This is a genomic window from Oceanobacillus damuensis, from assembly GCF_001618145.1.
Taxonomy (GTDB): domain Bacteria; phylum Bacillota; class Bacilli; order Bacillales; family Amphibacillaceae; genus Oceanobacillus; species Oceanobacillus damuensis.
This window is the reverse complement of the sequence record NZ_LQNF01000028.1, coordinates 1-56,875: the sequence shown is the minus strand read 5'-3', so window position 1 is coordinate 56,875 and position 56,875 is coordinate 1. Positions and strand designations below refer to the sequence as shown.

Sequence of the window (56,875 nt, the reverse complement as noted above, 5' to 3'; positions counted from 1 at the left end):
GAACGCCTTGGTCCTGGATGCCTTTGACTTGTTCAGTCGCAAGTATACCAGTCAAATACGGGTCCTCACTGAAATATTCATAGTTACGGCCACCGTACGGGTGACGTATTAAGTTCATGCCAGGCCCGAGCATCACGTGATGCGCGAAGGCACGTGTTTCTTCGCCGAGAATTCGGCCAGCCTCATAGTTCAGCTCACGGTTGAAGGTTGCAGCCATCGCCGGGGTAGACGGTAATCCCGTCGCCTCCGGATCATTGCCACACGATCCGCCCTTCACGCCAGTACCACCGTTGGTCATGCGGATTGTGGGGATGCCCAGTTCCTCGATCCCACGGATTTGTCGGCCAGTGTCCTGCCACTCACACCCTGGCAAGGTACCCTGAGGTGCGAATTCGCCGTTTTGGTACTCGCTTGTACCACCCTTGTCAATGACGACTGTCTCACCTTTGTCGTTCTCATTGAAGCGTGAAACAGCAATTTGCTGGATCTTCTGTTCCATCGTCATCTCATCGAGAAGCAGCTCGGTGCGCTCCTCAGCAGACAGCTCGGTGTTCATCCAAGGGTTGGTCCCTTCCGTTCCACCGGTCATCGCATTAGCAGGATTTACTAACGAAGACATGAGGATCATTGCTGTCATAAAAATTGAACTAACTCGTTTTTTCATCTCAATCTCTCCCTTACAAACTATGTATCTTTTCTATGTACTGAAATATTTCGTTTTAACCTCTCCCTTCTCACTTGTATTAGTTTATCCACCAAACTATTTATTGTCTATTAGTCTAATGTACGATTAATTACAGAAATGGATCAAAAAAACACGCTATTAGTAACACTCCTATAGTCCTGAAAGAGGTACTCAAATAGTGTAGCAAGCAATGATTTATCAAATAAACATCAAAATATATAAATTTTAATGAGCATTATACTTCATTTTTCTAATATACTGAACGCCTGGAACTACTTCTATGTATTAAATAAGCGTCGTCACTATCATATTTGAAAAGCTAATCGCGGTGAAAATGGATACTGCAATCTCACTCGCTAATGGCACGTAGAAGGTAAAATGAGATTTTTTGACTTGCTTATCTAAATGACAAGCATGCAAGTTTCTTTAAACGTCATACGGAGTTCAGTTACCATTCATGAATTACTTCATACGCAAGCATCATTACTTTTTGAAGCCTGTGCGACTATCAATGATATACAAGTTCGCTTGAGACATTCAAACAACTCTGAATAGCTATACCCATATCACAAATGCAGCAAAAGAAAAGGTAGCTCATCTATTTGAAAACTTCATGGATTTTTGAAAGAGCATTCAATTCAATTCTCAAGGTAAAAAAATTTTTGGAGAGGGTTTGAAAACATTGATATCTAAACGATATTAACGTTTTGATAATGAGGTGCACGACGAGGCCTTTAAGACCATATTTCTTATGTTTTTTTATGCTTCATATAACAAGAAGAAAAACGCTTGGAACAGGCGTTTCTTCGATTCTTATTCTAGAAACGTGCCCTTTAATGGAATCATCATCATAAGGAACATATAAGACGGATTTAAAAATTTAATACTCATCAATTAGATTACTGTTTTTATCGAAAAACTTATAATTTGTATACATGCCCATTATCCGAGTGTGATAAATCAATTGAAGTAACTTCTCATTAACATTAGATTCTTGTTTATTTATTTGTTCATTTACACTAACTTGCATTTTGTAATTTTTCAATTGAAATGCACGTGCCTACTTTCACAGGTCTTTCCCCATTTTATCTTTGTTCAGCTATACTATCCAATTACTAAATAAAGTTGAAATCAATGATACTAATCTTTACGTACAATTTTGGAGGTTAAAAATATATTTATTGTAAATGGAGGATAATCTTCAATCTATTTTTTTTATATACGTAAGGATTTGTTTATAAATAATAAACCTAAAATCACTTAACAAAAATACTTAATATGACTTATAATAATGTTAAAAAGGAGGCAATTGATATTTACCAAGAGGAAAGATTATTGACGATTTTAGAAAATCTAAGAGATCACAATAAGATCTCCAGTCAGGAAGTCTGTAATATGTTGATCATTTCTCGTGATACTGCACATAGAGATGTTATCAAGTTAATTGAGGAAGGGAACTGCATTTAGAACCCATGGCGGAATTGCATTATCACATCTTAAAGATGAAATAAAAGCTTATGAAGATTCTGCTATAATTTTTTTACTTTGCAAATCGAGAAGATGCATATATTAAAAAGATAGTGGCAAAGCGTTCAAAACAAGTCATTTTTTTAGCAAACTAAGAAAAGTTTAATCACACTAGCCTCTATAAAGGATTCTCATTTTCTAATATAATTAAAAAAGTTGATTACGATAAAGACCTACCCCTTAAATTTTTGGAAAAATCATAAAGATCAGACGTGTAAATTGGAATCGTTTTAGACTAAGTATTAAAATAAGCAAAAGAGGTTAGAGAAGGGTACGTGTTGGGGTGGTTGGTACAAATGGTAACAGGCCAATTTCTGCATGTCCAAACCCAGTTAAAAACTTTCAGCTAACAGCCGTCTATTCAAAAAGAACAGGTAGAGATTCGATCTATTGAACAATTGACAGTTAAACACAACCGTGTCCCTTAATGCATTAATAATTGAATGAATTTTTTGTTTTAACTGATAACAAGGATGCAGATTATTCATTAAACCCTAATAAAATTTCATATAAAACAATGAAAGCGATGGATAGAATAAGAGAACATGTCAGCCTTAATTATCCGAGTGATAATCAGTGTAAATCTGATCTTATTTAAAAATGAAAGGATGATGAAATGATGTTATTAGTGATTGATTCAGCTAACATAGAGGATATCAAAGAACTTGTTGACTATTTTCCAATTGACGGTGTAACTACAAACCCTAGTATTATAGTTAAAGAAAAAAAGAACTTTTTACATTTACTTAAAGAAATTAGAGATGTAATCGGAAATGATAGAGAGTTATACGTACAAACATTAACATTTAAAGCAACAGAAATCGTTGAAGAAGCAAAGTATATTATCGAAAAAGTTCCAGGTAAAGTGGTGATTAAAATCCCTGCTACAATCGAAGGGATAAAGGCAATTAAAATATTAAAAACATTAGGTATCAGAACAATGGCGACAACAATATACACGCCGCTACAAGGATATGTTGCAGCAAAAGCAGGTGCCTCTTATGTAACTCCCTATGTTAATCGCATTGATAATCTTGCAGGGGATGGTATACAAGTTGTTAAAGAATTAACACAAATATTAGATAAACATAAGTTTAACTGTCAAATACTCGCTGCAAGCTTTAAAAACGTTCAACAAGTTCATAATGTTTGTGTCAATGGGGCACATGGTGTAACACTTGCACCAGATATTATTAAAAACTTGCTTTCACATCCTTCAACTGAAGCTAATGTCAGCATGTTTAATGATGACTGGTATAAAGAATATGGTGTAAAGTCCTTATTAAATCAAAATGATGTGAAGATATAGTATATTATCATTATGAGTACATTTTAATTAGTCGGAAAATAGGCTGAAAACGATTTGCGAAGTTAGGGAAGATGAAATTTTTGTTATTCATCTTCTTTGTTTTCAATAAAGAAAATATTTTATGACGGAATATTCAAGAAAGCTTTTCTATGGGGATACACTAAACTATTGGTATTTTTATTTAACCCTAAGTAACAAAGTTGACCGTTTTCTACCTGTTCTCCTATTCTGCATCATATTAATGAGCAAACCCTATTTACTGGGTTTGCTCTTCTTTTAGTGATTGATATAATGTTGCAGCTGATTAACCCTGAGACAGGAAAAAGGCAATTAACAACACGCAGGGGATATAAAACAAAAAAAGAATTACAAACAGCCGTTGCTAAACTAAATTAGCCAGTGGTATATCAATAAAAAGAATGAAAACCTTACTTTTCATAATGTATTTAATCAGTGGTGATTTCAAATAATTTTAAAACAGTCAAATTAAGCACAAAGAGATCTATTGAATCAAAATTCGATAAGTATATATTGCCCCTCTTCGGTAAATGGGTCAAAAGCACTTTTGGGCATAAAAAAGACCCTTTCCACATAAGTGAAAAGAGCCTTGAAACTTAAGTTTATTAACGTTTTGAGAACTGAGGTGCACGACGAGCGCCTTTAAGACCGTATTTTTTACGTTCTTTCATACGAGCGTCACGAGTCAGGAATCCTGCACTCTTCAAGCTTCCACGATATTCTGGATCTGCTTCAAGAAGAGCACGAGCGATACCATGACGGATTGCACCAGCTTGACCAGTGAATCCACCACCATGAACGTTAACTAAAACATCGTAAGTTCCTTGAGTTTCAGTTGTAACTAATGGTTGGTTCAAAATTAATAGTTGAGTTTCATATGGGAAATAGTCTTTTGCATCGCGACCATTGATTGTAACATTACCTGTACCTGGTACTAGACGTACACGGGCAGTTGAGCTTTTTCTACGGCCTGTGCCGTAATATTGTACTTGTGCCAATTGATTTACCTCCTTTTAATTATCCGCGAAGTTCGTAAGCTTCTGGTTTTTGTGCTTGATGTGTATGTTCAGCGCCTCTGAATACATGCAGTTTTTTACCCATTTTACGTCCCAAAGAACCTTTTGGAAGCATGCCTTTGATTGCAATCTCAAGCATTTGTTCAGGGTATTTTGTACGCATTTCGTCAGCATTGCGTTCTTTTAATCCACCTGGATGGCCAGAGTGACGGTAGTACATTTTGTCGTTGATTTTGTTACCTGTTAATTCGATTTTTTCCGCATTGATAATGATCACATTGTCACCAGTATCAGCATGTGGTGTGTAAGTTGCTTTGTGCTTTCCGCGAAGGATTGCAGCAACTTCACTTGCTAGACGACCAAGACGTTGGCCTTCAGCATCCACAACAAGCCATTTGCGTTCAATATTTGATTCATTCGCCATGAAAGTTGTGCGCATGATAGATTTCCCTCCATATATCGATAATTCATTTTTATTTTCATTCGATTTTTATATTCTTAACATAATTAGATTCCGGGGCTAATCATGGTTTAGAAATAAAATGCCATATATCATAATATAACATTATACCGCTTATTGTCAAGGGTCTGAACGATTTAATTAGAAAAAATAAAGTTATTTTTCTACTTTTCATTATATCTTACATTCCACAAGTATAAACCTTGCGGAGATATCGTTTTTCCAACCTGCTGGCGATCCTTTTTTTCAAGAAGCCCGATAATATCTTCTGGGTTTCTGCGGCCTTGACCAATATCCAGCAGCACACTGACCATAATGCGGACCATATTGTACAAAAAACCGCTCCCCCGAAAAATAAATTCTACTTCATCCCCCTGTTTCTTACACGAGGCATGATAGAGTGTTCGTACTTTCTCTCCCTTAATGGTCGACTTTGCCGAGGAAAATGTCGTAAAATCATGTGTCCCTTCCAAATAGCGGCATGCTTCCTGGATTTTTTCCACATTCAGCTCATAGGGGAAATAATAGGCGTAATTTCGCTTGAAGACATCAGGCTCCTCTGCATTCCAAACATAATAGTGATATTCCTTTTCAACCACACTATATCTTGCATGGAAATCTTTGGTTACCTCGGTAACCTCCTGAATGTAAATATCATCCGGAAGAAGGGTATTCAGTGCTCGTTTCCAATTATTTTCAGGTATTTTGTACGGGGAATCAAAATGAATTACCTGCCCGACGGCGTGTACGCCCGTATCCGTGCGTCCTGAGGCTTGCAGGCGTATTTCAGACCCTTTATGCACCTCTTTGAGTGCGCTCTCGAGAACACCCTGTACGGTCCGATATTGGGGCTGGACCTGAAAACCGGAAAACCCGGAGCCATCATATTTCACTACACATTTCAATCTTGCCATTCTTATCCAGCCTTTCTCTTAACCATACGTCCTTGTCATGAATAGACCTGCAATAACAAAAGCAAAGAGAATGAAAATAAAAATATCGTTTCTTTCAATTTTCAATTCGCGAAGCTTTGTACGACCTTCTCCACCTTGATACCCCCGCGCTTCCATGGCCATTGCAAGTTCCTCAGCACGCTTAAAGGCACTGACGAAAAGCGGTACCAACAGAGGGACGATAGCCTGAATTCTATCTTTGACCGGTCCTGTTTTGAAGTCTACTCCACGGGAAGCCTGGGCCCTTGAAATTTTATCTGTCTCCTGCAGCAATGTTGGAATGAACCGTAATGAGATCGACATCATCAATGCAAGTTCGTGAACTGGAAACTTAAACCGATTCAAAGGATGAAGCATATCCTCGATTGCATCTGTTATCTCTATCGGGGTCGTCGTTAACGTCAGCAGGGATGTTACGAGAATCAACAAGAAAAAACGTACAGAAATTGCAATCCCTTGAATAAGACCACCGGAATAAAATTCAAAAATCCAAAACTCTGCTATAACTGTACCTTCTTTCGTAACAAATAAGTGCAATATAAAAGTAAACACAATTAAAAACCAGACAGGCGTTAGACCCTTAATGATAAACCGAATCGGTACTCTGGAAGTCAACATGCTTGCGAGTGCAAATACAGTTAATAGAGTATAGCTTGCTATGTTATTTGCTAAAAATACGATAAACACAAAGAAAAAGATAATCGTGATTTTCGTTCGTGGATCCAGTCGATGCACCAACGAATCTCCAGGCACATATTGTCCAATGATTAATGCGTTATTCATCTTGATTCAGCTCCTTAATAATCTGCTGAATCATCTGTGCAATCTCCTCGACCGATTGATTTCTGAAAGGAATCTGTTGTCCAAACTTTTCCTCAAACCTGTTTAAAAACTGGACCATTTCAGGCACATCCAGCTGCACACTCTGAAGGGCTTCCTTCTGGCTGAATACTTCTTCCGGTGTACCTTCCATAAACTTAGTACCTTTATTAAGAATTAAAATCCGATCTGCATACTTCAAGGCGTCTTCCATACTATGTGTCACAAGAACAGTTGTTAAGTCCTGCTCGTTATGCAGTCTATAGAACATATCCATGATTTCCTTTTGACCTCGGGGATCAAGGCCTGCAGTTGGTTCATCGAGTACAAGGACATCAGGTTTTACCGCCAGCACACCAGCAATGGCAACTCTGCGCATTTGCCCCCCACTCAAATCGAAAGGAGATCGTTCCAGGACAGATTCCGAAAGACCCACTGCCGGTATGACATCCTTTATCCGTTCTTTAATCACCGCTTCCGGGACCCCAAAGTTTTGCGGTCCAAATGCGATATCCTTTGCAACCGTCTCTTCAAATAACTGGTGTTCAGGATATTGAAATACCACCCCTACACGGCTTCGCAATTCTTTCATATCTTTAGGTTTATGTTCCTGCGATAAACGATACTCCCCAATCCGAACTTCGCCTTCTGTTGGAACAGAAAGACCATTTAGATGCTGGATCAGCGTTGATTTACCTGAACCAGTGTGACCAATGATAGCAACGATTGATCCTGACTCGATATGAAAGGAAAGATCTTGAATAGCCTTATGCGCAAAAGGTGTATTCTGTTGATAGATGTAGGTTACGTTCTCGAATGTAATGTCCATAGGTCCTCCAACAATTCTTCATGATTTAATGGTGCGGCTCCAAGATGAACACCTGCATGTTTCAGTTCCTCTGTCAGAATAGCAACAAAGGGCACGTCCAAGCCAATTTTCCGTAATGCTTCTTTTTGTGTAAAGATTTCACGTGGCGTAGATTCCTTCCACAACTCCCCATTATTCATAACAATTACTCGGTCGGCCTGTACAACTTCCTGCAGATCATGTGTAATTGTAATGAGTGATAACCCCCTCTGGTCCTGGATAGATCCGACAGTCTCCATAATTTCTTTTCTGCCGCTAGGATCCAACATTGCCGTTGCTTCATCCAAAATAAGTACTTTAGGGGAGATGGCAAGTACGCTCGCTATCGCTACCCGTTGTTTTTGACCACCGGAAAGACGATGCGGCTCCGTTAACCGATAGTCCTGCATACGTACTGCTTTGAGCGTTTCAGAAATCCTCTTGTTCATTTCTTCTCGTGGAACGCCGCGGTTTTCCATGCCAAATGCAACATCATCCTGGACCGTCGCACCGACAAATTGATTATCGGGATTTTGAAATACCATTCCGACTTCTTTTCGGATATTCCATATAGACTCTTCATTTACTTGTTTTCCATCTATTATAATCTCGCCTTCTTGCGGGAAAAGCAATCCATTCAACAGCTTGGCGATTGTCGATTTACCTGAACCATTATGTCCAATAATGGCAACCCATTCATTTTCATAGATTTCAAAGGAACAATTTTTTAATACCCAGGGCCCTTCATCTCCGTACCTGAATGATACATTCCTAAACTCTACTAACTTTTTTCTCATCTTAAAACCTCCTCTACCTCTAAGCGCAAGCCCCGGGGATTGATATGTATGTCATATGTATGTGATAACTTCTCGTTTAGTTTAGATTTAATAAGTTCGCATGTCCAGTATCGCTTCGGCGAACGATTTCTGGAGCATAGGCAGTAGACACTCCGAGCGCTAAAACCGGCGCTCTGCGGTCCCTTGTCTATGCCCTCCGTCTCTGGGCGAGCCCGCTGCACTTTTCTCTGTCTAGTATCGCGTGGGCTAGAGACTACGGGGCATAGGCAAGGGACACTCCGAGCGCTAAAACCCAGCGCTCTGCGGTCCCTTGTCTATGCCCTCCGTCTCTGGGCGAGCCCGCTGCACTTTTCTCTACTAGATCTAGCTTCGGCTCCTAGAAACTCCCGTCATAAGCAATTCACACTCCAAGCGCGAAAACCATGCGCTTTACGGTGCCTTGCTTATGAGTGCGTTTCTGAACAGTCGCCTCAGCCTTTCAATCTACAAAAAAAGGGCTTGGATTAACCTCGTGAGAGAGATTGAGTCCTGCCCTTGCCGCATGTAGTTGATTATACCAATTCGATGATTGCCATTTTTGCTCCATCACCTTGGCGTTCACCTAGTTTAAGAACACGTGTGTATCCACCTTGTCTGTCTTCATAACGTGCAGCAACATCATCAAAGAGTTTTTGAAGAACACTGTTTTCTTCATCTGCTTCTTTGTTGTACAAGAATGCTGCAGCTTGACGACGTGCATGTAGATCGCCACGTTTTCCAAGTGTAATCATTTTTTCCACTATCGATTTAAGCTCTTTCGCTTTTGCTTCTGTTGTTTCAATCCGTTCATGAATAATTAAATCAGATGCAAGGTTGCGAAGCAGTGCCATACGATTGTCTGTTGTACGTCCTAACTTTCTAGCCACGGACTATCCCTCCCTTTTTTGAAACTCTAAAGGTGACTGTATAAATCAGTCATCATCGCGCAAACCTAAGCCTAGGTCCACTAATTTTACTTTTACTTCTTCTAACGATTTACGGCCTAAATTACGTACTTTCATCATATCCTCTTCAGACTTGTTGGCAAGTTCCTGAACAGTATTGATTCCTGCACGTTTTAAGCAGTTATATGACCTGACAGAGAGATCAAGTTCTTCGATTGTCATTTCCATGACTTTCTCTTTTTGATCTTCTTCTTTTTCAACCATGATTTCAGCATTTTGTGCTTCGTCTGTCAAACCAACAAATATGTTAAGATGTTCTGTAATGATTTTAGCGCCTAAAGAAACTGCTTCTTCAGGGCGAATGCTGCCATCAGTTGAAACATCTAAAGTTAATTTATCATAGTTTGCCACTTGGCCTACACGTGTGTTTTCCACTTGGTAAGTGACACGTGAAACAGGCGTGAAGATAGAGTCAATAGGAATTACTCCAATTGGTTGCTCATCACTTTTGTTTTCTTCGGCCTGGCGATAGCCACGACCACGCTCAGCTGTCAATTTCATGTGCAAATTGCCTTTGCTATTAAGCGTTGCGATATGCAGATCCGGATTCATTACTTCTACGTCACTGTCATATGTCAGATCGCCAGCAGTAACTTTTCCTTCACCTTGTACATCTATTTCTAATGTTTTGGGTTCATCAGAATAGATTTTTAGAGCGAGTTTTTTCAGATTCAAAATTATTGTTGTCACATCTTCCACAACACCATCAATCGTTGAAAACTCATGGAGTGCTCCGTCAATCCGAACTGTAGTAACTGCAGCACCTGGTAGTGAGGATAATAAGATACGACGCAAGGAGTTTCCAAGAGTGGCACCATATCCACGTTCAAGCGGTTCAACCACGAATTTTCCAAATGTAGCATCATCGCTGATTTCAAGCGTTTCAATCTTTGGCTTTTCTATTTCGATCATTCAATAAAACCCTCCTTTAAAACGTCGAAACCCCGGCTAGACATCCGTCTAACCGAAATTCCTCAAATAAGGCAGTTGGCGTTTCTGCGCTACCTGTATTTCTTTCGTACGAGTCTGTCTTGGATGCTAGTGATTTTTGCTTTTTATTTAAGCTATCATAACCCATTATAGACAGGGTGACAAATTCTATACGGTATAATTATACACGACGACGTTTTGGTGGGCGACAACCATTGTGAGGAACTGGTGTTACATCAACAATTGCTGTAACTTCCAAACCTGCTGCTTGTAGTGAACGAATAGCGGCTTCACGACCGGCACCAGGGCCTTTAACAGTAACTTCTAATGTTTTCATGCCGTTTTCGACCGCTGTTTTAGCTGCAGTTTCGGCTGCCATTTGTGCAGCAAAAGGAGTAGATTTACGTGAACCTTTGAAGCCTAATGCACCAGCAGAGCTCCATCCGACAGCATTACCACGTGTATCTGTAATTGTTACGATTGTATTGTTAAATGTAGAACGGATATGTGCTACACCTGACTCAATATTCTTTTTCACACGACGTTTACGTGTATTTTGTTTACGTGCCATTGATTGCTTACCTCCTTACTTTACTTTTTCTTGTTAGCCATTGTCTTACGAGGGCCTTTACGAGTACGTGAGTTGTTTTTGGTTTTCTGACCACGAACTGGTAATCCGCGACGGTGACGAAGACCTCTATAAGCTCCGATTTCGATTAGACGTTTGATGTTAAGTGATACTTCACGACGAAGGTCACCTTCTGTGTCATATACATCCATCGCTTGACGGATTTTTCCTAATTCTTCTTCCGTTAAATCACGTACACGAGTGTCTTCAGAAACGCCAGCTTCTTTAAGGACTTTCTGTGCGGTAACTTTTCCAATTCCATAAATGTAAGTCAATGAAATTACTACACGTTTGTCACGTGGAATGTCAATGCCTGCAATACGTGCCATCTACAATAGCACCTCCTTGTTTTTAGCCTTGTTTTTGTTTATGTTTCGGATTTTCGCAAATCACCATTACTTTGCCTTTGCGTTTGATGACTTTGCATTTTTCGCAAATTGGTTTAACAGATGCTCTTACTTTCATCATCTTTACCTCCTTTTATATCGGAGCTCGTTTATTTATAACGGTACGTAATTCGCCCTCTGGTTAAATCATACGGAGAAAGTTCAACCGTCACTTTATCACCCGGTAGTATGCGGATAAAATGCATACGGATCTTACCAGATACATGCGCTAGGACCGTATGGCCATTTTCAAGCTCAACTTTAAACATCGCATTTGGCAATGTATCCGTTACGGTACCTTCAACTTCAATTACATCATCTTTCGCCATCGTGTTGATCTCCCTTCTTCAAATCAGTCACAACCTCACCTATAAATTTAGTTATGGCAAATCGCAATTTCCCATTTGTGACACGACCAGTTTCTAGAAGGCTGTTTTGGACTTCAGGGGAAACATAATCCATCGTCTCAATATGATGCAGATTCTTCTTCTTTGGTCTATTCGTTTTGCGCTTCTCCCCATCGGCAAGCAGTACAAAGCGATCATCAATGATTTGAATAACAACTGCGTATTGACCCGCCTCGCGTCCTTGCTTAATACGAACTATCTGACCCATCACCGGAATCGAATCATTTTCGCACAACAGCGCTCACCATCACTTAGGCTATCGTTAAATTTATAATAGAAAATAGAGTAACTATTATCATCCTGTGTCACTTTATATAAAGCAATACATGTGTTTTCATGTTAACTCACGCCATTAATTATAACTTTTCAGAGCTTGATTTGCACCTATTCTGTTCAAAGAACAATTAATGACTTATTTTCCTAATATAGATTGTATTTCCTGAAAGACTTCTTCGATATCGCGATCTCCGTTCACTTTCACAAGATATCCTTTATCCTGATAAAAATCAAGTAACGGTTGTGCTTGCTCTATATTAACGGATAAACGCTTCTTAACCGTTTCCGGTTGGTCGTCATCCCGTTGAATTAACTTGGAACCATCTTTGTCACATATTCCTTCCTCTTTTGGAGGATTATAGGCAACGTGATAAGTTGTTCCGCAAGTTGGACAAATTCTCCGTCCTGTTAAACGCTCTACCAATTTTTCTTGTGGTACATCTACATGAAGTACGTGATCAATTGATCGGTTTAAATCAGTTAGAAGTTGTTGTAATGCTTCAGCCTGAGCAATGGTTCTTGGGAATCCATCCAAAAGAAATCCATTTGCACAGTCAGCTTTGCTTAAACGCTCTTTTACAATTCCAATGGTTACTTCATCCGGAACAAGCTCACCTTGATCCATATATTCCTTAGCTTTCATGCCCAGGTCTGTACCCTCTTTGATAGCTAATCGGAACATATCCCCAGTTGAAATATGAGGGATGTTATATTTTTCATTTATTTTCTCTGCCTGAGTACCTTTACCAGCACCAGGCAAGCCCATTAAGATTAAATTCAACGTTTTCCCCTCGCTCTCATTGGCAGCAGGAAATTACTTAATAAATCCTTTGTAGTGACGCTTCACTAACTGACTCTCTAATTGCTTCATTGTTTGTAATGCAACCCCTACAACGATTAGTAAACTTGTGCCACCGATTTGTACAGCTGTTGGCAAATTAGCTAGACCACCTAAGATCATAGGAAATACAGAAACTGCTGCTAAAAATAGTGCACCTACAAATGTTAAGCGATACATAACACGAGTAAGATATTCTTCTGTATTGTTCCCAGGACGGATACCTGGAATATATCCACCTTGTTTTTGCAAGTTTTCAGCCATCTGCTCAGGATTAACCTGAACGAACGTATAGAAATATGTGAAAGCTATAATTAAAGCAACATATATTACCATACCGACTGGTTGAGTATAGTCAAATATATACGAGATCGTAGATGCTACTTGACTGCCTTCAAAAAAACCAGCAATCGTGGTTGGTGCAATCATAAATGCAATCGCGAAGATTACCGGAATAACTCCCGCAGCATTCACTTTAATCGGCAAATGTGTGGATTGGCCACCTACCGGAGATCGATTAACAAGTTTTTTTGCATATTGGATTGGTATCTTTCTTAATGCTTGGTTTACAAATATAACTCCAACTGTTACAGCTACAGCCACCAATGCAATCAGTAGAACAATGATGATGTTAATGAACAGCTCATCACCAGGATTAACAAAATACTGGCTGTATAGTTGACCTACACCATTTGGCACTGCTGCGACGATACCGGCAAAAATCAGGATTGAAATCCCGTTCCCGACACCTTGTGCAGTGATCTGCTCACCGACCCACATTAAAAATGCTGTTCCGGCTGTTAATACAATAGCAATGATAAGAAACTTCATAAAGCTTGGATCGGCTATCAATAAGCCGCCAGCCATCGCGTTGAAACCAATTGACATTGCAATTGCCTGAACAAAAGCAAGAACAATCGTTCCATAGCGAGTAACCTGGGCAATCTTTTTACGGCCCATTTCGCCTTGTTTTTTCCATTCGGTAAATTTAGGCACAACATCCATTTGCAGTAATTGCATAATGATGGATGCTGTAATGTAAGGCATTATTCCCATCGCAAAGATTGAGAAATTTTGGAGGGCTCCACCACCAAAGGTGTTCAGAAACCCAAATACATTTTGCTGGTTCATAAAATCAATTGCTGCTTTATCTGTAAACGGCACAGGAATGAACGTGCCTATACGGAAGACAATCAACATTAATAACGTAAAAATTATTTTCCGTCTAATATCAGCTACACGCATAAAATTGGAGATTGTACGAAACATTAAATCACCTCGGTTTGACCGCCCGCTGCCTCAATTGCTTCTTTAGCTGAAGCGGAGAACTTGTGAGCTTTTACTGTTAATTTTTTCTCGATAGCGCCTTTGCCAAGTACTTTAATACCAGCATTAAGTTTGCTTACGACACCATTTTCAAGTAATAGCTCAGGTGTTATTTCAGTGCCTTCTTCAAAGCGATTTAACGTGTCTAAGTTTACGATTGAATATTCTTTGCGGTGAATGTTTGTAAATCCGCGTTTAGGCAAACGTTGGAATAAAGGCATTTGTCCACCTTCAAAGCCCGGACGTACACCACCACCTGAACGTGCTTTTTGACCTTTATGTCCACGGCCGGAAGTTTTTCCGTTACCAGAAGACGTACCACGTCCAACACGATTTCTCTCTTTACGAGTTCCTTCTGCTGCCTTCAATTCATGAAGTTTCATGCGAGCACCTCCTCTTTACGCTAATGTGTAATTAAACTTCTTTAACTGTCAATAAGTGGGACACTCTATTTACCATACCACGGACGGCTGGAGTATCTTCACGTACAACGGATTGACGAATTTTCTTTAACCCTAATGCTTCAACAGTTTTCTTCTGAACTGCTGTGCCACCGATGACACTGCGTGTGAGGGTTATTTCTAATTTGTTAGACATAGTGTTTCCCTCCTTATCCTAACAGTTCTTCTACAGACTTTCCACGTAATTTTGCTACGTCCTCAGCTGTTTTCAGGTTTGTTAAGCCATTTAATGTTGCACGAATCATATTGATTGGCGTGTTAGAACCAAGTGATTTCGTTAGAATGTCACCAACACCGGCAAGTTCAAGTATAGCACGAACCGGACCACCGGAGATAACTCCAGTACCTTCTGAAGCTGGTTTCATCAATACATTACCAGAACCGAATCGACCATTGATTTGATGAGGAATTGTAGTTCCTACGATTGGTACTGTAATTAAGTTTTTCTTCGCGTCATCAACTGCTTTTTTGATTGCTTCAGGTACTTCTTGTGCTTTACCAGTACCGAAACCTACATGACCATTTTTGTCACCGACAACCACTAATGCGGCAAAGCGGAAACGACGTCCACCTTTAACAACTTTAGCAACACGGTTGACCGTCACAACGCGTTCTTCAAGATCTAATTTGTTAGGATCAATGTTAGTTTTCATACAAGCGTAACCTCCTTTATCGATTAAAATTCGAGACCTGCCTCGCGGGCAGCATCTGCCAATGCTTGAATACGTCCATGATACAGATATCCTCCACGGTCAAATACAACCGATTTGTAACCTTTATCCTGAGCACGTTTAGCGATAGCTTCTCCGACTTTCTTCGCATTTTCAACATTAGAGCCAGCGCCAATGTTGAGCTCTTTGTCAGCAGTTGAAGCACTTGCTACAGTTACTCCATTAACATCATCTATTAATTGAGCGTAAATGTTTTTATTGGAACGAAATACGTTTAGACGTGGACGCTCAGCTGTACCAAAAAGGTTTTTGCGAACGCGACCGTGTCTTTTTTTACGGATAATATTTTTGTCAGGTTTTGTGATCATCTAGGTCACTCCTTTCTCGCCTAACTAATCTTACTTAGCAGTTTTACCTTCTTTACGACGTACATATTCATTAGCATAGCGAATACCTTTACCTTTGTAAGGCTCTGGCAATCTGATTGCCCGGATGTTAGCAGCAACTGCGCCAACTAATTCTTTATCGATACCTTTTACTGTTAATTGTGTGTTTTTAGGAACGTCGATTTCGATTCCATCAATAGGATCGATTTCAATTGGATGTGAATACCCAGCGTTAATCACAAGTTTGTTTCCTTGCTTTTGCGCACGGTAACCAACACCAATAATTTCAAGTGATTTTTCGAAACCTTTACTTACGCCTTCCGCCATGTTTGCGATCAAGCTGCGAGTAGTTCCGTGCAGGGCACGATGGTCTTTATGGTCACTTGGACGTTCAACTGTAAGAACGTTATCTTCAATATTAATTTTCATATCTGGGTGTAGTTCTCTTGTTAATTCACCTTTAGGCCCTTTAACAGTAACCGTAGTGCCATTAAGTTTAATTTCCACACCTTCTGGAATTTCAATCGGTTTAAGTCCTATACGAGACATTCCATGCACCTCCTCTTTAAAAAATGTTAATTACCAAACATACGCAAGAACTTCGCCACCAACAGCTTGTGAACGTGCTTCTTTGTCAGATAACACACCTTTAGATGTTGAAACGATAGCTATACCTAAACCATTTAGTACACGTGGTACTTCGTCAGCTTTAGCGTATACGCGTAATCCTGGCTTACTGATACGTTTAATACCTGTGATTACTTTTTCTTCGCTTGCACTGTATTTAAGGAAGATACGCAAAACACCTTGTTTGTTGTCTTCGACTAGTTCATAGTCCTTGACGAAACCTTCACGTTTCAGGATATCAGCGATCTCTTTTTTCATTTTAGAAGCAGGCAGCTCTAATTTTTCATGTTTTACCATGTTTGCATTACGAATGCGAGTAAGCATATCTGCGATTGGATCTGTCATAACCATTACTAATTACCTCCTTCCCGAATGGGGGTTTACCAGCTTGCTTTTTTGACACCAGGAATTTGACCTTTATAGGCAAGTTCACGGAAACAAATACGGCAAAGTTTAAATTTACGGATTACAGAATGCGGACGACCACAGCGCTCACAGCGTGTGTATTCTTGTACTTTATATTTTTGCGGACGTTTTTGTTTCGCAATCATAGATTTTTTAGCCACAATTTTCCCTCCTTGTATTAGCTCTTGGCTTATTTTTGGAAAGGCATGCCTAGCTGAGCTAAAAGTTCACGAGCTTCTTCGTCAGTATTGGAAGTTGTTACAATAACGATATCCATACCACGAACTTTGCTTACCTTATCATAGTTAATTTCTGGGAAAATCAGTTGTTCTTTAACACCTAATGTGTAATTACCACGACCATCAAAAGCTTTTTTGGAAATACCACGGAAATCACGTACACGTGGAAGTGATACTGCAATCAGCTTTTGCAGGAATTCGTACATACGCTCACCGCGAAGTGTTACTTTTGCCCCGATAGGCATTCCTTCACGAAGGCGGAAACCAGCGATGGATTTCTTTGCACGAGTGATTAATGGTTTTTGACCAGAAATTAAAGAAAGTTCTTCAACAGCACTATCTAATGCTTTTGAGTTTTGAACTGCATCACCAACACCCATGTTAATAACGATTTTTTCTACTTTTGGTACTTGCATTACAGAGTTGTAATCGAATTTATTCATTAAAGATGGTGCGATTTCATCTTGATATTTTTGTTTTAATTCGTTCATAGTGGCGCCCTCCTTTCGTCGCTAAATTATTTATCTAAAGCTTCACCGGATTTTTTAGCGATGCGGACTTTCTTTCCGTCTCGTACTTCATATCCAACACGAGTTGGTTCACCGGATTTTGGATCGATTGGCATAACATTAGAAACATGAATTGGAGCTTCTATGTTAAGAATTCCGCCTTGCGGATTTTCTTGAGAAGGTTTCGCGTGCTTTTGGATCATGTTGATTCCTTCGACAAGCACTCGCTCTTTTTTCGGAAATGCTTCTAATATTGTACCTGTTTTACCGCGGTCTTTACCGGATAACACTTTAACTTTATCACCTTTTTTTACATGCATGCTTAACGCACCTCCTTGACAAGGTAATTCATTCTTATAAAACTTCTGGAGCTAGAGATACGATTTTCATGAACTTAGCATCACGTAATTCACGTGCAACTGGTCCGAAGATACGAGTTCCTCTTGGACTTTTATCATCACGGATAATTACGGCAGCATTTTCATCAAAACGGATGTAGGAACCATCTTTACGGCGTGCACCAGATTTAGTACGTACGATTACTGCTTTAACAACTTCGCCTTTTTTGACAACGCCGCCTGGTGTTGCTTGTTTTACTGTACAAACAATTACATCACCAATATTTGCAGTCTTACGTCCGGATCCACCTAATACTTTGATGGTCAATACTTCACGAGCACCAGAGTTATCTGCAACTTTTAAACGAGTTTCTTGTTGAATCATAACGCTGTGACCTCCCTTCGGATACCTTCCGAGCGAACTTTAATTAGATAATTACCGCTTCTTCTGTTACTTCTAATAAACGGAAACGCTTAGTAGCTGATAGCGGACGAGTTTCCATAATACGGACGATATCGCCGGTTTTAGCAATATTGTTCTCATCATGGGCCTTGAATTTCTTGGAATACTTAACACGTTTACCATATAGTTTATGGAATTTATAAGTTTCAACTAGAACTGTGATTGTTTTATCCATTTTGTCGGAAACAACACGGCCTGTATATACTTTACGATTATTACGTTCAGTCATTGAGGCTAGCCTCCTCTCTTAGAATCAGTTATTCACGCTTAGTTCACGTTGACGTACAACAGTTTTCAAACGTGCAATTGCTTTACGCACTTCACGGATACGTGCGGTGTTTTCCAACTGACCAGTAGCAAGTTGGAAGCGCAAATTAAATAGTTCTTCTTTTAAAGATTTTACTTTTTGTTCAATTTCGGCAGTGGTTAGATCTCTGATTTCATTAGCCTTCATTGCTTTCACCACCAATTTCTTCACGTTTTACGAATTTAGTTTTAATCGGCAGTTTATGAGATGCAAGTCTTAATGCTTCACGAGCGACTTCTTCTGGAACACCTGCGATTTCAAACATAATTTTTCCTGGTTTAACTACTGCTACCCATCCTTCAGGAGCACCTTTACCGGAACCCATTCGAACTTCCAGAGGTTTTGCAGTATATGGCTTATCTGGAAAGATTTTGATCCAGACTTTACCACCACGTTTCATGTAACGAGTCATTGCAATACGAGCAGCCTCAATTTGGCGGCTAGTAATCCAAGAAGCTTCTGTAGCTTGTAATCCATACTCACCAAAAGCAACTGTTGTGCCACCTTTTGCTTGGCCTCTCATTTTACCACGATGTTGTCTACGATATTTAACACGTTTAGGCATTAACATAGTAATGAGCCCCCTCCCTTATTTGTTGGTTTTCGTTGGAAGGACTTCTCCACGATAGATCCACACTTTAACACCTAATTTACCATAAGTAGTATCAGCTTCTGCTGTACCATAGTCAATATCGGCGCGTAATGTGTGCAGTGGCACTGTTCCTTCACTATAATGTTCCGCACGAGCGATATCTGCTCCACCTAGACGTCCGGAAACTTGAGTTTTAATTCCTTTAGCTCCTCCACGCATTGCACGTTGAATTGCTTGCTTTTGAGCACGACGGAATGAAATACGATTTTCTAATTGACGAGCAATGTTGTCAGCAACCAACTTTGCGTTAAGATCAACTTTTTTGATTTCAACGATATTGATATGGACTCTTTTACCAGTCAAGCTGTTTAATGATTTACGTAAAGCTTCTACTTCGGAACCGCCTTTACCAATGACCATACCTGGTTTACCAGTATGAATTGTAATGTTTACACGGTTAGCTGCACGTTCGATTTCGATAGAAGAAACAGCAGCTGTACGTAAGCGGTTTTCAAGATATTCTCTGATTTTAATATCTTCATGCAGTAAGTCTGCATAGTCTTTTCCAGCATACCATTTAGACTCCCAGTCTTTAATGATACCTACGCGAAGACCTGTTGGATTCACTTTTTGACCCACTGACTATCCCTCCTTCTTTTCTGTTACCACAACTGTGATGTGGCTTGTGCGTTTGTTGATTTTACTTGCGCGTCCTTGTGCACGTGGACGGAAACGTTTCAATGTTGCACCTTCGTTTACGAATGCTTCGGAAATAATTAGATTATCTGTGTCCAATTCGTAGTTGTGTTCTGCATTAGCGATAGCAGACTTCAAAACTTTCTCTACGACTGGAGAAGCACCGCGTTGTGTGTGGCGTAAAATAGCAATTGCTTCGCCAACATTTTTTCCTCGAATTAGATCTACAACTAAACGAACCTTACGAGGAGCAATACGAACTGATTTCGCAACGGCTTTAGCTTGCATGCCTAGTACCTCCTCTCATTATCGTTTTGTTTTCTTATCGTCACCAGCGTGTCCTCTGTACGTACGAGTTGGCGCGAATTCACCTAATTTATGTCCGACCATATCTTCTGTTATATAAACTGGCACGTGTTTGCGTCCATCATAAACAGCTATTGTATGACCAATAAATGTCGGGAAAATTGTTGAGCGACGTGACCAGGTCTTAACAACCTGTTTCTTGTCATCCTCATTCAAAGTGTCAATTTTCTTTAATAGATGGTCATCTGCAAAAGGTCCTTTTTTTAAGCTACGACCCATGGATAAACCTCCTTCCAGAGTTGCAGACGGGTTCTTGGTTCCCGTCCTTTATTCCGTTTATTTTTTACGTTTACGAACGATATACTTATCAGACGGCTTGTTGCGTTTGCGTGTTTTGTAACCAAGTGTTGGTTTACCCCAAGGTGACATTGGTGATTTACGTCCGATTGGAGCACGACCTTCACCACCACCGTGCGGGTGATCGTTAGGGTTCATTACAGAACCACGGACTGTCGGGCGTTTACCTAACCAGCGAGAACGACCAGCTTTACCGATGCGTACTAGTTCATGTTCGATATTACCAACCTGACCGATAGAAGCACGGCAAGTAGTAAGAATTAAACGAACTTCACCTGAAGCAAGACGTACTAGGGTGTATTTTTCCTCACGACCTAGAATTTGAGCTTCTGCACCAGCTGAACGAGCGATTTGTCCACCGCGTCCTGGTTTTAATTCGATGTTGTGAATGATTGTACCTACAGGAATGTTTGCAAGTGGAAGTGCATTACCAACTTTGATATCTGCATTTTCACCTGATTCAATTACCTGGCCTACTTTTAGTCCTTTAGGAGCTAAAATGTAACGTTTTTCTCCGTCAGCATAATTGATCAATGCAATGTTTGCTGTACGGTTTGGATCATATTCGATTGTAGCAACGCGTCCTGGTATACCATCTTTATCACGTTTAAAGTCAATAATACGGTATTGTCGTTTATGACCGCCACCTTGATGACGAACCGTTAATCTCCCTTGGTTATTACGACCACCATGTTTGTGTAATGGTGCTAAAAGGGATTTCTCAGGAGTATCCGTAGTTATCTCTGCGAAATCTGATACAGACATATTACGTCTACCATTTGAGGTTGGTTTGAATTTTTTAATCGCCATCTTTTTCCCTCCTTCACAATATTATTGGATTAAGCTTCAAAGAAATCCAGTTCTTTACTGTCTTCCGTAAGCTGTACGATAGCTTTTTTGCGATCTGAGCGATATCCACCGTAACGGCCCATTCGCTTAAATTTACCTTTGACATTCATTGTGTTGACTTTCTCAACTTTCACGCCAAAGATTGATTCTACTGCATCTTTGATCTCTGTTTTGTTTGCTTTTGGAGATACTTCGAACGTATATTTTTTGTCTGCCATTAAATCAGCGGAATTCTCTGTAATGACAGGACGTTTAATTACATCACGTACGTCTTTCATTATGCGAGCACCTCCCCTGCTTTTTCAGCTGCATCTTTAGAAATGATCAGCTTGTCATGCGTAAGCAAGTCTAGTACATTCATTTCCTCTACTGTTAATACTTTAACAGATTGGAGGTTGTTTGCTGAACGGATAACCGTTTCATCTTTTTCAGCAAGTACGATCAATACTTTTGTATCGACGTTAAGTGCATCCAGCATTTTTACTACTTCCTTTGTTTTTGGAGCATCAATTGCAATGCTGTCCAAAACAAGCAAGCTGTCTTCGTTTACTTTTGAAGACAATGCAGATTTAAGTGCCAAACGACGTACTTTCTTCGGTAATTTATAGCTGTAGCTGCGTGGTGTCGGTCCGAAGACAGTTCCACCGCCAACCCATTGTGGTGAGCGAATAGATCCTTGACGTGCACGGCCAGTTCCCTTTTGACGCCATGGTTTACGTCCGCCACCGCGTACATCAGAGCGATTTTTCACTGCATGAGTACCTTGTCTTAGTGATGCACGTTGCATTACTACTGCTTCATGCAATACATGTGTGTTTGGTTCAATACCGAAAACGGAATCGTTTAACTCGATATCTCCTGCATTACTTCCATCTTGTTTTAAAAGTGCTACTTTAGGCATGACATATCCTCCCTTCGTATGTGTGATTAGTTACCTTTAACTGCACTATTTACTTGAACGTAAGATTTTTTAGCTCCAGGAACATTCCCTTTAACTAATAATAGATTCTTCTCAGCATCCACGCTTACGATTTCAAGGTTTTGGATTGTTACTTGCACAGAACCCATGTGTCCAGGTAATTTTTTACCTTTAAATACACGCATTGGGTCAACGTCACCCATTGAACCTGGTGCTCTATGGAAATGAGAACCATGGGACATTGGTCCGCGTTGTTGTCCGTGGCGCTTAATTACACCCTGGAAACCTTTACCCTTAGAAGTTCCTGTTACATCTACTTTGTCTCCGGCCTGAAAAACTTCAACGCTGATTTCTTGACCTACTTCATAGCTGTCAAGCTCTGCGTCACGGATTTCACGAACGTAGCGCTTAGGGGCTGTGTTTGCTTTTTCAGCATGACCTTTTTCCGCTTTATTAGTACGTGATTCCTTTTTATCAGCAAAACCGATTTGCAACGCTTCGTAACCATCATTTTCTAATGTTCTTTTTTGCAAAACTACATTTGGCTCAGCCTGTATAACTGTTACAGGGACCAACTCTCCATTTTCAGAAAAAAGCTGAGTCATGCCGATTTTACGACCTAAGATTCCTTTCGTCATCCGTTACACCTCCTATATTAAAAACAAATTTTATAGTTTAATTTCAATGTCCACACCAGATGGTAAGTCAAGACGCATTAACGAATCAACCGTTTTTGGTGTTGGATCTACAATATCGATAAGGCGTTTATGTGTACGCATTTCGAATTGCTCACGAGAATCCTTATACTTATGCACCGCACGCAGTACTGTATAGATAGATTTCTCAGTTGGTAATGGAATCGGACCAGACACTTTTGCACCGGAACGCTTCGCAGTATCCACAATCTTTTCAGCAGATTGATCTAAAATACGGTGATCATATGCTTTTAAACGAATTCTGATTTTTTCTTTTGCCATTATTTTCCCTCCTTTTCGCCCATATTCATATAGACATTCTCCGCGAAAATTTCTTAGCATCCCGCCATGGCAAAGGGGCCGGGTGTGCCAACAACCTTTCACATCATCGCCTTTAGTGACCAACATTAATATTATACTAAAAATGCAGGCTCAGCGCAACCCCTATATAAATAACAGAAGTTCACGCATTTATGTATTATACATTTTTTCTTAGGTCATTGCAAGGCTTTATGGAATTTTTTTGGAGAAAATCTGTATGGAAGTATTATAGTACTGTGAGGAATCATATAAAATGGAATGGTGGTCATTATATAGGACTAAAACCAAATAAGCTGCACTAAACTATTGCACCGACGATACAAGCTTAAACGTTTAACTGGATCAGGCTTAACTAAAACTAAAAAACTTCCTTGTCAACCTTAATGAAAATAAGATTTTCAGTGTATTGTTCGTACTTAATATGTCTTGAATCAAACGAGCCAAGTTAAGGATTCAGCCTGTAATAACTTAATTCCAGACTCTAATAAACTAAGAACAAAAGCGGAGGTGACTGTTCAGAAACTCTATGCTAGCAAGGGACTGGAAAGCGCATGGTTTTCGCGCTTGGAATGTCCATTGCTTATGACAGGAGTTTCTAAGAACCGGAGCTGGACGTGGCTGTTTATGTGTAAGAGTTAAATGCTGCCAAAATTTATACTTTCTTATTATCAAATAAAGCAGACAGCGTCGTCACGCTGTCTGCTTTGGGTAAAAGAAATTATTTTTGGATAGATGATACAACACCTGAACCTACTGTACGTCCACCTTCACGGATTGAAAAACGAGTACCGTCTTCAATAGCGATTGGTGAGATAAGTTCAACTGTCATTTCAATGTTGTCACCAGGCATTACCATTTCAACGCCTTCTGGAAGTTGGATAACTCCAGTTACATCCGTTGTACGGAAGTAGAATTGCGGGCGATAGTTTGAGAAGAATGGAGTATGTCGTCCACCCTCTTCTTTTGATAAAACGTAAACTTCAGATTTGAAGTTTGTATGTGGAGTAATGCTGCCTGGTTTTGCAAGCACTTGCCCACGGTTAATATCTTCACGAGCAACACCACGAAGGAGTGCCCCAATGTTGTCACCAGCTTCAGCATAATCAAGAAGCTTACGGAACATTTCAACACCAGTTACAGTTGTTTTGCCAGATTCTTCAGCAAGACCGATGATTTCAACTTCATCCCCAACTTTAACTTGACCACGTTCTACACGTCCTGTTGCAACTGTACCACGACCAGTGATTGAGAATACATCCTCAACAGGCATCATGAATGGTTTGTCAGTATCACGTTCTGGAGTTGGAACATATTCGTCAACTGCCGCCATCAATTCAACGATTTTTTCTTCGTATTCTGCATCGCCTTCAAGAGCTTTAAGAGCAGAACCTTTAACAACTGGTACATCATCACCAGGGAAATCGTATTCTGTTAACAGATCACGAACTTCCATTTCTACTAATTCCAATAACTCTTCGTCATCAACCATATCCGTTTTGTTAAGGAATACTACGATTGTAGGAACCCCAACGTTACGTGAAAGCAAGATGTGCTCACGAGTTTGTGGCATTGGGCCATCAGCAGCAGATACTACTAAGATAGCTCCGTCCATTTGGGCTGCACCAGTGATCATGTTTTTAACGTAGTCAGCGTGACCTGGGCAGTCAACGTGTGCATAGTGACGAGTTTCAGTTTCGTACTCTACGTGAGAAGTAGCGATAGTGATTCCACGTTCTTTTTCTTCAGGTGCACCGTCGATTTGGTCATATGCCATTGCATTACCGCTACCGTTTCTTTTAGCCATAACAGTTGTTATAGCAGCAGTTAATGTAGTTTTACCATGGTCAACGTGTCCGATTGTACCAATATTTACGTGACTTTTTGAGCGATCAAACTTTTCTTTACCCATTTATAGTTCCTCCTTTAAATAAATAACATTTTATTGTATTTAGTTGGCGCTAGTGAAATAATGCATGCGGTTTATCCCATTAGCCTTTACTAATTGTTATACGTTAATTACAAGAAAAAATCAATTATTGACCAGCGTTTTTCTTAATAATTTCTTCTGTAATGCTCTTAGGTGTTTCTTCATAATGATCGAATGACATCGTGTAAGTACCGCGACCTTGTGTGTTTGAACGCAATGCTGTTGCATAACCGAACATTTCTGCAAGTGGCACAAACCCTTTAACAAGCTGTGCATTACCGCGTGCTTCCATTCCTTCAATACGTCCACGACGAGAAGTGATATCACCCATGATGTCTCCCATATACTCTTCAGGTATAACGATTTCAACTCGCATCATTGGCTCAAGAAGTACTGGGTTACATTTGTTTTTCGCTGCTTTCAATGCCATTGATGCAGCTACTTTAAATGCCATTTCATTCGAGTCAACATCATGATAGCTTCCATCATATAATGAAGCTTTGATGTCGATCAGTGGATAACCAGCTAAAACACCGTTTTCCATTGATTCACGAATGCCTTGCTCAACGGCAGGGATGTATTCACGTGGAACTACCCCACCAACGATTTTGTTTTCGAATTCAAATCCTGCACCCTCTTCATTAGGTTCGAATTTGACCCAAACGTGACCGAACTGTCCACGTCCACCAGACTGACGTACGAATTTACCTTCCACTTCAGCTGTAGCACGGAAAGTTTCACGATAAGAAACTTGTGGTGCGCCAACGTTTGCTTCTACTTTAAATTCACGTTTCATACGGTCAACAATGATATCAAGGTGAAGTTCACCCATACCTGAAATAATTGTTTGACCAGTCTCCTGGTTTGTTTCTGTTCTGAAAGTAGGATCTTCTTCAGCAAGCTTCGCTAAAGCAGCACCCATTTTATCTTGGTCAGCTTTCGTTTTTGGTTCGATAGCAACCGAGATAACCGGCTCTGGAAATTCCATAGATTCCAGGATAACAAGATCTTTTTCATCACATAGCGTATCACCAGTTGAAGTATCTTTCATACCAACAGCTGCAGCGATTTCTCCGGAGTATGCAACAGAAATCTCTTCACGGGAGTTTGCATGCATTTGCAGGATACGACCTACACGTTCACGCTTATCCTTTACAGAGTTTTTTACATAGGATCCAGATTGTAAAGTTCCAGAGTATACGCGGAAGAAGGTTAACTTACCAACGTATGGATCTGTCATTACTTTAAACGCAAGTGCTGAGAAAGGTGCGTCATCTGAAGCAGGACGAGTAATTTTTTCCTCTGTTCCCGGGATAATACCTTCAATTGGAGGTACATCCGTTGGAGCAGGAAGATAAGCAATAACTGCATCCAGCATTAATTGAACACCTTTGTTTTTAAATGCTGAACCACATAGTACCGGGTAGAAATCAACATTCAATGTTGCTTGACGAATCGCTTCTTTAAGTTCCTGTTCAGAGATTTCTTCTCCTTCAAGATACTTCATCATGAGCTCTTCATCAGTTTCTGCAACAGCTTCAATTAAGCTTGCACGTAATTCTTCAGCTTGGTCTTTGTATTCTTCAGGAATTTCACGAGCATCAGCACGTGTTCCAAGATCATCCAAATAGAAATGAGCTTCCATTCTGATCAAGTCAATAATTCCGTTAAATTCGTCTTCAGCACCAATTGGCATCTGGATAGGATGCGCGTTAGCACCTAAACGGTCTTTCAAAGTACCTGTGGAATAAAGGAAATCTGCACCGGTTTTATCCATTTTGTTAATGAATACAATACGCGGCACACCATACGTTGTCGCTTGACGCCAAACTGTTTCCGTTTGCGGTTCAACACCTGATTGTGCATCCAATACGGTTACAGCCCCATCAAGTACACGCAATGAACGTTCAACTTCAACAGTGAAGTCTACGTGTCCAGGTGTATCGATAATGTTAATACGGTGATCCTTCCAGGATGCAGTAGTTGCGGCGGAAGTAATTGTAATTCCGCGCTCTTGCTCCTGTTCCATCCAGTCCATTTGTGAAGCACCTTCGTGTGTTTCGCCAATCTTGTGAATACGTCCTGTATAGAAAAGAATACGCTCAGTAGTAGTGGTTTTTCCAGCATCGATATGTGCCATAATCCCAATATTACGCGTCTTTTCCAAGGAGAACTCTCTAGCCATGTATTCTTCTCCTTCCTCTTAAAAGCTTTTGTTAGATTTATATTACCAACGGTAGTGAGCGAATGCTTTGTTTGCTTCTGCCATTTTATGCATTTCTTCACGCTTTTTAACAGCAGCTCCTGTATTGTTAGAAGCATCCAGAATTTCATTAGCAAGACGTTCTTCCATCGTTTTCTCCCCACGAAGACGTGAATAGTTAACGATATAACGCAATCCCAATGCCTGACGACGTTCAGGGCGAACTTCAACAGGTACTTGGTAGTTTGAACCACCTACACGGCGGGCACGAACTTCAAGTACAGGCATTACATTTTTCATAGCTTGCTCGAATACTTCCATAGCGTTTTGGCCGCTTCTTTCAGCAACTAATTGGAACGCATTATAAAGGATTTTCTGAGCAATCCCACGTTTACCATCAATCATGATTTGGTTGATTAAACGAGTTACTAATTTTGAGTTATAAAGCGGATCTGGCAATACATCACGTTTTGGTACTGGTCCTTTACGAGGCATATTAGTATCCTCCTTTCCTATCTATGTTATTTTTTTAGGCTTATTTTTTTTCTTTAGGTTTTTTAGTTCCGTATTTAGAACGTCCTTGCATACGGCCATCTACTCCGGCAGTATCAAGTGCACCACGAACAATGTGATAACGTACCCCTGGCAAGTCTTTTACACGACCACCACGGATTAGTACAACACTGTGCTCTTGCAGGTTGTGTCCGATACCTGGAATATATGCAGTTACTTCCATGTTGTTAGACAAACGAACACGCGCATATTTACGAAGTGCTGAGTTCGGTTTTTTCGGAGTCAATGTACCAACACGAGTACAAACACCACGTTTTTGTGGAGAACTTTGGTCAGTCAGTCTCTTTTTGAAACTGTTGTAACCTTTGTTAAGTGCTGGAGAATCAGACTTTCTTGTTTTGCTTACGCGTCCTTTTCGTACTAATTGATTAATTGTAGGCATTTTTTATGTCCTCCCTTCTTGTATTATATCTTTCATTTAAAACAGCAATCAGATTTTCTGAACACCGATTCTAATTCCACACATCCAGGTGGTTCATCTTTCGGTAAAAAATAATGCTTCAGCGATCCAAATTGCCGCCAAAACGTTTATTTCCTGAGCGCAACAGTAGATGCGCCAACCTCTATACCGCAAGCGGCACCAAGTTTTTTCATGGAATCCACATGCTGGTAAGGTATACCTAGTTCAATTGCCAAACTGACTGCTTTGTGTGTTATTTGCCTGTCAGCATCTTCAGCAATAACCACTTCACTTATTTCACCATTATTCATAGCTTTAAGTGTTTGCTTTGTCCCAATGATTATACGCGACCTTGCTTTTGTCACTTTTTCATAAGACATCCGAGTATCCTCCAAAGTAACAAGTATAATCGGAAGCACCTTGAATATAGTACCATTCTATAATTTTTATGTCAATATATATATGGCTATTTTTTTGGCACTTCCGATGTTTTTCTTGTTAACCTTCTAAAAAAAGTCTTAAATCGGTAAAAAGCGAGGCGTTTCGCTTTCGCTTTTTACCTGGAATCAACCATTATTTATTGTACAGTTTCTGTTTCTTCCTCTTCCACGGTTTCCGGTTGGTCCATGCCAGCTTGAATGTTACGGTATTGCGGCATGCCGGTACCTGCTGGAACAAGTTTTCCAATGATAACATTTTCTTTGAGACCGAGTAACTCGTCTCGTTTTCCTTTGATCGCTGCATCGGTAAGAACACGTGTTGTTTCCTGGAACGATGCTGCTGATAGGAAGGAATCCGTTTCAAGGGAAGCTTTTGTAATACCCAAGAGTACAGGACGACCTGTCGCAGGCTCTCCACCACTGTTAAGCACAGCATGGTTTGCATCTTTAAACTGGTGCAATTCAAGTAATGAACCTGGTAAGACTTCGGTATTTCCTGCTGAAGTAACACGGATTTTGCGAAGCATCTGCCGAACCATTACTTCTACGTGTTTATCACCGATTTCCACCCCTTGCATACGGTAAACGCGCTGAACTTCGCGAAGCAGGTAATCCTGCACGCCTTCAACACCTTTAATACGCAGAAGTTCTTTCGGGTCAACAGAACCTTCTGTAAGCTCTTGTCCCGATACTACTTCATCGCCAACTGAAACTTTCATGCGGGCATTGTATGGAACTGCGTAATTGCGTTGTTCCACATCACCCTGTATTACAATTTCCTGTTTATCCTTAACTTCTTTTACTTCAAGGACAGAACCGGCAATTTCGGTAATAACAGCCTGACCTTTAGGGTTACGCGCTTCAAATAACTCTTGGATACGCGGTAAACCTTGTGTAATATCATCTCCGGCTACCCCGCCAGTATGGAATGTACGCATTGTCAACTGTGTACCAGGTTCACCGATGGATTGGGCTGCAATGATGCCGACAGCTTCTCCCACTTCCACATCGGCTCCTGTTGCCAGGTTGCGGCCATAACATTTTTGGCAGACACCATGTTTCGTATTACAAGTAAAGGCAGTTCGAATTGTTACCTCTTCTATTCCGGCTTCGATAATTTCTTTAGCCTGATCCTCGGAGATCAATTCATTTTTACCAATAATGACTTTGCCGTTTTCAGGATGTTTTACCGTTACGAATGCTGTTCTTCCGATCAATCGGTCGATTAATGGCTCAATTACTTCAGATCCATCCTCCAGCGCTCTGACAGGTAAACCACGATCAGTCCCACAATCTTCTTCGCGAATGATTACGTCTTGCGCTACATCAACAAGACGTCTTGTCAAGTAACCGGAATCCGCTGTTTTCAGAGCCGTATCGGCAAGCCCTTTACGCGCCCCGTGAGTGGAAATAAAGTATTCCAATACAGTTAGGCCTTCACGGAAACTGGATTTGATTGGAATTTCAATGATTTTACCGGAAGGGTCGGCCATCAGACCACGCATACCAGCCAGCTGTGTAAAGTTGGATGCATTACCCCTTGCACCTGAATCACTCATCATGAAGATAGGGTTACGGTTGCTCAATGAATCCATCAGTTTGTTTTGAATAACATCTTTTGCCTGTGTCCAGATGGAAATAACTCGTTCATAACGTTCCTCTTCTGTAATCAAACCACGACGGAATTGTTTGAGTACGTTATCCACTTTAGCTTGCGCGTCATCCAGGATACCTTGCTTTTCAGCCAATACGACGATATCCGAAATGCCGACAGTCATACCTGCTTTTGTTGAATAGCTGAATCCAAGGTCTTTCATACGGTCAAGCATTTTGGATGTTTCGGTAATTTTAAATCGCTTAAATACTTCTGCGATGATATCACCTAGGAATCCTTTTTTAAATGGTTTAACCAATTCACGTTTTTTGATTTCTTCTCCAATATCCGTACCGCGTTCCACAAAATAGGTTTCTGGCGTTTTTTCTTCCAGATTTACTTTGGACGGTTCGTTAATATAAGGGAACGAATCAGGTAATATTTCGTTAAATATTAACTTACCTACAGTTGTAAGCAGCAATTGTGAATTTTGTTCCTCAGAAAACGTCTTGTTATTCAGGCTGGACGCTTGCACAGCAACTCTCGTATGCAGGTGCACATAGCCGTTTTGATAGGCAGTCATAGCTTCGCTGGTATCTTTGAAAATACTTCCCTCACCAACTGCATTCTCTCTTTCCAGTGTCAGGTAATAGTTACCTAATACCATATCCTGTGAAGGAGTAACAACCGGTTTACCGTCCTTTGGATTCAAGATGTTTTGTGCCGCAAGCATCAGTATTCTAGCTTCCGCCTGCGCTTCCGCTCCAAGTGGAACGTGAACAGCCATTTGGTCACCATCAAAGTCGGCGTTATACGCTGTACACACCAATGGATGCAAGCGAATCGCACGGCCATCGACCAAGGTTGGTTCAAAAGCCTGGATACCAAGTCTATGCAATGTTGGTGCACGGTTTAACAGTACCGGGTGCTCTTTGATTACATCTTCAAGCACATCCCAAACGTCCGGGTGCACACGTTCAATTTTACGTTTTGCGGATTTAATATTATGGGCAAGCCCTCTGGATACAAGCTCTTTCATAATAAATGGTTTGAAAAGCTCCAAAGCCATCTCTCTCGGGAGTCCACATTGATACATTTTCAAATTCGGACCTACTACGATAACGGAACGTCCAGAATAATCCACTCGTTTTCCAAGCAGGTTTTGACGGAAACGACCTTGTTTCCCTTTCAGCATATGGGATAAGGATTTCAGCGGTCTGTTCCCTGGTCCCGTTACTGGACGGCCACGACGACCGTTGTCGATTAATGCATCAACAGCTTCTTGAAGCATACGTTTTTCATTTTGAACGATGATGCTTGGTGCACCTAGGTCCAGTAATCGTTTCAGACGGTTATTACGGTTGATGACACGACGATACAGATCATTCAAATCGGAAGTGGCAAAACGTCCGCCATCAAGCTGTACCATTGGACGGATTTCCGGTGGTATAACAGGAAGAACATCCAATACCATCCAACTGGTGTCATTTCCTGAGTGACGGAATGCTTCCATTACTTCCAAACGTTTGATTGCTCTTGTTCTGCGTTGTCCTTGGGCGCTTTTCAGTTCTTCTCTTAATGCATCAACCTCTTTATCAAGGTCAATATCCTGAAGAAGCTTGCGGATCGCCTCTGCACCCATTTGTGCTTTAAACGTATTGCCGTACTTGTCATAGTAGCTGCGGAATTCTTTTTCGGATAAAAGCTGCTTTTTCTCCAAAGGCGTGTTGCCTGGGTCTGTTACGATATAAGCTGCAAAGTAAATAACTTCTTCCAGTGCACGTGGAGACATATCCAATACAAGTCCCATACGGCTTGGGATTCCTTTGAAGTACCAGATATGTGATACAGGAGCAGCAAGTTCGATGTGTCCCATTCTTTCCCGGCGGACTTTCGCTTTTGTCACTTCCACTCCACAACGATCACAAACGACACCTTTGTAACGTACACGTTTGTATTTTCCACAATGACATTCCCAGTCTTTTTGCGGGCCAAAAATTCTTTCACAGAACAAACCGTCTTTTTCCGGCTTCAATGTACGGTAGTTAATTGTTTCCGGCTTCTTGACCTCACCATATGACCAAGAACGAATCTTTTCCGGTGAAGCAAGCCCGATTTTCATATACTCAAAATTATTTACATCCAACAAGGGGCAATCCTCCCTTTTTAATGTGCTCATTTTACCACTGGATCCATGTAAAGACTTATATGCAAGCTGCAGAACGGCCCACCTGAGTGGTACCGGTTCTGCATTGTTTTAATTTTCTTCTACATCTATATTAAGCTTCGTTGCTGCCTGGACCTCTTCTTCTTCCAGCTCACGCATGTCGATTTCCTGCTCGTCACTGGAAAGCATTTTAACATCCATCCCAAGACTTTGCAGCTCTTTGATAAGAACCTTGAACGATTCTGGAACACCAGGTTCTGGAACATTATCCCCTTTTACGATAGCTTCGTATGTTTTTACCCTACCTACCGTATCATCGGATTTCACTGTCAGGATTTCCTGAAGTGTGTATGCTGCCCCATAGGCTTCCAGTGCCCAAACTTCCATTTCACCAAAACGCTGTCCACCGAATTGTGCTTTACCACCAAGCGGTTGCTGTGTAACAAGTGAATACGGTCCTGTTGAACGGGCATGAAGTTTATCATCCACCATATGCGCAAGCTTGATCATATACATAACACCGACGGATATACGGTTATCAAATGCTTCTCCGCTTCTTCCATCATAAAGGATTGTTTTTGCATCCCTAGGCATACCTGCTTCATCAAGTGTTTCCCAAACATCGTCTTCTGTAGCTCCATCAAATACAGGACTCGCTACGTGAATGCCTAGTTGTCTTGCGGCCATACCCAGATGCAGTTCAAACACTTGTCCGATGTTCATTCGTGACGGAACCCCTAGTGGGTTAAGCATGATATCGATCGGCGTGCCATCAGGCAGGAACGGCATATCTTCTTCCGGTAAAATTTTGGAGATAACCCCTTTGTTACCGTGACGCCCAGCCATCTTATCCCCTTCATGGATTTTCCGTTTTTGGACGATGTAAGCACGCACCAATTGGTTTACACCTGGTGGCAGTTCATCTCCATCTTCGCGGTTGAAGATTTTAACATCGAGAACGATGCCGCCTCCACCGTGTGGAACACGTAATGAAGTATCACGTACTTCACGTGCTTTTTCACCGAAGATAGCATGTAATAACCTTTCCTCAGCAGATAGTTCCGTAACCCCTTTAGGAGTTACTTTCCCTACAAGAATATCACCATCGGTCACTTCTGCACCTATACGGATAATCCCGTGCTCATCAAGATTCTTCAGTGCATCTTCACCAACATTGGGGATGTCACGGGTGATTTCTTCCGGCCCGAGTTTTGTATCACGAGCTTCTGATTCAAATTCTTCAATATGAATCGAAGTATATACATCATCTTTAACAAGTCTTTCACTCATAATGATGGCATCCTCATAGTTGTAACCTTCCCAGGTCATGAATCCAACGAGAACGTTACGACCCAATGCCAACTCTCCATCTTCCATGGAAGGCCCATCAGCAAGCACTTCGCCTTTTGTTACACGATCTCCTTCACTTACGATTGGACGCTGGTTATAACTCGTTCCTTGGTTTGAACGTTTGTATTTTTGCAGTTTGTAGTTTTCTACATCCCCTTGAACTTCTTTACCGTCCACTACGGAAACACGGCGTACAAGGATCTCTTTCGCTTCTACACGTTCCACAATACCATCAGCCCTGCAGATAACTGCTGCTCCGGAATCTTTCCCGTTAACGTATTCCATACCCGTACCAACGATAGGAGCTTCAGGGTTCAATAACGGAACAGCCTGACGTTGCATGTTCGCACCCATCAATGCACGGTTGGAGTCATCATTTTCAAGGAACGGAATACATGCTGTCGCTGCAGAAACGACCTGTTTAGGTGATACATCCATATAATCAATTTTATCGCGGGAGACGATAATATTGTCTTCACGGAAACGTGCGATAACTTCTTCATTAACGAATTTCTTATCCTCGTCCAATGGCGCATTTGCCTGTGCAACAATGTAATTATCCTGCTCATCCGCCGTCAGATAGTCAATTTGGTTAGTCACAATGCCTGTTTCCGGGTCAACCCGACGATATGGTGACTCAATGAATCCAAACTTATTCACTTTAGCGTAACTTGATAGCGAGTTGATCAATCCGATGTTCGGTCCCTCAGGAGTTTCAATCGGACACATACGACCATAGTGGGAATAGTGAACATCACGAACTTCAAATCCAGCTCGTTCACGTGTCAATCCACCAGGTCCCAATGCAGACAGACGACGTTTATGCGTCAATTCTCCCAATGGATTGGTTTGATCCATAAACTGAGATAACTGGGAGCTGCCAAAGAATTCTTTAATCGAAGCAATAACCGGACGAATATTGATTAACTGCTGCGGTGTGACACTTGAAGTATCCTGAATGGACATTCTTTCACGCACGACACGTTCCATACGGGATAAACCGATACGGAATTGGTTTTGCAGCAGTTCACCAACAGATCGCAGACGACGGTTCCCCAGATGATCGATATCATCTGTACCTCCGACCTTGTAAAGCAAGTTAAAGAAGTAGCTGATGGATGAAAGAATATCGGCCGGAGTTATATTTTTCACTTCTTTAGTTACTCCGCCATTTCCAATTACGGTCAATTCACGCTCACCGTTTGGATCAGTTGGATCAAGTATCTTAACGGACTGGATATAAATTTCATCCTCAAGGACACCTTCGTGCGGTTCCAATAATTTTTCACCAAAGCGATTTTCTTCTCTTTCAAGATACGGAAGAATTTTATCAAGCAATTTGCGCTCAAGTCGTTCGCCTTTTTCAGCAAGAATTTCCCCGGTTTCCGGATCCACTACCGATTCAGCGAGAACCTGATTAAACAAACGATTCTTTATATGAAGTTTTTTATTCATTTTATAACGACCAACATGTGCGAGGTCATAACGTTTAGGGTCAAAGAAACGGGAAACGAGCAAACTTTTCGCGTTTTCTACTGTAGGTGGTTCACCTGGACGAAGTCGCTCATAAATTTCCAATAAAGCTTTTTCTGTCGTTTCTGTATTATCTTTTTCAAGCGTATTTCTTAAGTATTCGTTTTCCCCAAGGAGATCAACGATTTCCTGATCTGTACCAAAGCCAAGGGCACGTAATAGCACCGTAATCGGCAATTTACGCGTACGGTCAATACGGACATAAGCAACATCTTTAGCATCTGTTTCAAACTCCAACCATGCACCACGGTTCGGAATCACAGTTGCAGCAATACCACGCTTTCCGTTTTTATCGATCTTTTCATTAAAATAGACACTAGGTGAACGCACAAGCTGTGAAACGATTACTCGCTCTGCTCCGTTGATGATAAACGTCCCTGTATCTGTCATAAGCGGGAAGTCTCCCATGAATACTTCCTGTTCTTTCACTTCACCGGTTTCATTGTTGATTAAACGAACCTTTACGCGAAGCGGAGCATTGTACGTGACATCTCTTTCTTTCGATTCATCTACAGGATATTTCGGTTCACCTAAACTGTAATCTACAAATTCAAGTGATAAGTTTCCTGTAAAATCTTCAATCGGAGAAATATCCGCAAACATTTCTCTCAAACCTTCTTCCAGGAACCATTCATAAGAAGCGGTTTGAATCTCGATTAGGTTTGGTAATTCCAACACCTCACTGATACGTGCATAGCTCCTGCGCTTACGGTGCCGTCCATACTGAACTAGTTGACCTGTCAACTGCTTCACCCCTTAAATCATACATTTTGGTATTTTTCACACAAAAATGTTTATCATATTTAGAAAAAACAGCATCAGAAAACGTATTTCCGGATGTGTTTTTCGAAACTAACATTACGTAATTTTCGGCTGTCCAGTAATCGGACAAACCTCTGAAAACCAAATTGTTTCCAGCTCTAACCAAGAACAATACGCATTCCACTAAATAATTAATAGTGTGCCATTCCATTTCCGGTGACCATACATCTAATTTACAGATGTACAGATGGCAAATAATTTGGTAAACTAGAAAAAAGGCTTAATTAAAAACCTTCATTTTCTTGGATTATACCAGTGTTGCCGTTAGCCTATGAAATATACGTTCCTGTTTCACGAAAAAATCCCTTGACATAAGAATCCCCATGATAACATCTTCCAATCTTATCATATAAATTTCCCATGGTCAATTATTTACCGCCCGCAGAATATAGTATCCTTTATTTTTTGAAACAACTTCAACATTCCCGAACAGGCCCTGTATCTTATCCATTGCAGAAGGAGCGCCTTGCTTTTTTTGAATGACCACCCACAGCTCACCGCCCGGCAATAAAGCAGCAAGGGATTCCTCAAACATTTGATGGACGACTCGCTTTCCCGCTCTGATGGGAGGATTCGTAATAATTGCTGCAAACTGTTTATCTGTCAGGTTGGAGAAGCTGTCACTCTGAATAACGACTGTATTCGTCAATTTATTGTCAGAAGCATTCTTTTCGGCAAGCGCCAGTGCGCGCTCATTCACATCAGCCATAACAATTGTGCGGTTTTTAAAGTTTTCTGCCAAGGTGATTCCGATTGGGCCATAACCGCATCCAAGATCCAGCAGATCCCCGGAAATGCCCGGTTCTTGAAATTGCTCAATTAATAGCCTGGAACCGAAATCCACTTCGTTTTTGGAAAAAACACCTACATCACTTGTAAATGTATAGTCTTTCCCTCTTAAATGATATGTCCATGTTCTTGGTGAAGTTTTAGATTGAGGTTTATCGGAAAAGTAATGCTCAGACATATGGGCACCTACTTTGACATTGTATTTGGATTTCAGAAGAGATAGGAAAGCTCATCGCTCTCACCAAAATATATATAGTAAAACTTAATCATCTGATTAAGTTGTGTCATTATCGGAAATAGAATAATGCCGCATCCGCCCCGAAAAAACTTATTCCACATCATTGTGAGGTATAGCAAATTTTCGTTCCGGCATGCGGCGTTTTTTTTGCAAATCCCCATAAAGTAATCTTATCACCATATATTCCAGAGGATTTCGAGATAAAAAGCCCGCCGAAAATACGACGAGCTCCTATTATTTAAAAACTTAATTATTTAACTTCTACACCAGCGCCCGCTTCTTCAAGTTTAGCTTTAACTTCTTCAGCTTCTTCTTTAGCAACGCCTTCTTTAATTGCTTTTGGTGCATTGTCAACCATGTCTTTTGCGTCTTTAAGACCAAGACCAGTGATTTCACGAACCGCTTTAACAACTTTGATTTTAGATGCTCCAGCACTTGTAAGTACAACATCAAATTCAGTTTGTTCTGCTTCAGCAGCTCCGCCTGCAGCAGCACCAGCAGCAACTGGTGCAGCAGCAGTTACTCCAAATTCTTCTTCGATTGCTTTAACTAAGTCATTTAATTCTAATACAGACATTTCTTTGATCGCGCTAATCATTTCTTCGTTAGTCATGATATAATTCCTCCTAATAATTTTTGGGTTTTAATTGTATTTCGTGGCCACAAATTATGCGCCTTGTTCTTCTTTTTGTTCTGCAACAGCTTTTGTAACATAAGCAAAGTTACGGATAGGTGCTTGAAGTACGCTAAGCAGCATAGATACCATACCTTCGTAGTTCGGAAGATCGGCAAGCTCTTTAATTTGTTCAAGCGATGCAACCTTACCTTCAATCACTCCACCTTTGATTTCCAAAGCTTCATGTTCTTTCATGAAGTTATTCAGAATTCTTGCAGGAGCTACTACATCATCATTACTGAATGCAATAGCTGTTGGTCCTACCAACACCTCGTTAAGGTCATTTAATTCAACGGCCTCAACTGCACGGCGGGTCATTGTGTTTTTGTAAACTTTAAACTCAATCCCTGCGTCGCGAAGCTCTTTACGTAGTGCAGTTACTTCTGCTACATCAAGTCCACGGTAATCAACAACTACTGCAGTTTGACTCGCACGGAATTTTTCAGTGATTTCATCAACCACTTGTTTTTTCTTTTCAATTATTCCAGACATTGTTCCACCTCCTATAGATATTCACTATCATTACACCGTTCAAAAATCGAAAATTCGAGTAGACGAAGCAAAAGCTCCCATGCAGACATGGGAGCTTAATATAACAAACGGAAATCTTTCGGACATCTCATTTGTTTATAAACACCTCGGCAGGTTGATTAAGCGAATCCTCGCCCCTACTGTCTACGGTATAACGTATTCGTTTATATAACGGAGTTTAGCATAACAAAAGCTCAGAAAAAAGTCAATACCTAATTAACGGAAACTAGATACGTCAACTTTAATTCCAGGTCCCATTGTAGATGCGATCGAAACATTTTTCATGTAAACACCTTTAGAAGCTTGTGGTTTAACCTTCACAAGTTGTTCAGTAAGTGCAACAAAGTTTTCAACTAATTTTTCATCTTCAAATGAAATTTTGCCGATAGGAACATGGATATTTGCAGACTTGTCTACACGGTATTCCACTTTTCCTGCTTTAATATCTTTAACAGCTTTTTCAACTTCGAAAGTTACTGTTCCAGTTTTAGGGTTTGGCATAAGGCCTTTTGGTCCTAGTACACGACCAAGTTTACCAACTTCAGCCATCATGTCAGGAGTTGCAACGATTACGTCGAAATCAAACCAGCCTTTGTTGATTTTTTCGATGAATTCCGCTTCTCCTACGAAGTCTGCTCCAGCAGCTTCGGCTTCTTTTGCTTTCTCGCCTTTAGCGAATACCAACACACGTTGTGTTTTACCAGTTCCGTGCGGTAATACGAAAGCTCCGCGAATTTGCTGATCTGCTTTCTTAGGATCTACTCCAAGACGGAAAGCAGCTTCAACTGTTTCGTCAAAGTTAGCTTTAGCAGTTTGCTTAGCAAGTGCAACAGCTTCTTTTACTTCATAACTTTTTGTGCGATCAACAAGCTTTGCAGCTTCTTGAAACTTTTTACCTCTTTTTGCCATTTTATTTCCTCCTCTATTGTGGTTATAACGGTAATACCTCCCACTTATAAAAGCACCTGGCTTTTATAATGCATGCAATGAACCAGTAGCTGTCCAGGGCATTCACGAAAAAGGTTGCGAATGGTTACCCAGCCGCAACCTGTACCGTATTTGTTTTTTCGAAGCAACACATTCAAGCTGCAGCGGTCAGAAAGAATACTCTGTCCGGCCGCTTTCAGTTTTTTGTCATTAGTCTTCGATTGTAATTCCCATGCTGCGTGCAGTTCCTTCAACCATGCGCATCGCTGCTTCTACATCAGCGGCGTTTAAATCAGGCATTTTAGTTTCTGCTATTTCTTTTACTTTATCGCGTTTTACTGTTGCGACTTTATTCTTGTTCGGTTCACCAGAACCTGACTCGATACCTGCTGCTTTCTTCAAAAGAACAGCTGCCGGCGGAGTTTTAGTGATGAATGTAAATGAACGGTCTTCAAATACCGTAATTTCAACAGGGATAATTAAACCCGCTTGTTCTTGTGTACGAGCATTGAATTCTTTACAGAATCCCATGATGTTAACGCCTGCTTGACCTAGTGCCGGTCCTACTGGCGGTGCTGGATTTGCTTTACCAGCCGGGATTTGCAATTTAACTAATTTGATTACTTTTTTAGCCACGAGACACACCTCCTTAAAGTCCGTGATGTGGTAATAGGGTCCTGTTATTGTTTTGGATACCCTCCCACTCATATTTACAAATGCTCCTGTATTCAGGGCATGATTAACAAAAGAATTTTACCACGTATTAAATAATAATGCAAGTGTCCAAAAAAAAACAAAAGTACATGCGCCTTGATCAGCCCAGACAAGCTGGGCGTAAAAGTTAATTTGTTACCAATTTTTACATTCTATCTTATTCTATTAAGAAAGCTTTTCTACTTGTGAGAAATCCAATTCAACAGGTGTTTCTCTTCCGAACATATTTACATGAACTTTGACTTTCTGTTTATCGATGTCGATATGCTCTATCGTTCCTGTGAAATCAGTAAACGGACCATCGGCAACACGAACATTTTCCTTCATTTCAAAATCAACTTGAACTGTTGGAGCTGCTTCACCCATGCGTTTTAATACGACATCAATTTCTCCGGGCATTAACGGTGTCGGTTTGGCGCCATGGCCGCTAGAACCGACAAAACCAGTGACACCTGGGGTATTCCTTACTACATACCAGGAATCGTCTGTCATGATCATTTCTGTTAATACATATCCTGGAAATGATTTCTTTTTCGTAACTTTCTTTTTGCCCTCTTTTATTTCTGTTTCTTCATCTTCTGGAACAATCACTCGGAAGATTTTATCTTCCATACCCATTGTTTCCACTCTTTTTTCCAGATTCATTTTTACTTTGTTCTCATATCCGGAATACGTATGAACCACATACCAATTCTTCTCCATTTACTTCAGGACAATACCTTGTCCTTCCCTCCCTTGCAGAGATAATTATTTATAAGTCAACTCTATCTGGACAGCCATACCCAGCCTTTGCATAACCAAACCGGCATGCATCCTTTTAGATTAACGGTTTTTCTGCCAATATTAAAAAACCCGTTTTTTCTCCGGGTTTTATAAAAGGAATATCATTTTTTCAGTATAGCTATATTATAGCTTAATTATTCAAAAAATGCATTTAAAATCTGCGTTATCCCAAGATCTACAACGAAAAAGAACAGCGCTACAAAAACAACAGTCGAAATAACAATGATTGTATAATTTGTTAGTTCCTTACCTTTTGGCCAACTGACTTTTTTCATCTCTCTAGAGACGTTTTTCAGAAATTTAAACATGCTTGTACCCCCCGAACCTACCTAACTCTCATTTTCACCGAACATTCCAGGAGTTCCCCTAAAATGGTACTGCTTTATTTAGTCTCGCGATGCAATGTATGCTTTCCACATGTCTTGCAATATTTCTTTACTTCTAATCTTGTAGATTTTGTGGATACATTTTTGTTAGTTGAATAATTTCTGCTCGAACAAATTGCACACGATAAAGTTATTTTATTACTCATTACCTCACCCCACATGCAGGGTATTTTTACTCTTATAAATGTAGCATGGTTGCCATATTGTGTCAACGACCTGTCGAATTGTGGCATTTGCTAGAAATTCACACCATTGGCTTCCAGCAGTTGCTCCAGCTTCCTTTTCACACGCTGCAAAGCATTGTCAATCGATTTGACATGTCTGTTTAAACTGACGGAAATTTCCTGATAGGTTCTTCCATCCAGATATAAATGCAGCACTTTTTTCTCCAGATCGCTTAACAATTCAGATAATTTATATTCCATATTTCCGTAATCTTCCTGATTAATAAGCATTTCCTGTGGGTCAATTTCCTTTGAACCTCCGATTATATCAAGTAAGGTACGATCAGATTCCTCGTCATAGATTGGCTTGTCCAAAGAAACATAGGAATTAAGGGGAATATGTTTCTGTCTTGTGGCCGTTTTGATCGCGGTAATGATTTGACGTGTAACACATAGCTCGGCAAATGCTTTAAACGAAGAAAGCTTGTCCCCGTCATAGTCCCGAATAGCTTTATAGAGACCTATCATTCCTTCCTGAATAATATCCTCTTTATCTGCACCTACCAAAAAATAAGTTCGGGCTTTTGCCCTCACAAAGTTTATGTATTTATTTATCAAAGTATCCAAAGCGCGGCTATTCCCTTGACGAACCAGTTGCAGCAAATCGTTATCATCAAGTTCATCGATACGTATGTCGTCTGTTTCTATCTGCTCAACCTTCACCAAGATCGCCTCCCAACTACCCAGCAGTCGCTTTAGGGAATATTATACAGTAATAATTTCTTTGACGTCAACACGACATGATAAGCGATTACATGACGAAAAATGTAGAAAAAGCATAAAAGTCTGACTCTTATGCTATGTTTCTCCTCTTCTCATCTTCTCGAATTTCTCCAAAATTTCCTGGTCCAATTCAATTTTGGTCAGAGGCTGGTCTTTCTTGTGGATCTCAATGCTGGCCTTGATTTCGCGATCTATATCAGTCATTTCAATAAGCAGTTCCCGAGCGGATTTCCGCAGTGCTCCTTGTCCGAAAATCGTTCGTTGTTCGGCATAATCGGAAGTGGCCACATAAACTTGGGTTTTAATATTTTTTATTTTTTTTACAAGCTTCTCAATACACTCATCTGCCGTTTCTTTCTCTTTTGTAAAAATAACATCAACTTTATACTGATGCAGCTTGCTTGCAATACCTTTAACATAATAAGCATCAAAAACAACAATGACACGATGGCCAGAATATGCCTGGTATTCCGCCATTCGTTCAATTAGGCGGTCACGAGCCTGTCCAATGTCTTTTTCCTTCAGTCGCTGCAATTCTTCCCACGCACCAATGATATTGTATCCATCTACAACAAGAACAACCATTATGCCTCACCCAGCGGATACCTTTTTCGGTACACCTCGTACAATAGCAGACTGCAGGCCACCGAGGCGTTTAAGGAGGTTACCTTTCCTTTCATCGGGAGATTTACCGTCCAGTCGCACTTTTTGCGGACCAATCTGCTTATGCCCTTTCCTTCATTCCCGATAACCAGCGCTATCGGGAGGCTCCCATCAAGCTTACGGTAATCTTCCGTCGCTTCTGCCTCTGTGCCGACTACCCACACATTCCGTTCTTTCAGTTCATCAATGGTGTTTGCGATATTCGTCACTCTCGTTACCGGTATGTGCTCTATTGCACCCGCTGCCGTTTTGGCTACTGTAGCTGTCAGACCTACAGAGCGTCTTTTCGGTATAATAACTCCATGTGCACCCGTCGCATCGGCTGTACGTAAAATGGATCCCAAATTATGCGGGTCCTCCAGTTCATCCAAAATAATGAAAAATGGATCTTCTTCTCTTTCCTCGGCACGCTGGAACAAATCCTCAATGGATGCATATTGGTAGGAGGCAACATAGGCTATTATTCCCTGGTGATTCCCGGACTCCATCTGGTCCAGCTTGGATTTAGGCACTTTTTGCACAATTGTCCCCGCTTCTCTTGCCAGTTGATTTAATTTCCTTAACACATTTGGATTCAACTGTTCTGAGACCAATACCTTGTTAACCGAATGACCAGATTTTAAAGCCTCTATCACTGGGTTTTTGCCAATAATCATTTCCTGATCCATACTATTCACTCCTTTCTTCAACAAATTGAATGGCTGTTTCGATAAGTTCCTTCAGCCTCTCTTCATTTTTCAATAAATGATGATAACCGAGCAAAGCTTCGAATGCAGTACTGTAACGATACGTCTGTACACTGATATTCTTTGGGATTGTACCGGATTTGGCATTTCTTCCCCGGGCCACAATGCTCGCTTCTTCCTCACTCAGAAACCCTTCCTGATTCAGCCAATGGAGAATGACAGCCGCTTGAGATTTCCCGGATACAAAGCCTACTGCCTCACGATGCAGCTGATTAGGCTTAACCTTCCCTTTCCGAAGCAAGTACTCTCGCACATGGACCTCGTAAGTAGCATCACCCATATAGGCCAAGGCTAAGCTTTTCATCTGTTTTACATCCATTTTCATGGTTACCCTCTTTTCCAACGAACCCCTTGAGGTGTATCTTCCAAAATGATATTCTTTTCTTTCAATAAGTCCCTTATCTCATCCGCACGTGCAAAATCACGGGTTTTCCTTGCTTTATTTCTTTCTTCAATAAGTTCTTCAATCGTCTCATCCAAGAGCACGTCTGTTTCAGCCAAATCAATTCCGAGTACTTGAAGCAGCGACAGCATCGTTTTCTGGAAGTATTCAATAACTTTTGCAGATGTCTGTTTAGACTGGAGGTACACGTTTGCTTCTTTGGACAAGTCAAATAGTACAGAAATAGCATTTGCAGTATTAAAGTCGTCATCCATCTCAGTCTCAAAACGTTTTTTCATCTCATCGACTTTTGTTATCCAACTATCCGTATCATCGACCAGATTCATGCTTGACTGTTTACGGTGCTCCAGATTTTGGTAAGCTGTCTTGATTCGATCATAGCTGTTTTTTGCACTTTCAAGCAATTCCTCCGTGAAATTAATTGGATTCCGATAATGCACACTGAGCATAAAGAACCTCAGAACCTTAGGATCGTGGTTTGCGATCAGATCTCTTGTGAGCACAAAATTACCGAGAGATTTGGACATTTTTTCATTATTGATATTAATATACCCATTATGCATCCAATAGTTTGCAAACGTATGACCATTCATGGCTTCGGATTGGGCAATCTCATTTTCATGATGAGGAAATGCCAGATCCTGCCCTCCTGCATGAATATCGATTGTGTCACCAAGATATTTCTTTACCATTGCCGAGCACTCAATATGCCATCCAGGGCGTCCTTTCCCCCAAGGTGAATCCCATGAGATTTGTCCGTCTATCGCTTTTTTCCAAAGGGCAAAATCAAGCGGATCATCCTTTTTCTCGCCAATCTGAATTCTTGCACCGGAGCGAAGTTCATCAATGGACTGATGGGACAGCTTTCCATATCCTTCAAATGCTCGCGGCTTAAAGTAGACATCACCCTCGGCTTCATAGGCATATTCTTTCTGAATAAGCACATCAATAAAACGAATTATATCATCCATCGCTTCCATGACCCGTGGATTATGTGTAGCCTTCTTGACCCCCAGTGCCCCCACATCTTCCAAATAGGCCTGGATAAATTTGTCTGCGAGTTCAGGGACTTCTACTCCCAATTCGTTTGCCGTCTTGATAATCTTGTCGTCAACGTCGGTAAAATTCAATACATAATCAACATCAAAACCTTTATATTCAAAATATCTCCTTACCGTATCAAACACAATAGCAGGTCTTGCATTTCCTATATGAATATAGTTATAAACCGTCGGCCCACAGACATACATACTCACTTTACCTTCTTCAAGTGGTTTAAAATCTTCCTTATTTCTTGTCAGCGTATTATAAATTTTTATTGACATGGTATTCCTTGCTCCCTTCTCTCAACAAAGCGATTTCTGCTTTTAAAGAATCAATTTGCTCCTGTAAATGCTCACAACGGTCTAACACAGGGTCCGGGATTTTATGGTGATCAAGGTCTCTTCTTACCTTCTCCCCATCCTGTACAACGACTCTGCCAGGCACTCCAACAACTGTCGAATTGTCCGGTACATCCTTGAGCACGACAGATCCGCCACCGACCTTTGAATTCTCACCGATTGTAATCGCACCTAGAACTTTTGCCCCCGTAGAAATAAGTGCATTATCTTTAACCGTAGGATGCCGTTTCCCTTTTTCTTTTCCTGTGCCTCCAAGCGTAACCCCTTGGAATATCGTGACATTATTGCCGATTTCGCATGTTTCTCCCACGACAACTCCCATTCCATGATCAATAAACAGACGTCTTCCAATTTTTGCTCCTGGATGTATTTCTATGCCTGTAAAAAATCGGCTGATCTGAGATATTGCACGAGCAATAAAAAATAGCTTCCTTTTGAAAAACCAGTGTGCCATACGATGTGCCCACACCGCATGCAGTCCTGCGTAAGTTAACAATACTTCCAAATAGGTCCGGGCTGCAGGATCCTGTTCGAACACCACATCCATATCCTCTTTCATCGTTTTAAACATCCCCATTGAGTCGACCCCCATCACCTTATTTGTTAGAAAACTTGGCATATGAAAAAAATAAAAACGCCCCTGTGTACGATATACACAGAGACGCTAACATGCGCGGTTCCACTCTGTTTGAAGATCAAAAATCTCCCAACTTGAGCTCTCATAACGGAAGAGTACCGCTGTCATGTACTGTAATTTCCATAACAGACTCCAAGGGGCACTTCAAAACAGTTGCTTAAAATCACTCACAGCGTATGTGATTCTCTCTGAATAAGCAGCCCGTTTTTACTTTCCCTTTTCAACGTTCATATATTTAGTCCACCACTAAGCTTTATTTATACTATATTATACGTATGCCCAAATGTGAATCATTAAGCACCCAATTGTTTAAGAACTTTATCAAGTCTTGCAAGAATGACTTCTTTCCCTAACAGCTCAATGGCGAATGGAAGTTCAGGTCCATGCATTTGGCCGGTCGTAGCCACTCGAATCGGCATAAATAGCTTTTTGCCACGATGGCCTGTTTCTTTTTGGGTCGCTTTAAATTGGGCCTTGATGGAATCCTTCGAAAAGTCATCCAAATGAATCAGCTTATCCGTAAATACCTGAAGCACTTCCGGTACTTGCTCCCCATTCAGCACTTCCTTTGCATCATCATCATAGGAGATATGCTCATTGAAGAAAAGCTCTGTCAATTCAACGATTTCAGCACCATAACGCAATTGCTCGCGATAAAGACTGATTACATTTTCTGCCCAGGTTCTTTTTTCATCATCCATATCTTCCGGCAATTTCCCAGCTTCAACGAGATGCGGCATGGCAAGTTCAATCACTTTATCCAATTCAGCCGCTTTAATGTATTCATTGTTCATCCATTTCAACTTTTGCTGATCAAAGATAGCGGCAGATGTAGATAGGCGTTCCGGATCAAATATTTCAATCAGTTTTTCCTGAGAGAAAATTTCTTCCTCACCAACCGGAGACCAGCCCAATAGACTGATAAAGTTAAACATTGCTTCCGGCAAATAACCGAGGTTCCGGTATTGCTCAATAAATTGCAGAATATGCTCATCACGCTTGCTTAATTTTTTTCGTTCTTCATTAAGAATCAATGTCATGTGACCATATTTTGGTGCTGTCCAATTAAAAGCATCATAAACCATCATCTGTTTTGGTGTATTGGAAATATGCTCTTCACCGCGAAGAACATGTGAAATTTCCATCAGATGATCATCAATCGCCACCGCAAAGTTATACGTAGGAATCCCGTTCTTCTTCACAATTACCCAGTCACCGAAATCGCTTGATTCAAACGTAATTTCCCCACGGACAATATCCTGGAAGGTATATGTTTTATTTCCAGGTACACGGAAACGGATGCTCGGCTTACGACCTTCCGCTTCAAATGCTGCAATTTGTTCTTCCGTCAGATCACGATGGGCTCCTGAATATTTCGGAACTTGCCCATTCGCACGTTGTTCCTCACGCTCTGCTTCAAGCTCTTCTTCTGACATGTAGCATTTATAAGCAAGGTTTCTTTCAAGCAGCTCGTCCACATATTTATTGTAAATATCCAAGCGTTCTGTTTGACGATATGGACCATAATCTCCGCCAATATCAGCACCTTCATCCCATTCAAGACCAAGCCATTTCAGGAATTTCAGCTGACTTTCTTCGCCGCCTTCTACATTACGTTTTTCATCCGTATCTTCCGTACGTATAATAAATTTCCCGTCAAAATGCTTTGCATATAAATAATTAAATAAAGCTGTACGTGCATTACCAATGTGCAAGTGACCTGTTGGACTTGGCGCATATCGTACCCGGACTTCATTACTCATGATGTTGCCCCTCTCATTATTAAAAGATAATTCTTAGACAAAATAGATTACCGTTATATGAAAAAGTGATAACACAATACATGTTATCACTTTATTACATCCTCTATAAGTTATACCCTTTTTACAGTGCTTTTTCAAGTAATTTCGGTTTTGCAAAAATCATCCGTCCGGCAGATGTCTGCAATACACTCGTAATGATAACTTCAATGGTTTGACCAATATAATCGCGGCCCTCTTCAACAACGATCATAGTACCATCGTCCAAGTATGCTACGCCCTGATTATGCTCTTTCCCATCTTTGATCACCTGCACGACCAGTTCTTCTCCCGGCAGTACAACAGGCTTAACAGCATTTGCAAGATCATTGATGTTCAGTACGCTCACACCTTGAAGGTCACACACTTTATTCAGGTTAAAATCATTGGTTACAACAATCCCATTAATTACTTTAGCAAGCTTGATCAGTTTGCTGTCAACCTCAGATATTTCCTCAAAATCACCCTCATAGATTTCTACTTTTACAGGCAATTCCTTTTGAATACGATTCAGTACATCCAGACCACGGCGCCCTCGATTCCTTTTCAGTGTATCGGAAGAGTCAGCAATATGCTGTAATTCTCCAAGAACAAACTGCGGGATGATAATCGTTCCTTCAAGAAAATTAGTCTGACAAATATCTGCAATTCTGCCATCGATAATAACACTTGTATCCAAAATTTTTGCTTTAGGTATAAGCAGGTCCGCATCTTCACCCTCCAACGGGCGGCGTCGTTCCTTTTTGTTTGTTTTCATCAGGCCAACAAACTCCTCCCTGCGTCTGAACCCAACCTGGAAACCTAGATAACCAAGAACAATCGTAATAAATAATGGCAGAACCTGTGAAACAACTTGAATGTTTATATCCTGAAGGGGCATGTTGATAAAATATGCAATAACCAATCCAACAATCAAACCGATGCTACCGAAGAACAAATCCATTGCCGGAAGCTTAATAAGCGCGTCTTCAACCCATCTTAAAAAGTCCAAAATATAATCTGCCAGCCAGTATGAAAGGATAAAAAAGATAATTGCACCTATGATCATGCCTAAATACGGCGAACTAGCCCATCCGGAATCAGTGAAGTTCAATATCCTAATTAATTCCGGGACATACAAGTATCCAATGGTACCACCCAGGATAATAAAAAACAAATGCACAACTTTATTGAGCACTATCGACACCTCCTAACCTTTATTATTGCCTATATTATTAAAATGTAACCCTTAAAAAAAATGAAAAAAGACAATCATATTCAGAAAACTTGTTTGTCACCAAGCCTTTCGGTGACGGCCTTAGTTGAAATTATGCAGGTTGGCAAGTTTAAACTTTCCTACCCGCCAAGCAAATCATAGCACAGCACATAAAACGATTCAATTTCTAAAAATTCCCACATCAGCTGATTATTCCTATTTCCAGTGCTTCCTGAACGGTACTTACACCAATAACTTTAATGCCTTTTGGAAAAGTCCATCCTTCCAGATTGTTTTTTGGACAAATTACCCGCTTAAATCCAAGCTTGGCCGCTTCCTGTACACGCTGCTCAATACGGGAAACTCTTCTGATCTCACCGGTTAAACCAACTTCGCCTATAAAAATATCGTCGGGATTTGTAGGCTTGTCACGGTAACTGGATGCTATGCTGACAGAAAGGGCCAAATCAATGGCAGGCTCATCCAGCTTGACGCCTCCAGCAACTTTAATGTAAGCATCCTGATTCTGAAGCATAAGTCCAACCCGCTTCTCAAGCACTGCCATTAGTAACGGTACCCGATTATGGTCAATACCTGTAGCAGTTCTTCTTGGATTCCCAAAGCTGGTAGGTGAGATTAAGGCTTGGATTTCTACAAGGACTGGTCTTGTTCCTTCCATTGATGCGACAACGGTTGAACCCGCTGTTCCCTCAGAACGTTCTTCCAGAAATATTTCGGATGCATTCAGAACTTCTCTCAGACCCTCTTCCTTCATTTCAAAGATGCCCATTTCATTTGTACTTCCAAATCGGTTTTTGACTCCACGCAAAATACGATATGTATGGTGTCTTTCACCTTCGAAGTACAGAACGGCATCCACCATATGTTCCAATAGCCTTGGACCTGCAATGGCTCCTTCTTTTGTAACATGACCGACGATAAATATCGGGATTCCATTCGATTTTGCAATTTTCATCAGTTCAACCGTACATTCACGCACTTGGGAAACACTTCCCGGTGCACTTGTCACTTCTTCCTTAAAAATGGTTTGAATCGAGTCGATCACTACGAAAGACGGGCGAACTTCTTCAATTTGCTTTCCAATATCAAACAAATTCGTCTCAGATAGAACATACAGTAAGTCTGACTTAATGCCTAATCGGTCCGCGCGAAGCTTAGTCTGACGTGTCGATTCCTCACCGGATACATACAGTACGGGCAATTGTTTTTCTGCAAGCTGGGAAGATATTTGTAAGAGCAGGGTCGACTTACCAATACCAGGATCGCCGCCGATTAATACCAATGACCCGAGAACGATTCCTCCACCAAGAACACGATTAAACTCTTTCATGGCAGTAGTAATTCTTGGTTCCTTTTGTGATTCGATTGCCGTGATACTTTCCGGTTTACTTACCGATTGTGTTCCATTGGAAATAGAACTCCTGCCCCTTACAGTGGAGGCTTCGATTTCTTCAACCATCGTATTCCAGTTATTACAGCCAGGACATTTGCCCATCCATTTTGCTGATTCATATCCGCAATCCTGGCAGACATACTTTGTTTTTCTCTTAGCCAAATCATTATCCACTCCTACTTATTTTAAAACATTTTTAAGCCTGGCAGGTTACAGAATCCTATCAATTTATAAAATAATATTACATATTTATGCCACAACTCGATGGGTTTTGCTTTTGATATGCATCCTGTCATTTTAGAAAACTTGGTTGTCACCAAGCTATTCAGTGACAGCCTTAGTTGCACTTATACAGCCTGCAAGTTTATACTTTCCTATTTGCCAAGGAAAAGCTAGAAGACATTATCTCCTAGCTTCTTGAAGTTTCCTTACTATGGTTATCATTGGTTATAATGCTTGGCTGTCACCAAGCCTTTCGGTGACAGCCTTAGTTGCACTTATGCAGGTAGGAAAGTCTATACTTTTCTGCCTGCCGGGAAAAGAAAGGTCTCCTGAATGAAGTTCTTTTTAGGTGAGAACGGTAAAATCACCTTTATTGTTTAGCCCAATTTTAATCTTTTGGCCTTTGGCAATCGTTTCTTTGAGCAATTCTTCAGACAGCAAATCCTCTATATTCTTCTGGATTGACCTGCGCAATGGCCTTGCACCATACTCAGGGTCGAAACCTTCATTAGCAATTTTTTCAACAGCCTTATCCGTCAGGGTCAAATGGATATCCTGGCCTTTCAAACGACGTTGCAATTGTTCCAGCATAAGGGTGACAATATCCTTCATATGCTCCTTCTCCAGGGAATGGAATACAATTGTTTCATCAATCCGGTTCAGGAATTCAGGGCGGAATGCCTTTTTCAATTCGTCCATTACTTTGGATTTCATAGTTTCATGTTCCTGCTTTTCATCACCCATGTTAAACCCAACATACTTATTTCGTTTGAGTTCACTCGCTCCAACATTCGATGTCATGATGATGACCGTATTACGAAAATCGACCAGACGACCTTTTGAGTCAGTTAATCGTCCGTCTTCAAGTACTTGCAGTAAAATATTAAACACTTCCGGATGTGCCTTCTCGATTTCGTCAAGCAATACGACCGAATATGGTTTCCGACGAACTTTTTCCGTCAACTGTCCACCTTCTTCATATCCAACATAACCTGGAGGTGAACCAACCAGACGGGAAGTAGCATGTCGCTCCATATACTCAGACATGTCAATTCGTATCATTGCATCTTCATCAGCGAACATTACTTCTGCCAATGCACGGGCCAGCTCCGTTTTCCCTACACCTGTTGGTCCAAGGAAGATGAATGAACCAATTGGACGCTTCGGATCCTTTAAACCGGCACGTGCCCGGCGTATAGCTTTAGAAACAGCATCGACTGCCTCTGACTGGCCAATAAGACGGTTATGCAAAATTTCTTCCATATTTAACAGTCGTTCACTTTCGTCCTTTGTTAATTTGGATACCGGAACTCCAGTCCAGATGGAAACGACACTCGCGATATCTTCCACTGTCACTTCGGAATCTGTCTGACCTTGTTTTTCTTTCCATTCATCCTTCGTTTTCTCCAGTTCTTCACGGAAACGCTGTTCGGAGTCACGTAAAGACGCGGCCTTTTCGAATTCCTGGCTCTGTACTGCTGCATCCTTTTCCTTTCGAACTTCTTCAAGCTTCTGTTCCAGTTCTTTCAGATTAGGTGGAACCGTATAGGAGCGAAGCCTTACTTTGGAACCTGCTTCATCGATTAAATCAATGGCTTTGTCCGGTAAAAAGCGATCCGTTATATAACGATCGGAAAGTGTAGCTGCTGCTTCGATAGCCTCGTCAGTTATCGTTACACGGTGATGTGCTTCATAACGGTCACGAAGTCCATTTAAGATTTGGATAGTTTCATCCAATGTAGGCTCATCAACTTGGATCGGCTGGAATCTCCGTTCAAGTGCTGCATCTTTTTCAATGTACTTGCGATATTCATCCAATGTGGTTGCACCGATACATTGCAACTCACCTCGGGCAAGCGAAGGCTTTAATATATTAGAAGCATCGATAGCACCTTCTGCACCGCCAGCACCAATTAATGTATGGAGTTCATCAATAAATAGAATAATATTTCCTGCCTGACGAATTTCTTCCATTACTTTTTTCAGGCGATCCTCAAACTCACCGCGATATTTAGTACCAGCAACGACGGTTCCCATATCAAGGGTCATGACACGCTTATCCCTTAATGTCTCCGGGACTTCGTTATCAATAATCTGCTGTGCAAGCCCTTCAGCTACAGCAGTTTTACCAACACCAGGTTCCCCGATCAATACCGGATTGTTTTTCGTCCTGCGGCTTAATACTTGGATGACACGTTCAATTTCCTTGGCACGGCCAATAACTGGGTCAATCTTACCTTCCTTGGCACTGACAGTTAAGTCTCTAGCCAGCGAATCCAAGGTAGGTGTACTTGCATTTGACTGTTGTCCTGCACGACCCTGACGTCCTGCCTGAGATTCATTGCTTCCCAGCAACTGAAGAACCTGTTGTCTCGCTTTATTTAGGCTGACCCCCAGATTATTCAATACCCGGGCGGCAACACCTTCTCCTTCACGAATCAGACCAAGTAATATATGCTCTGTGCCTACGTAGGAATGACCAAGTTTCCTTGCTTCATCTTGAGATAGCTCAACCACTTTCTTTGCACGTGGTGTATAGTGTATCGATTGCATCGGCTGCTTTCCCACACCGATTAGTTTTTCAACTTCTTCCTGAATCTTTGATACCTCTAGACCAAGGGACTGCAAAGCCTTCGCGGCAATACCCTCTCCTTCTCGGACCAGACCTAACAAAATATGCTCTGTACCAATATTATTGTGGCCGAGCCTTACTGCTTCTTCCTGTGATAAAGCCAATACTTTCTGTGCTCTTTCTGTAAATCGTCCAAACATCATCTGGATTTCCCTCCTATTTTTCCAATTTTAATCGCTCGCGAATGAGTGTTGCACGCAGTACGTCACGTTCACCCGCTTTCAAAGTTCTATTTGCATATTGTTGAAGAAAACCCGGTTGTGTAAGAACCATTAACTCATTTAAGATATTTCCTGATGTATTTTTTATAATACCTAAATCTATCCCCATACGCACGTCAGAAATGCACTTTGATGCTTCCTTTGAATCAATGATACGGCTGTGTTGAAGCACACCATATGAACGGAATACACGGTCCTCAAGCTTTGTTCCTGATTGTTCTATTATATGATTACGTGCGGTTCTTTCATGATCAATTAACTGATTCACTACACTTTCAAGATCTTCAATAATGTCAGCCTCGGACTTTCCAAGTGTGATCTGGTTGGAGATTTGAAAAATATTGCCTAGTGCCTCGCTGCCTTCCCCATAGATTCCTCTCACAACGAGGCCGAGCTGACTGATCGCCGGAATCATTCGGTTAATTTGATTCGTCATCGCCAAAGCAGGGAGATGCATCATGACAGAAGCCCGCATCCCGGTACCGACATTTGTCGGGCAGCTCGTCAAATAACCTTTCGTTTCATCAAATGCATAATTGACTTTTTGTTCCAGCCAATCATCAAAATGGAATGAGTGCTCTAATGCTTTTCTTAACTGCAGACCCGGAAAGTAGAGTTGAATCCGAATATGGTCTTCTTCATTAATCATCACTGACACCTGCTCGTTTTTTGAGATCAGTGCCGCACCCTGTTGTGCATGTTTTGCCAAATGCGGGCTGATAAGGTGTTTTTCAACCAAAACAGTTTTTTCTACAGGTGTTAAATCCCTTATGGACACAAATTCCAGATCCTCATAGGATTGAAATGATTGATGTGCATATTCTTTTTCAAAGAAGCTTCGGATTTCTTCCAACGTATCCTGTTCAGCAAGAATTGGATATGAAACATTGGCAAAGTTTCTTGCCAATCGGATCCTGCTGCTCATAACAATATCTTTATCCGGCCCATCTTCAAGCATCCATGGACTGATCGCTTCGTCAATAAAATTCTCCAAGGTCATATTTCATCACCTGCTTCCGGCTCTCTATGCCCTTTTTCCAATGCCTTGATTTTGTCCCTGACTTTTGCTGCCTCTTCAAAAGCTTCGGATTCAATCAGGTTTTTAAGTTCCTCTTTATAGCTTTTTAATTGCCTTTTCACATGTAAATCACTGCCTGCACGTTTTGGTATTTTACCAAAATGCTTTGTATTGCCTGCATGTACTCTGCGGAAAATCGGTTCTAACCTGGAAGCAAAAGATTCATAACAATGGGCACACCCAAATTTACCTACTTTTTTAAACTCTGAAAAGGTCATTCCACATGAAGAACATTGCAGGTCTTTTACTTGCTTTAACTGTTTTCCGCTCGGATTGGACATTTTCAGGTTATCGAAATTGAACAGTCCGGTGAGTAAATCATGTAGTGAGTATCCTTCTTCAGGGTATGACATATACCCTTTTTTCTTGGCGCAATCCTCACACATGCTTACTGCTGTTTCTTCCCCATTGATAATCTGTTTAAAATGCAGTGTAGCAGGTCTTTCGTGACATTCCTGACATTCCAAAGTTATTCCCCCTTTACCTTTGCAAATGAAGATGGACTTTATTATTCACTTAAATACTTCAGTGTCGAAAGCATTGCGGAAAGAACTCTCGCCCGGACTTCATCCCGCAGCGGCAATTGAAAGGCCAATGTGGTACGATCTATTGCACTTAGCATGATCTTTGCTTCGCGCTTCGTGATTATTCCCTCTTCCAATAGTCGCTCAAGTACATCGACCGAAGAGCGCTGTGTAACCGATAGCCCAATCAATTGTATAATTTCATCAATAAGTTCTGATTTATCCTGGTGCTTCACCCGCATGATTCGGATATATCCACCACCACCACGTTTACTCTCTACTATATACCCTTTTTCAACAGTAAAACGCGTATTAATTACATAATTTATTTGGGACGGGACACACTGAAACTGATCGGCAATCTCGCTGCGTTTAATTTCTATAGTGTTTTGCCCCTTTGATTGGAGAACATTTTTTAAGTATTGTTCAATTATATCCGAAATATTGCTCATTTTCCCTGCACCTCTTATCCGTATGAGTTATCTCAGCTTGTAGTATCTTTTGACTTTGACTATCTTTGACTTTACTTTTATTATACGCAAAAAATAATGAGATGCAAACATCTTACTTTATATATTTTAGACAAATTTAATGAAATCAAAACAAAAAACCTTACATCAGTCATTCATGTAAGGTTTAAGACAGTTTAACTATTTAACTTGGAGATATGTTTGACAAGGTTATTTCGTGATAATTCTCCAAATAATTCAACCAGATTTTGATTCTCTTTTACGTCTGTCTTTATATAAATTTTTCTTAGATTGCTTTCCACTCTGAATATCTCCACGTTTTTAACAGATAAATTATATTTCTCAATAATCTCTACTGCTTGATAAATTTTAAAGTTCTCTTCAACAACCATCTCTATAAAATTACTGGATTTGGACTTAGGAAATAAATTTTCAATTCGATTAAGAAAGATAAGACTAATTAAAATTAGTAAGGTTGTTACAATTGCTACACTGTACATACCTACTCCTACAACCAAACCGATACCTGCCACAGCCCAAATCGAAGCTGCAGTAGTTAGACCACGGACCGTTCCACCATAAACAATTATAGTACCAGCCCCAAGAAACCCTATACCACTGATTACATAAGAAGGAATTCGGGCAGGATCGAATCGGACATTATCATATGCCTCGATAAAAGCAGTAAAGCCAAATAAGGACAATACCATCATTAAACTCGAGCCTACACCTACGAGAATATGGGTTCGAAAACCTGCCGAGTGATTATTCACTTCTCTCTCAAAACCAATTAACCCGGATAAAACCAGGGCAACAAATAGTCGGATTACTATTAAACTAAAGTTGTCTCCAAATAGTTGATCGATATAATAGCTCAATTTCTTCATCCCCCACCTAAAATCTATCTAATAAAACTACCCTTTCACATAATAATTAACACATCATCTCTTATTTAGAATATGACTCTCTTGTGTTGAATAGAATCCTCTTCATCATTATCATTTTTATGATGTAATACAAAAAAAGAGTTAAGATACATTAGCTGTAGCTTAACTCTTTTTAATTAGCCTGGCGGCGTCCTACTCTTGCAGGGGCAAAGCCCCAACTACCATCGGCGCTGAA

At 40.8% G+C, this 56,875-nt stretch carries 69 protein-coding genes and 2 other annotated features (1 of these 71 cut by a window edge); of the genes, 3 read left to right on the top strand and 66 right to left on the bottom strand.

Annotation, left to right across the window (positions count from 1 at the left end):
- Positions 1 to 298, bottom strand: the beginning of a protein-coding gene (locus tag A4245_RS14840; protein ID WP_407668393.1) for a beta-glucosidase. 1,757 nt of this gene lie to the left of the window's left edge; the window shows 298 of its 2,055 coding nt (coding positions 1–298); it begins with the start codon at positions 296 to 298; the stop codon falls past the left edge of the window.
- 1,665 nt (positions 299 to 1,963) lie between these two features.
- On the opposite strand from A4245_RS14840, the gene A4245_RS20990 reads away from it, so the two are divergent.
- The 3 genes from A4245_RS20990 (at position 1,964) to A4245_RS20865 (ending at position 3,917) form a co-directional block, all read left to right on the top strand.
- Positions 1,964 to 2,152, top strand: coding sequence for a DeoR family transcriptional regulator (locus A4245_RS20990; RefSeq protein ID WP_407668391.1), 189 nt, complete (start codon positions 1,964 to 1,966; stop codon positions 2,150 to 2,152).
- 679 nt (positions 2,153 to 2,831) lie between these two features.
- A complete protein-coding gene (locus tag A4245_RS14835) occupies positions 2,832 to 3,521 on the top strand; it encodes a fructose-6-phosphate aldolase (protein WP_067729282.1) in 690 nt (229 codons plus the stop codon).
- Between the two features lie 291 nt (positions 3,522 to 3,812).
- The gene (locus A4245_RS20865) at positions 3,813 to 3,917 is read left to right on the top strand and encodes an Arm DNA-binding domain-containing protein (RefSeq protein WP_157087735.1); all 105 of its coding nucleotides are present in this window, start codon (positions 3,813 to 3,815) and stop codon (positions 3,915 to 3,917) included.
- A 227-nt stretch (positions 3,918 to 4,144) separates the two neighbouring features.
- Here A4245_RS20865 and rpsI read toward each other — a convergent pair whose 3' ends face one another.
- The 65 genes from rpsI to A4245_RS14515 form a co-directional block, all read right to left on the bottom strand.
- On the bottom strand, positions 4,145 to 4,537 hold the full coding sequence (gene rpsI / locus A4245_RS14830) for a 30S ribosomal protein S9 (RefSeq protein ID WP_067729280.1): 393 nt from the start codon (positions 4,535 to 4,537) through the stop codon (positions 4,145 to 4,147).
- Positions 4,538 to 4,556: 19 nt separating this feature from the next.
- A complete protein-coding gene (gene rplM, locus A4245_RS14825) occupies positions 4,557 to 4,994 on the bottom strand; it encodes a 50S ribosomal protein L13 (RefSeq protein ID WP_067729278.1) in 438 nt (145 codons plus the stop codon).
- 185 nt (positions 4,995 to 5,179) lie between these two features.
- Entirely contained in the window at positions 5,180 to 5,929 is a 750-nt protein-coding gene (truA, locus tag A4245_RS14820) for a tRNA pseudouridine(38-40) synthase TruA (RefSeq protein ID WP_067729276.1), read from the bottom strand.
- Between the two features lie 18 nt (positions 5,930 to 5,947).
- Entirely contained in the window at positions 5,948 to 6,751 is an 804-nt protein-coding gene (locus A4245_RS14815) for an energy-coupling factor transporter transmembrane component T family protein (RefSeq protein ID WP_067729274.1), read from the bottom strand.
- Positions 6,744 to 7,616, bottom strand: coding sequence for an energy-coupling factor ABC transporter ATP-binding protein (locus A4245_RS14810; RefSeq protein WP_067729271.1), 873 nt, complete (start codon positions 7,614 to 7,616; stop codon positions 6,744 to 6,746). Before A4245_RS14810 ends, A4245_RS14815 begins: the two co-directional genes overlap by 8 nt.
- Positions 7,592 to 8,431, bottom strand: coding sequence for an energy-coupling factor ABC transporter ATP-binding protein (locus A4245_RS14805; RefSeq protein WP_067729269.1), 840 nt, complete (start codon positions 8,429 to 8,431; stop codon positions 7,592 to 7,594). The genes A4245_RS14810 and A4245_RS14805 overlap by 25 nt, the downstream gene beginning before the upstream one ends.
- Before the next feature lie 551 nt (positions 8,432 to 8,982).
- On the bottom strand, positions 8,983 to 9,336 hold the full coding sequence (gene rplQ / locus A4245_RS14800) for a 50S ribosomal protein L17 (protein ID WP_067729267.1): 354 nt from the start codon (positions 9,334 to 9,336) through the stop codon (positions 8,983 to 8,985).
- A 45-nt stretch (positions 9,337 to 9,381) separates the two neighbouring features.
- On the bottom strand, positions 9,382 to 10,326 hold the full coding sequence (locus tag A4245_RS14795; RefSeq protein WP_067729264.1) for a DNA-directed RNA polymerase subunit alpha: 945 nt from the start codon (positions 10,324 to 10,326) through the stop codon (positions 9,382 to 9,384).
- 199 nt (positions 10,327 to 10,525) lie between these two features.
- Entirely contained in the window at positions 10,526 to 10,915 is a 390-nt protein-coding gene (gene rpsK / locus A4245_RS14790) for a 30S ribosomal protein S11 (protein WP_067729262.1), read from the bottom strand.
- Between the two features lie 20 nt (positions 10,916 to 10,935).
- Positions 10,936 to 11,301, bottom strand: coding sequence for a 30S ribosomal protein S13 (rpsM, locus tag A4245_RS14785; protein WP_067729260.1), 366 nt, complete (start codon positions 11,299 to 11,301; stop codon positions 10,936 to 10,938).
- A gap of 22 nt (positions 11,302 to 11,323) precedes the next feature.
- Positions 11,324 to 11,437 (bottom strand): 50S ribosomal protein L36, encoded by a 114-nt coding sequence (gene rpmJ, locus A4245_RS14780; RefSeq protein ID WP_010095733.1) that lies wholly within the window; start codon positions 11,435 to 11,437, stop codon positions 11,324 to 11,326.
- Between the two features lie 31 nt (positions 11,438 to 11,468).
- A complete protein-coding gene (gene infA / locus A4245_RS14775) occupies positions 11,469 to 11,687 on the bottom strand; it encodes a translation initiation factor IF-1 (RefSeq protein ID WP_010652072.1) in 219 nt (72 codons plus the stop codon).
- A complete protein-coding gene (locus tag A4245_RS14770) occupies positions 11,674 to 12,000 on the bottom strand; it encodes a KOW domain-containing RNA-binding protein (RefSeq protein WP_067729258.1) in 327 nt (108 codons plus the stop codon). The genes infA and A4245_RS14770 overlap by 14 nt, the downstream gene beginning before the upstream one ends.
- A gap of 177 nt (positions 12,001 to 12,177) precedes the next feature.
- Complete coding sequence (locus A4245_RS14765) at positions 12,178 to 12,822, bottom strand: adenylate kinase (protein WP_067729256.1); 645 nt, start codon at positions 12,820 to 12,822, stop codon at positions 12,178 to 12,180.
- Positions 12,823 to 12,855: 33 nt separating this feature from the next.
- Positions 12,856 to 14,148 carry a preprotein translocase subunit SecY gene (secY, locus tag A4245_RS14760; RefSeq protein WP_067729254.1) on the bottom strand — a complete coding sequence of 431 codons (1,293 nt, stop codon included), beginning with the start codon at positions 14,146 to 14,148 and terminating at the stop codon, positions 12,856 to 12,858.
- Positions 14,148 to 14,588: a 50S ribosomal protein L15 gene (gene rplO, locus A4245_RS14755; protein ID WP_067729252.1), complete on the bottom strand. Its 441-nt coding sequence runs from the start codon at positions 14,586 to 14,588 to the stop codon at positions 14,148 to 14,150. Before rplO ends, secY begins: the two co-directional genes overlap by 1 nt.
- Positions 14,589 to 14,619: 31 nt before the next feature.
- On the bottom strand, positions 14,620 to 14,802 hold the full coding sequence (gene rpmD, locus A4245_RS14750) for a 50S ribosomal protein L30 (RefSeq protein WP_067729250.1): 183 nt from the start codon (positions 14,800 to 14,802) through the stop codon (positions 14,620 to 14,622).
- Between the two features lie 13 nt (positions 14,803 to 14,815).
- Positions 14,816 to 15,319 carry a 30S ribosomal protein S5 gene (rpsE, locus tag A4245_RS14745; protein WP_067729248.1) on the bottom strand — a complete coding sequence of 168 codons (504 nt, stop codon included), beginning with the start codon at positions 15,317 to 15,319 and terminating at the stop codon, positions 14,816 to 14,818.
- 23 nt (positions 15,320 to 15,342) lie between these two features.
- The gene (gene rplR / locus A4245_RS14740; protein ID WP_067729246.1) at positions 15,343 to 15,705 is read right to left on the bottom strand and encodes a 50S ribosomal protein L18; all 363 of its coding nucleotides are present in this window, start codon (positions 15,703 to 15,705) and stop codon (positions 15,343 to 15,345) included.
- A gap of 30 nt (positions 15,706 to 15,735) precedes the next feature.
- Entirely contained in the window at positions 15,736 to 16,272 is a 537-nt protein-coding gene (gene rplF, locus A4245_RS14735; protein WP_067729244.1) for a 50S ribosomal protein L6, read from the bottom strand.
- 30 nt (positions 16,273 to 16,302) lie between these two features.
- Positions 16,303 to 16,701, bottom strand: a complete 399-nt coding sequence (gene rpsH / locus A4245_RS14730) for a 30S ribosomal protein S8 (protein WP_067729242.1) — start codon at positions 16,699 to 16,701, stop codon at positions 16,303 to 16,305.
- Between the two features lie 29 nt (positions 16,702 to 16,730).
- Positions 16,731 to 16,916, bottom strand: a complete 186-nt coding sequence (locus A4245_RS14725; protein WP_010652082.1) for a type Z 30S ribosomal protein S14 — start codon at positions 16,914 to 16,916, stop codon at positions 16,731 to 16,733.
- 29 nt (positions 16,917 to 16,945) lie between these two features.
- Positions 16,946 to 17,485: a 50S ribosomal protein L5 gene (gene rplE, locus A4245_RS14720; protein WP_067729241.1), complete on the bottom strand. Its 540-nt coding sequence runs from the start codon at positions 17,483 to 17,485 to the stop codon at positions 16,946 to 16,948.
- Positions 17,486 to 17,511: 26 nt separating this feature from the next.
- Positions 17,512 to 17,823: a 50S ribosomal protein L24 gene (rplX, locus tag A4245_RS14715; protein ID WP_067729239.1), complete on the bottom strand. Its 312-nt coding sequence runs from the start codon at positions 17,821 to 17,823 to the stop codon at positions 17,512 to 17,514.
- Between the two features lie 34 nt (positions 17,824 to 17,857).
- The gene (rplN, locus tag A4245_RS14710) at positions 17,858 to 18,226 is read right to left on the bottom strand and encodes a 50S ribosomal protein L14 (protein WP_036578659.1); all 369 of its coding nucleotides are present in this window, start codon (positions 18,224 to 18,226) and stop codon (positions 17,858 to 17,860) included.
- Between the two features lie 43 nt (positions 18,227 to 18,269).
- Entirely contained in the window at positions 18,270 to 18,533 is a 264-nt protein-coding gene (gene rpsQ, locus A4245_RS14705) for a 30S ribosomal protein S17 (protein ID WP_067729237.1), read from the bottom strand.
- A gap of 24 nt (positions 18,534 to 18,557) precedes the next feature.
- Positions 18,558 to 18,758 carry a 50S ribosomal protein L29 gene (gene rpmC / locus A4245_RS14700; RefSeq protein WP_067729235.1) on the bottom strand — a complete coding sequence of 67 codons (201 nt, stop codon included), beginning with the start codon at positions 18,756 to 18,758 and terminating at the stop codon, positions 18,558 to 18,560.
- Entirely contained in the window at positions 18,748 to 19,182 is a 435-nt protein-coding gene (rplP, locus tag A4245_RS14695; RefSeq protein ID WP_036578664.1) for a 50S ribosomal protein L16, read from the bottom strand. The genes rpmC and rplP overlap by 11 nt, the downstream gene beginning before the upstream one ends.
- An 18-nt stretch (positions 19,183 to 19,200) precedes the next feature.
- Positions 19,201 to 19,842: a 30S ribosomal protein S3 gene (gene rpsC / locus A4245_RS14690; RefSeq protein ID WP_067729233.1), complete on the bottom strand. Its 642-nt coding sequence runs from the start codon at positions 19,840 to 19,842 to the stop codon at positions 19,201 to 19,203.
- Positions 19,843 to 19,845: 3 nt separating this feature from the next.
- Positions 19,846 to 20,187: a 50S ribosomal protein L22 gene (gene rplV, locus A4245_RS14685; RefSeq protein ID WP_067729231.1), complete on the bottom strand. Its 342-nt coding sequence runs from the start codon at positions 20,185 to 20,187 to the stop codon at positions 19,846 to 19,848.
- Positions 20,188 to 20,205: 18 nt separating this feature from the next.
- The gene (gene rpsS, locus A4245_RS14680; protein ID WP_067729229.1) at positions 20,206 to 20,484 is read right to left on the bottom strand and encodes a 30S ribosomal protein S19; all 279 of its coding nucleotides are present in this window, start codon (positions 20,482 to 20,484) and stop codon (positions 20,206 to 20,208) included.
- 57 nt (positions 20,485 to 20,541) lie between these two features.
- Positions 20,542 to 21,372 carry a 50S ribosomal protein L2 gene (rplB, locus tag A4245_RS14675; protein ID WP_067729227.1) on the bottom strand — a complete coding sequence of 277 codons (831 nt, stop codon included), beginning with the start codon at positions 21,370 to 21,372 and terminating at the stop codon, positions 20,542 to 20,544.
- 29 nt (positions 21,373 to 21,401) lie between these two features.
- The gene (gene rplW / locus A4245_RS14670; protein ID WP_067729225.1) at positions 21,402 to 21,689 is read right to left on the bottom strand and encodes a 50S ribosomal protein L23; all 288 of its coding nucleotides are present in this window, start codon (positions 21,687 to 21,689) and stop codon (positions 21,402 to 21,404) included.
- Positions 21,689 to 22,312 (bottom strand): 50S ribosomal protein L4, encoded by a 624-nt coding sequence (gene rplD / locus A4245_RS14665; protein WP_067729223.1) that lies wholly within the window; start codon positions 22,310 to 22,312, stop codon positions 21,689 to 21,691. Before rplD ends, rplW begins: the two co-directional genes overlap by 1 nt.
- Before the next feature lie 26 nt (positions 22,313 to 22,338).
- Complete coding sequence (gene rplC / locus A4245_RS14660; RefSeq protein WP_067729221.1) at positions 22,339 to 22,968, bottom strand: 50S ribosomal protein L3; 630 nt, start codon at positions 22,966 to 22,968, stop codon at positions 22,339 to 22,341.
- A gap of 30 nt (positions 22,969 to 22,998) precedes the next feature.
- A complete protein-coding gene (rpsJ, locus tag A4245_RS14655; protein ID WP_067729219.1) occupies positions 22,999 to 23,307 on the bottom strand; it encodes a 30S ribosomal protein S10 in 309 nt (102 codons plus the stop codon).
- Positions 23,308 to 24,064: 757 nt separating this feature from the next.
- A complete protein-coding gene (gene tuf / locus A4245_RS14650; RefSeq protein ID WP_067729217.1) occupies positions 24,065 to 25,255 on the bottom strand; it encodes an elongation factor Tu in 1,191 nt (396 codons plus the stop codon).
- Positions 25,256 to 25,379: 124 nt separating this feature from the next.
- On the bottom strand, positions 25,380 to 27,458 hold the full coding sequence (fusA, locus tag A4245_RS14645; RefSeq protein ID WP_067729215.1) for an elongation factor G: 2,079 nt from the start codon (positions 27,456 to 27,458) through the stop codon (positions 25,380 to 25,382).
- Between the two features lie 42 nt (positions 27,459 to 27,500).
- Positions 27,501 to 27,971, bottom strand: a complete 471-nt coding sequence (rpsG, locus tag A4245_RS14640; protein WP_067729213.1) for a 30S ribosomal protein S7 — start codon at positions 27,969 to 27,971, stop codon at positions 27,501 to 27,503.
- Between the two features lie 40 nt (positions 27,972 to 28,011).
- Positions 28,012 to 28,431, bottom strand: coding sequence for a 30S ribosomal protein S12 (gene rpsL / locus A4245_RS14635; RefSeq protein WP_067729211.1), 420 nt, complete (start codon positions 28,429 to 28,431; stop codon positions 28,012 to 28,014).
- Positions 28,432 to 28,577: 146 nt separating this feature from the next.
- A complete protein-coding gene (locus A4245_RS14630) occupies positions 28,578 to 28,829 on the bottom strand; it encodes a 50S ribosomal protein L7ae-like protein (protein ID WP_067729209.1) in 252 nt (83 codons plus the stop codon).
- Positions 28,830 to 29,026: 197 nt separating this feature from the next.
- Positions 29,027 to 32,632, bottom strand: a complete 3,606-nt coding sequence (gene rpoC, locus A4245_RS14625) for a DNA-directed RNA polymerase subunit beta' (RefSeq protein ID WP_067729207.1) — start codon at positions 32,630 to 32,632, stop codon at positions 29,027 to 29,029.
- A 108-nt stretch (positions 32,633 to 32,740) separates the two neighbouring features.
- Entirely contained in the window at positions 32,741 to 36,277 is a 3,537-nt protein-coding gene (gene rpoB, locus A4245_RS14620; RefSeq protein ID WP_067729205.1) for a DNA-directed RNA polymerase subunit beta, read from the bottom strand.
- 442 nt (positions 36,278 to 36,719) lie between these two features.
- Positions 36,720 to 37,322 carry a class I SAM-dependent methyltransferase gene (locus A4245_RS14615; protein ID WP_067729203.1) on the bottom strand — a complete coding sequence of 201 codons (603 nt, stop codon included), beginning with the start codon at positions 37,320 to 37,322 and terminating at the stop codon, positions 36,720 to 36,722.
- 310 nt (positions 37,323 to 37,632) lie between these two features.
- Positions 37,633 to 37,995: a 50S ribosomal protein L7/L12 gene (gene rplL / locus A4245_RS14610; RefSeq protein WP_067729201.1), complete on the bottom strand. Its 363-nt coding sequence runs from the start codon at positions 37,993 to 37,995 to the stop codon at positions 37,633 to 37,635.
- Positions 37,996 to 38,049: 54 nt separating this feature from the next.
- The gene (gene rplJ / locus A4245_RS14605) at positions 38,050 to 38,550 is read right to left on the bottom strand and encodes a 50S ribosomal protein L10 (protein WP_067729199.1); all 501 of its coding nucleotides are present in this window, start codon (positions 38,548 to 38,550) and stop codon (positions 38,050 to 38,052) included.
- 58 nt (positions 38,551 to 38,608) lie between these two features.
- Positions 38,609 to 38,757, bottom strand: a sequence feature (ribosomal protein L10 leader region).
- A gap of 48 nt (positions 38,758 to 38,805) precedes the next feature.
- A complete protein-coding gene (rplA, locus tag A4245_RS14600; RefSeq protein WP_067729197.1) occupies positions 38,806 to 39,498 on the bottom strand; it encodes a 50S ribosomal protein L1 in 693 nt (230 codons plus the stop codon).
- A gap of 228 nt (positions 39,499 to 39,726) precedes the next feature.
- Positions 39,727 to 40,152, bottom strand: coding sequence for a 50S ribosomal protein L11 (gene rplK, locus A4245_RS14595; RefSeq protein ID WP_067729195.1), 426 nt, complete (start codon positions 40,150 to 40,152; stop codon positions 39,727 to 39,729).
- Positions 40,153 to 40,395: 243 nt separating this feature from the next.
- Positions 40,396 to 40,932 carry a transcription termination/antitermination protein NusG gene (nusG, locus tag A4245_RS14590; RefSeq protein WP_067729193.1) on the bottom strand — a complete coding sequence of 179 codons (537 nt, stop codon included), beginning with the start codon at positions 40,930 to 40,932 and terminating at the stop codon, positions 40,396 to 40,398.
- Between the two features lie 215 nt (positions 40,933 to 41,147).
- Positions 41,148 to 41,321, bottom strand: a complete 174-nt coding sequence (gene secE / locus A4245_RS14585; RefSeq protein WP_067729191.1) for a preprotein translocase subunit SecE — start codon at positions 41,319 to 41,321, stop codon at positions 41,148 to 41,150.
- A gap of 74 nt (positions 41,322 to 41,395) precedes the next feature.
- The gene (gene rpmG / locus A4245_RS19780; protein ID WP_084268826.1) at positions 41,396 to 41,545 is read right to left on the bottom strand and encodes a 50S ribosomal protein L33; all 150 of its coding nucleotides are present in this window, start codon (positions 41,543 to 41,545) and stop codon (positions 41,396 to 41,398) included.
- A gap of 90 nt (positions 41,546 to 41,635) precedes the next feature.
- Entirely contained in the window at positions 41,636 to 42,271 is a 636-nt protein-coding gene (gene sigH, locus A4245_RS14580) for an RNA polymerase sporulation sigma factor SigH (RefSeq protein WP_407668392.1), read from the bottom strand.
- 150 nt (positions 42,272 to 42,421) lie between these two features.
- Positions 42,422 to 42,931 (bottom strand): NYN domain-containing protein, encoded by a 510-nt coding sequence (locus A4245_RS14575; protein WP_067729187.1) that lies wholly within the window; start codon positions 42,929 to 42,931, stop codon positions 42,422 to 42,424.
- Positions 42,931 to 43,677: a 23S rRNA (guanosine(2251)-2'-O)-methyltransferase RlmB gene (gene rlmB / locus A4245_RS14570; protein ID WP_067729185.1), complete on the bottom strand. Its 747-nt coding sequence runs from the start codon at positions 43,675 to 43,677 to the stop codon at positions 42,931 to 42,933. Before rlmB ends, A4245_RS14575 begins: the two co-directional genes overlap by 1 nt.
- Position 43,678: 1 nt before the next feature.
- On the bottom strand, positions 43,679 to 44,080 hold the full coding sequence (locus A4245_RS14565) for a Mini-ribonuclease 3 (protein ID WP_067729183.1): 402 nt from the start codon (positions 44,078 to 44,080) through the stop codon (positions 43,679 to 43,681).
- Between the two features lie 2 nt (positions 44,081 to 44,082).
- Entirely contained in the window at positions 44,083 to 45,483 is a 1,401-nt protein-coding gene (gene cysS, locus A4245_RS14560; RefSeq protein ID WP_067729181.1) for a cysteine--tRNA ligase, read from the bottom strand.
- On the bottom strand, positions 45,464 to 46,138 hold the full coding sequence (gene cysE / locus A4245_RS14555; protein WP_234402423.1) for a serine O-acetyltransferase: 675 nt from the start codon (positions 46,136 to 46,138) through the stop codon (positions 45,464 to 45,466). Before cysE ends, cysS begins: the two co-directional genes overlap by 20 nt.
- A 77-nt stretch (positions 46,139 to 46,215) precedes the next feature.
- Positions 46,216 to 46,431 (bottom strand) — a binding site (T-box leader).
- A gap of 60 nt (positions 46,432 to 46,491) precedes the next feature.
- Entirely contained in the window at positions 46,492 to 47,961 is a 1,470-nt protein-coding gene (gltX, locus tag A4245_RS14550; protein ID WP_067729179.1) for a glutamate--tRNA ligase, read from the bottom strand.
- Between the two features lie 121 nt (positions 47,962 to 48,082).
- Entirely contained in the window at positions 48,083 to 49,174 is a 1,092-nt protein-coding gene (locus tag A4245_RS14545; protein WP_067729177.1) for a PIN/TRAM domain-containing protein, read from the bottom strand.
- A 220-nt stretch (positions 49,175 to 49,394) separates the two neighbouring features.
- Positions 49,395 to 50,768 (bottom strand): DNA repair protein RadA, encoded by a 1,374-nt coding sequence (gene radA, locus A4245_RS14540; protein WP_067729175.1) that lies wholly within the window; start codon positions 50,766 to 50,768, stop codon positions 49,395 to 49,397.
- A 405-nt stretch (positions 50,769 to 51,173) separates the two neighbouring features.
- Positions 51,174 to 53,603 (bottom strand): ATP-dependent protease ATP-binding subunit ClpC, encoded by a 2,430-nt coding sequence (clpC, locus tag A4245_RS14535; protein ID WP_067729174.1) that lies wholly within the window; start codon positions 53,601 to 53,603, stop codon positions 51,174 to 51,176.
- A 13-nt stretch (positions 53,604 to 53,616) separates the two neighbouring features.
- Positions 53,617 to 54,681 carry a protein-arginine kinase McsB gene (locus A4245_RS14530; RefSeq protein WP_067729172.1) on the bottom strand — a complete coding sequence of 355 codons (1,065 nt, stop codon included), beginning with the start codon at positions 54,679 to 54,681 and terminating at the stop codon, positions 53,617 to 53,619.
- Complete coding sequence (locus A4245_RS14525) at positions 54,678 to 55,226, bottom strand: protein-arginine kinase activator protein McsA (RefSeq protein ID WP_067729170.1); 549 nt, start codon at positions 55,224 to 55,226, stop codon at positions 54,678 to 54,680. Before A4245_RS14525 ends, A4245_RS14530 begins: the two co-directional genes overlap by 4 nt.
- A gap of 41 nt (positions 55,227 to 55,267) precedes the next feature.
- Positions 55,268 to 55,735: a CtsR family transcriptional regulator gene (locus A4245_RS14520; RefSeq protein ID WP_067729168.1), complete on the bottom strand. Its 468-nt coding sequence runs from the start codon at positions 55,733 to 55,735 to the stop codon at positions 55,268 to 55,270.
- A 194-nt stretch (positions 55,736 to 55,929) separates the two neighbouring features.
- Entirely contained in the window at positions 55,930 to 56,631 is a 702-nt protein-coding gene (locus A4245_RS14515; protein ID WP_067729166.1) for an MgtC/SapB family protein, read from the bottom strand.
- Positions 56,632 to 56,875: the final 244 nt, after the last annotated feature.

Excerpts from the sequence above, each read along its gene's own strand:
- A4245_RS20865 (WP_157087735.1), top strand. The coding sequence starts at position 3,813 with ATGTTGCAGCTGATTAACCCTGAGACAGGAAAAAGGCAATTAACAACA.
- rpmC (WP_067729235.1), bottom strand. The coding sequence starts at position 18,758 with ATGAAGGCTAATGAAATCAGAGATCTAACCACTGCCGAAATTGAACAA.
- tuf (WP_067729217.1), bottom strand. The coding sequence starts at position 25,255 with ATGGGTAAAGAAAAGTTTGATCGCTCAAAAAGTCACGTAAATATTGGT.
- A4245_RS14520 (WP_067729168.1), bottom strand. The coding sequence starts at position 55,735 with ATGAGCAATATTTCGGATATAATTGAACAATACTTAAAAAATGTTCTC.
- A4245_RS14815 (WP_067729274.1), bottom strand. The coding sequence starts at position 6,751 with ATGAATAACGCATTAATCATTGGACAATATGTGCCTGGAGATTCGTTG.
- rpsJ (WP_067729219.1), bottom strand. The coding sequence starts at position 23,307 with ATGGCAAAAGAAAAAATCAGAATTCGTTTAAAAGCATATGATCACCGT.
- A4245_RS14630 (WP_067729209.1), bottom strand. The coding sequence starts at position 28,829 with ATGTCTTATGAAAAAGTGACAAAAGCAAGGTCGCGTATAATCATTGGG.
- rplV (WP_067729231.1), bottom strand. The coding sequence starts at position 20,187 with ATGCAAGCTAAAGCCGTTGCGAAATCAGTTCGTATTGCTCCTCGTAAG.
- rpsL (WP_067729211.1), bottom strand. The coding sequence starts at position 28,431 with ATGCCTACAATTAATCAATTAGTACGAAAAGGACGCGTAAGCAAAACA.
- rplL (WP_067729201.1), bottom strand. The coding sequence starts at position 37,995 with ATGACTAACGAAGAAATGATTAGCGCGATCAAAGAAATGTCTGTATTA.
- rplW (WP_067729225.1), bottom strand. The coding sequence starts at position 21,689 with ATGAAAGACGTACGTGATGTAATTAAACGTCCTGTCATTACAGAGAAT.
- nusG (WP_067729193.1), bottom strand. The coding sequence starts at position 40,932 with ATGGAGAAGAATTGGTATGTGGTTCATACGTATTCCGGATATGAGAAC.
- clpC (WP_067729174.1), bottom strand. The coding sequence starts at position 53,603 with ATGATGTTTGGACGATTTACAGAAAGAGCACAGAAAGTATTGGCTTTA.
- infA (WP_010652072.1), bottom strand. The coding sequence starts at position 11,687 with ATGGCGAAAGATGATGTAATTGAAGTTGAAGGTACCGTAACGGATACA.
- rplD (WP_067729223.1), bottom strand. The coding sequence starts at position 22,312 with ATGCCTAAAGTAGCACTTTTAAAACAAGATGGAAGTAATGCAGGAGAT.
- truA (WP_067729276.1), bottom strand. The coding sequence starts at position 5,929 with ATGGCAAGATTGAAATGTGTAGTGAAATATGATGGCTCCGGGTTTTCC.
- rpsQ (WP_067729237.1), bottom strand. The coding sequence starts at position 18,533 with ATGACTGAACGTAATAATCGTAAAGTATATACAGGCCGTGTTGTTTCC.
- rplN (WP_036578659.1), bottom strand. The coding sequence starts at position 18,226 with ATGATTCAACAAGAAACTCGTTTAAAAGTTGCAGATAACTCTGGTGCT.
- rpsK (WP_067729262.1), bottom strand. The coding sequence starts at position 10,915 with ATGGCACGTAAACAAAATACACGTAAACGTCGTGTGAAAAAGAATATT.
- secE (WP_067729191.1), bottom strand. The coding sequence starts at position 41,321 with ATGTTTAAATTTCTGAAAAACGTCTCTAGAGAGATGAAAAAAGTCAGT.
- cysS (WP_067729181.1), bottom strand. The coding sequence starts at position 45,483 with ATGTCAATAAAAATTTATAATACGCTGACAAGAAATAAGGAAGATTTT.
- rpsG (WP_067729213.1), bottom strand. The coding sequence starts at position 27,971 with ATGCCTCGTAAAGGACCAGTACCAAAACGTGATGTATTGCCAGATCCG.
- fusA (WP_067729215.1), bottom strand. The coding sequence starts at position 27,458 with ATGGCTAGAGAGTTCTCCTTGGAAAAGACGCGTAATATTGGGATTATG.
- rpmJ (WP_010095733.1), bottom strand. The coding sequence starts at position 11,437 with ATGAAAGTAAGAGCATCTGTTAAACCAATTTGCGAAAAATGCAAAGTC.
- A4245_RS20990 (WP_407668391.1), top strand. The coding sequence starts at position 1,964 with ATGACTTATAATAATGTTAAAAAGGAGGCAATTGATATTTACCAAGAG.
- rplM (WP_067729278.1), bottom strand. The coding sequence starts at position 4,994 with ATGCGCACAACTTTCATGGCGAATGAATCAAATATTGAACGCAAATGG.
- gltX (WP_067729179.1), bottom strand. The coding sequence starts at position 47,961 with ATGAGTAATGAAGTCCGGGTACGATATGCGCCAAGTCCAACAGGTCAC.
- A4245_RS14835 (WP_067729282.1), top strand. The coding sequence starts at position 2,832 with ATGTTATTAGTGATTGATTCAGCTAACATAGAGGATATCAAAGAACTT.
- rplE (WP_067729241.1), bottom strand. The coding sequence starts at position 17,485 with ATGAACGAATTAAAACAAAAATATCAAGATGAAATCGCACCATCTTTA.
- A4245_RS14795 (WP_067729264.1), bottom strand. The coding sequence starts at position 10,326 with ATGATCGAAATAGAAAAGCCAAAGATTGAAACGCTTGAAATCAGCGAT.
- A4245_RS14575 (WP_067729187.1), bottom strand. The coding sequence starts at position 42,931 with ATGGTTGTTCTTGTTGTAGATGGATACAATATCATTGGTGCGTGGGAA.
- rpmG (WP_084268826.1), bottom strand. The coding sequence starts at position 41,545 with ATGAGTAATAAAATAACTTTATCGTGTGCAATTTGTTCGAGCAGAAAT.
- rpsM (WP_067729260.1), bottom strand. The coding sequence starts at position 11,301 with ATGGCACGTATTGCAGGCATTGACATTCCACGTGACAAACGTGTAGTA.
- rplR (WP_067729246.1), bottom strand. The coding sequence starts at position 15,705 with ATGATCACAAAACCTGACAAAAATATTATCCGTAAAAAAAGACACGGT.
- rplO (WP_067729252.1), bottom strand. The coding sequence starts at position 14,588 with ATGAAACTTCATGAATTGAAGGCAGCAGAAGGAACTCGTAAAGAGAGA.
- secY (WP_067729254.1), bottom strand. The coding sequence starts at position 14,148 with ATGTTTCGTACAATCTCCAATTTTATGCGTGTAGCTGATATTAGACGG.
- rpsH (WP_067729242.1), bottom strand. The coding sequence starts at position 16,701 with ATGGTTATGACAGATCCAATCGCAGATATGCTTACTCGCATTCGTAAT.
- cysE (WP_234402423.1), bottom strand. The coding sequence starts at position 46,138 with ATGGGGATGTTTAAAACGATGAAAGAGGATATGGATGTGGTGTTCGAA.
- rplA (WP_067729197.1), bottom strand. The coding sequence starts at position 39,498 with ATGGCAAAAAGAGGTAAAAAGTTTCAAGAAGCTGCAAAGCTTGTTGAT.
- A4245_RS14530 (WP_067729172.1), bottom strand. The coding sequence starts at position 54,681 with ATGACCTTGGAGAATTTTATTGACGAAGCGATCAGTCCATGGATGCTT.
- rlmB (WP_067729185.1), bottom strand. The coding sequence starts at position 43,677 with ATGGATCAGGAAATGATTATTGGCAAAAACCCAGTGATAGAGGCTTTA.
- rplB (WP_067729227.1), bottom strand. The coding sequence starts at position 21,372 with ATGGCGATTAAAAAATTCAAACCAACCTCAAATGGTAGACGTAATATG.
- rplX (WP_067729239.1), bottom strand. The coding sequence starts at position 17,823 with ATGCATGTAAAAAAAGGTGATAAAGTTAAAGTGTTATCCGGTAAAGAC.
- rplF (WP_067729244.1), bottom strand. The coding sequence starts at position 16,272 with ATGTCTCGTATAGGACTTAAACCGATTGAAATTCCAGAAGGTGTGGAA.
- rpsE (WP_067729248.1), bottom strand. The coding sequence starts at position 15,319 with ATGAAAACTAACATTGATCCTAACAAATTAGATCTTGAAGAACGCGTT.
- A4245_RS14810 (WP_067729271.1), bottom strand. The coding sequence starts at position 7,616 with ATGGACATTACATTCGAGAACGTAACCTACATCTATCAACAGAATACA.
- rplP (WP_036578664.1), bottom strand. The coding sequence starts at position 19,182 with ATGTTAATGCCTAAACGTGTTAAATATCGTAGACAACATCGTGGTAAA.
- rpsS (WP_067729229.1), bottom strand. The coding sequence starts at position 20,484 with ATGGGTCGTAGCTTAAAAAAAGGACCTTTTGCAGATGACCATCTATTA.
- A4245_RS14805 (WP_067729269.1), bottom strand. The coding sequence starts at position 8,431 with ATGAGAAAAAAGTTAGTAGAGTTTAGGAATGTATCATTCAGGTACGGA.
- A4245_RS14565 (WP_067729183.1), bottom strand. The coding sequence starts at position 44,080 with ATGAAAATGGATGTAAAACAGATGAAAAGCTTAGCCTTGGCCTATATG.
- rplC (WP_067729221.1), bottom strand. The coding sequence starts at position 22,968 with ATGACGAAAGGAATCTTAGGTCGTAAAATCGGCATGACTCAGCTTTTT.
- rplJ (WP_067729199.1), bottom strand. The coding sequence starts at position 38,550 with ATGTCTGGAATAATTGAAAAGAAAAAACAAGTGGTTGATGAAATCACT.
- rpmD (WP_067729250.1), bottom strand. The coding sequence starts at position 14,802 with ATGTCTAACAAATTAGAAATAACCCTCACACGCAGTGTCATCGGTGGC.
- A4245_RS14615 (WP_067729203.1), bottom strand. The coding sequence starts at position 37,322 with ATGTCTGAGCATTACTTTTCCGATAAACCTCAATCTAAAACTTCACCA.